We start from the raw sequence: 56,921 nt of genomic DNA on the forward strand, positions 1-56,921 counted from the left end.
GCGGTCTGGATCAGGTCGTCGGTGGGCTCGCCGCGGCCGGAGTAGCGGTGGGCGAGGTGGCGGGCCAGCGGCAACCAGGCCTCGATCGCCCGGTCGCGCAGTGCGGCGCGGGACGGGTGACCGGCGGGCATCGCGGCCATCGCGTTCAGCAGCTCGGCGGCGCTGTCGACGGGCGCGCTCGCGGCAGCCCTGACGGCGTCGGCCTCGACGCTCGTGGTGGTCTCGGTGACGGTCATGTCGGTGGTCCTCCCTGGCACCTGTCCGGAGAGCCGGCCCTGCTCGGAAGCGAGGGCCCGGGTCGGTCGGGTGTCCCTATCTACTGGTCGACGACGATCGATGAGATCTCCGTCAGCCGGTCACAACTAGGCCGTTCGGATATGACTAACCTAGCCGACAAGTCGAAGCAAGACTAGCCGAAAGTATGAGTTACTTTGCGTGATAGCAAATATACGTAGCGGATCTTGCGGGGCATCGAGAGCCCTGGATCGAGTGCATCGGGGATTAGTCCGTACGGTCGTTGTGGTGACCCGCACGGGCCAGTGTCAAACACGTCGGACCGGGAAAGATGGACTTCATGTCTGCTTTGCGCTCCTCGGCTCCTCATCCCGCGGCCGCCGAGTTGCGCTGTTGGAAGCTCGGCACCTTCGGCGAACTGCGCAGCCTCCGGGCGGCGTTGCGCGAGGCGATCCAGACGCACACCGATGAGGTCGACGACCTCTTCGACAGGATGGCGGTCGTCGCGACCGAGCTGGCCACCAACGCCCTGCGGCACGGTCTGCCGCCGACCGAGGTGCGGCTGCTCCGCGAGGACGACCACCTCATCCTCGACGTGGCGGATCACGATCTGGGAACGCTGCCGGAGCTCGACCGGGGTCGTCCGCTGGGTGCCGGCGGGCTGGGACTCCAGCTCACGAAGACGTTCGCCATCGACGTGGGTTGGTACCGGACGGGCTCGACCAAGCACGTCTGGGCGAGCTTCCCGGGCTGAATCTCCGCGCTCCTGATAGAAAGTCCCCGTGGCGGACTCCTACCAGATCGGCCAGGATTACGCGGCCGACCCGACCGCGACGATCCTGCGGCCCAGCGGCGAGCTGGACATCAACTCCCGTGACGACCTGCACGCGACGATCGTCGAGGCGTTCGGCGCGGCCACGCTGGTCGTCGTCGACCTGGCCGACGTGACGTTCATCGACTCCGAGGCCCTCGGTGCGTTGATCGACGGCTACAACATCGCGGTCGCGACCGGCGCCGGCTTCCGGGTGGTCAACGCGAGGGCCGGCGTGGCGCGGGTGTTGAACGTCTCAGGTGCACAGGAGTTGTTCGACTCGTAGCCTGCCGCGGTGCCCCTGATCATCTCGGCAGTCCTGCTGGTCGTCGTGCTGACCTTCGCCGTCGTCCGGCCGCGGGGTCTGCCCGAGGCGGTCGCCGCCATGCCCGCGGCTGCTCTGGTGATCGCCCTCGGGCTCGTGTCGTGGCACGACGCCTGGGCCGAGTTTCGTGAGCTCGGCCCGACGGTCGGCTTCCTGGCCGCCGTACTCGTGCTGGCCCATCTCGCGGCCGAGCACGGCGTCTTCCGGTACGCCGGAACGATCGCGGCCCGCAAGGGCGGCGGCAACCCGCCCCGGCTGCTCGCCGCCGTCTTCGTGGTCGCCGCCCTCACCACCGCGTTCCTGAGCCTGGACGCGACCGTCGTGCTGCTCACCCCGGTGGTGCTGGCCACCGCGGCCCGCGTCGGCGCCCGGGCCCGTCCGCCCGCATACGCCGCCGCGCACCTGGCCAACTCCGCGTCGCTGCTGCTGCCCGTCTCGAACCTGACGAACCTGCTCGCGTTCGCGGCCAGCGGGCTCACCTTCCTCGGGTTCACCGGGCTGATGGCGCTGCCCTGGCTGGCCGTGATCGCCGTCGAGTACCTGGTGTTCCGCTGCTATTTCGCCGGTGATCTGCGGGCCCGCGAAGCGCCCCGCCCCCAGCCCGGCAACGGCCCCGCGCCCCGGTACGCGCTGATCGTGCTGGCCCTGACCCTGGCCGGCTTCGCCGTCGTGCAGCCCTTCGGCGTACACCCGGCCTGGGTTGCCGTGGCCGGTGCGGTCCTGCTGGCCGTGCCGCGGCGGGTGCCCGTCGGCACGCTGATCCGCGAGGCCAACCCGGCGTTCTGCGCGTTCGTGCTCGCCTTGGGGGTCGTGGTGCTCGCGGTGCAGCAGCACGGACTCGAGGACCTGATCCACGCGATCACCCCCGACCACGCCGACCTGCTGGGCCTGCTCGCGGTTGCCTTTCTGGCCGCCGCGCTGGCCAACCTGGTCAACAACCTGCCGGCGACGCTGGTGCTGCTGCCGGTGGTCGATTCGAGCCCGGCCCTGCTGCTGGCGATGCTGATCGGGGTGAACGTCGGCCCGAATCTGACCTACGTGGGTTCGCTGGCCACACTGCTGTGGCGGCGAATTCTGCACACTCACGACGCGGCGCCGGACGCGCGCGACTTCCTGCGGCTGGGAATGCTGACTGTGCCCCCGGCGCTGATCGCCGGTGTGCTCGCGCTGTGGCTGAGCCTCAAGGTGGGAAGCTAGGGGCGCACCCTCGCCGCCGCGCCGGTATCGGTCCGGGGAACGGCCGAGGTGATCCGGTGGGGGATTCGGCGGCGGGGTGCGTCCGACGAAGTCAGTCTTGTCGATGTAACTGTTACAGGCAAGTAAACGAGGTTACGGAACCGTTTACGCCCGGGGGAGCCCTGCCCGGGCCGCCGTCGCCGGAGGGCTAACCGCCCGTGGGCGTCGTCGTGGTGTCCACCTTGACCGTCAGGGCTACCGCGTATCCGTTCGCCACATCGCCGGTGACGGCGCCGAGCTGCAGGGCCCCCGAGTCGTCGCCGAACACGTTGTCGCTGTCGAGGCTCACCTGGGCCAGGGCGGTCACCGACGACTCGTACCCGGCGGTGGCGTAGACCGCCTCGGAGGTGTCCTCGGGCAACGCGACCTGCGAGGTGGCGATGGTCCTGGTCGCGTCCGTGATGTCGGCCTGGCTGGGGTAGACCTCGAAGTGGACGTGCGGCCAGCGCCCGGGGTAGCAGGCAGGGAAGATGCTGGTGAACGTCACCTTCCCCGAAGCGTCGGCGATCTGGACGCCGCGCAGGTAGTTCTCGTTCCGCACCGCCTCGGAGTACATCGAGTACTGCCCGGCCCGGTCGCAGTGCCACACGTAGACCGCGGCGCCGGCGAACGGCTTGTTGTCCTTCGCCAGGTCGAGGACGGTCAGCTCGAGCGTCATGGGTACGCCCTCAGCCGTCCCGCTCCCCGTGCCGAAGCTCGACCGGATGTCGCTGCGGACCACGCCGCTCTGCTCGAGCACATCCGGCCCGTTCGACCCGTTGCCCGGGTACGGACCGGCTGTCTCCTCCGGAATCTCCCCGGAAGCGGTCGAAGCTGCCGGCGCCGCCGTGTCGGAGGACGAGTTGCTGCTGCACGCCGCGAGACCGATCGCGGCCGCCCCGAGCCCGAAACCCCGCAGCAGCCGGCGGCGGCTCAGCAACGTGCCGAGGTCGAACCCGAGGCCCTGGTCGACGACCTCCTCGCCGGGCCGGGGCAGGCGCCGTCCCTCGTACGTAGGTCTCCGGTCCTGTGCCATCGGTTCGCTCCCGTCGTGTTGCCGCACGGTGTTCCGGTCACAGTAGGTCCGTTTCCTATGGGTCTTCTGTGACCGCGCTGTGACAGCTACGAGGGGCTGGTGTGGTGGGCGGCCTGGCTCAGGTCGATGTCCTCGATGAGCTCGCGGGCGGTCTCCTCGCTCAACTCGTGGTCGCGGACGGCCTTGCCGATCGCGAGCCGCTGAGCCTCGAAGCTCGCGTCGATGTCGGCGGCCGGCTGCGCGGCGGCCGTGGCGGCGACCTGGCGTCCCCGCTCACGCTCGGCCTCAGTCTCGGCCCGTTCGGCGGTCAGGTCGAACCTGAGCCGTCGGGCCAGCCAGCCCACCGTCGTGCCCTGCAGGAGCAGGGTCCCGAGGGTGACGAACAGGGCGATGGCCTGGATCGCGGTCCGGCCCGGGAACTCCTCGCCGGACGCCGTGTGTTCGGGGATCGAGGCGGCCGCGGCCAGGGTGAGGATGCCGCGCATGCCGGTCCAGCCGACCAGCAGCCGCTCCTTGCGGGTCGGCGCGGGCAGCGGGTCCTGGCCCCGCCGCTGCCGGTGGCGGTCGCGCATCGCCTGCAGGCGGGTGCGGTAACGGACGTCCCGCTCCGCCCGTTGCTCGACCTGCCGTTCCCGCACGGACCACCGGCCGAACAGCACCTCGACCCCGGCCAGCCGGATGACGACCGCCGCGACCAGCAGCACCCCGGCCGCCATCAGCGTGCGGCCCAGCCCGGGGTCGTCCGATTCGGCCAGTTCCGCCAGCACCCACTTCAACTGCAGGCCGATGTACGCGAAGACGAACGTCTCGAGCAGGAAGTCGATGACCGGCCAGACCTCCCCCTCCTGCAGGCGGGTCCGGTACGCGCCGGGGTACTGATGTTTCGGGTCGAGCGTCAGGTTGATGCTCAGCGAGAAGGCCGCCACGACCACCGCGAGGATTCCGGAGGCGTGCACCTGCTCGGCGGTCAGGAAGGCGGTGAACGGCACCAGCATCACCAGCGCCGTCTCCAGCGTCGGGTTGCCCAGCCGCTTGCGGATCCAGAGCGCGATCACGGCGTACAGCGCGCCGATGACGATGCCGATCGAGGCGTTCCGGAAGAACTCGCCGATCCCGCCCTGCCAGGTGGTGTGCTCGCCGTTGACGGCGGCCACCGCGATGCTGAACAGGGTGAGCGCGGTCGCGTCGTTGACCAGGCTCTCACCGGTGAGGATCGAGGTGGCCCGCTTCGGCAGCCCGATCTCGGCGCCGTGCGAGACCGTGGTGATCGTGTCCGGCGGCGCGAGCACGGAGCCCAGGACGAAGGCGGCGGTCAGCCCGAGCGTCGGCAGCAGCCACGACGACAGCAGGCCCAGCGCGCCGGCGGTGAGAACCACCAGCACGACGCCGAGCGTCCAGATCGAGCGCAGGTTGGCGCCGAAGTTCGAGAGCGACGCCCCGCGGGTCGCCGAATAGAGCAGCGGCGGGATGACGATCGCGAGGATCAGCTCGCTCTCGAGCTCGAGCCGCGGAACCCCGGGGATGAAGGACGCGCCCGCGGCCAGGACAACGATGATCATGCCTGGCTCGACGCCCCGCTTGCGAGCGAGCGCCGACACGGCGATGCCCACACCGATGATGAGCAGGATCTGCACGCCGTTCACGCCGCTTACCTTAGTGATCAACGGTTTCGGCCGGACGAACAAGACCGGTATGCTCGTCGGCGGGCCGTGACTGGCGCGTCAAGGTGGTCAACCATCGGGGAGCGGCCTCGTCTTGATGACGACACCTGCCGTGCGCCTGGGCCTCTGCATCGTGATAGGGAGGTCCCATGACTGTGTCTGACCGCGGCGGAAACCAGAATGTCACCCCGGCCGAAGGGCTGAACCCCGAGTCCGCCGCCTTCCGCTCCGCCCTCGAGGTGGTCCGGTCCGTCGAGCCCCGCATCGCCGACGCGATCGCCCAGGAGCTCACCGACCAGCGCGAGTCGCTCAAGCTGATCGCGAGTGAGAACTACGCCTCGCCGGCCGTGCTGCTGGCCATGGGCAACTGGCTCTCCGACAAGTACGCGGAGGGCACGATCGGCCGCCGCTTCTACGCCGGTTGCCAGAACGTCGACACCGTCGAGTCGATCGCCGTCGAGCACGCGAAGGCGCTGTTCGGCGCGCCCTACGCCTACGTGCAGCCGCACTCCGGCATCGACGCCAACCTGGTCGCGTACTGGGCGATCCTGGCCGACCGGGTCGAGGTTCCCTATCTCAAGAAGTTCGAGAAGCGCCAGGTCAACAACCTGAGCGACGCCGAGTGGGCCGAGCTGCGGCAGGCGTTCGGCAACCAGCGCATGCTCGGCATGTCGCTGGACGCGGGCGGCCACCTGACCCACGGCTTCCGGCCCAACATCTCGGGCAAGATGTTCGACCAGCGCAGCTACGGCGTCGACCCGGCCACCGGTCAGATCGACTACGCGGCCCTGCGCGAGACGGCCCGCGAGTTCAAGCCCCTGATCATCGTGGGCGGCTACTCGGCGTACCCCCGCAAGGTGAACTTCGCGACGCTGCGCGAGATCGCCGACGAGGTGGGCGCGACGTTCATGGTCGACATGGCGCACTTCGCCGGTCTGGTCGCGGGCAAGGTCTTCACCGGCGACTTCAACCCGATCGAGCACGCGCACATCGTCACCACGACCACCCACAAGAGCCTGCGGGGCCCGCGTGGTGGCGCCGTGTTCGCCCAGCCCGAGCTGGCCGACCAGGTCGACCGCGGCTGCCCGATGGTGCTCGGCGGCCCGCTGGGTCACGTCATGGCGGCCAAGGCGATCGCGTTCGCCGAGGCTCGTCGTCCCGAGTTCCAGACGTACGCCCAGCAGATCGTCACCAACAGCCAGGCGCTGGCCGAGGGCCTGGCCCGGCGCGGCGTGCGACTGGTGAGCGGCGGCACCGACAACCACCTGGTGCTGATCGACGTGCACCCGTTCGGCCTGACCGGCCGCCAGGCCGAGCAGGCGCTGCTCGACAGCGGCGTGGTCACCAACCGCAACGCGATCCCCAACGACCCGAACGGCGCCTGGTACACCTCCGGGATCCGCATCGGCACCCCCGCGCTCACCTCGCGCGGCCTGGGCGTGGCCGAGATGGACCAGATCGCCGACCTGATCCACACCGTCCTCACCAGCACCAAGCCGGCCCAGGACAGCAAGGCGAAGTTCCACCTCGACCCCGCGGTCTCGGACAACATCCACAAGCAGGCTCACGAGCTGCTGTCCGGCTTCCCGCTCTACCCGAGCGTCGATCTGGGCTGATCCTGAACACCAGAAAACCGATGTCGTGGCGGGGTGGTGGGTACAGACCGTAACTCCCGTCGAGGGCCCGGGCGGGGCGAGCAGGGCGCTGGCGCGCCCAGAACGCTCACCCCACCCGGGCGGCCTGCGTAAGTGGTCACGCCCCACGCCGAATGGGCTGGTGCAAGTCGGGTATGCGGGCGTTCGTGAGCGAACAACCAACCGACCAGCCTGTCGGCACCCTGGAAACCGTGCACACCTTCGACGACGGTCCCATGCCCACCGGCGTGAGCGTCTCCCGCACCGGGCGGATCTTCGTCAACTTCCCGAAGTGGGGCGACGAGGTCGCCTGCACCGTCGGCGAGATCAGGGACGGCAAGGTCGTGCCGTATCCCGATGTCGACTGGAACTCGCCTCGGGACGACGCCGATCCCGAAGCTCTCGTCTCCGTGCAGAGCATCGTCGTGGACCCCGCCGACCGGCTCTGGATTCTCGACACCGGCAGCCCGATGTTCCAGCCCACCCGGCACGGCGGCCCCAAGCTGGTGTGCGTCGATCTCGAGACCGACCAGGTCGTGCGGACCATCGTCTTCGATCAGGACGTCGCGCTGCCCACGACGTATCTGAACGATGTCCGCTTCGACCTGCGCCGCAACGCCGCCTTCATCACCGACTCGTCGGACCAGGGCCCGAACGGGCTCATCGTCGTCGACCTGCACACCGGTGAGGCTTGGCGCCGCCTGCACGATCACCCCTCCACCAAGGCGGTCGAGCCGGTCGGCATGCTGCCCATGGTCGAGGGCAAGCCCTTCTTCGAACGCCCGAAGGACGGCCCGCCCCAGCCGGTGAGGATGGGCTCCGACGGCATCGCCATCGCCGCCGACGGCTCACGCATCTATTACTGCGCGCTGGTCTCCCGCCGCTGGCACAGCGTCTCGGCGGAGGCCCTCTTCGACCGCGGCCTCAGCGACGCCGACGTATCGGCCACGGTCGTCGACGAGGGCGACAAGGGTGGCGCCTCGGACGGCCTGGAGACCGACGACCGGGGCCGCCTCTACCTCACCGACTGGGAGCACAACGCCGTCCTGCGCCGCCTGCCCGACGGAACGATGGAGACGCTGGCCCATGACCCTCGCCTGCTGTGGCCCGACACCATGTCGGTGGCCGACGGCTACCTCTATGTGACCGCGAACCAGCTGCACCGCCAGGCCAAATATCAGAACGACGAGGACCGCCGCCGATACCCGTACTCCCTGTTCCGCATCCCGATCGACGCCGGCCCGATCAACCTGCGCTGAAGCCGGCCCCGGTTACTGCTCCTCCCCAGCCCACCCGCCCGGGGGTCGCAGCGACTTTACAAAAACCGGGCTGGGCCAGTCGGCGTTATCCACAGGCGTATCCACAGGGGCTGGGGCGGTAGCCTCGGGCGCGATGCTGCCGTCGACTGTTCTTGCTGTGCTCGCCGAGCTCGCGCCGGCCGGGAGCGACCGCGTGCTCGATGTGGGGCGCGGCGGCCAGCCGATCGTGTGGCTGGAGGATGCGGAGCGCGCACCGCGCGGGAAAGACGTGGATCGGCTCGCGGCTATCGGGGCTCTGCACCGGGACGAACGGCCGCTGCGGCGGGGCTGGGGTTTCCTGGTCGGGCGGACCGAGATCGAGGGCAAGCAACGCAGGATCCGGGTGCCGCTGCTGAGTCAGCCGGTGCAACTCGATCGCGGGTTGCTCGGCTACCGGGTCGTGCCGGTCGGCGACGTCGAGATCACGCCGCTCATCGAGGACCGGAATCTCGCCGCCGCGCTGGAGGCCGCGCCCGGGGTGGCCGGGCCGGGCTGGCTGGCGGCGACCGGCAGCAAGGCCTGGCTGTGGTCGGCCGCCGAGGCGACCGGGCTTCCGGTGGACGCGGTGGCGAGCGACCGGCGGGCGCCGAACGACCGGATCGTCCTGGTGCCGGAGCCCGCCCTCTACGTGGTGCGGGACGTCTTCGGAGCCGGGCTGGCCGACAGCCTGCGCAGCTGGGCCGCACGCGATCTCACCGGCACCGCGTTCGCCGCGGTCTACGGCGGCGGACACGAAACGCGCCCGGATGAGCCCGAGCGGCATCGGTCGGGTGGCGGGCGTTCGGGCCGCGCGGACGAGCCCGGCGAGACTGAGCCGGTTCTCTCCCCGCTGCCGTTGAACGAGGCGCAGGCCGAGGTGGTGGCCCGGGTGCGCACCGACACGGTCACCGTGGTGTCGGGGCCGCCGGGTAACGGCAAGAGCCACACGGTGGTGGCGGCGGCGCTCGAAGTGGTGCATCGGGGCGGGTCGGTGCTGGTGGCGACGCAGTCACCGCATGCGGCCGAGGTGCTGGCGCGGCTGCTGGAACGCTATCCGGGGCCGGTTCCGGTGCTCTTCGGGGACGCGGCGCGGCGCGAGAGCCTGGCCGCCGAGCTGACGGCCGGCCTCGAGCAGGGCGCTACCGACGACGAGCTGCGAGCCGGCGCCGAGGCCGTGCGGCGGGCCCACGACGCCGTGAACGACATCCGCCGAGGGCTCGGGGAAGCGCTGGAGGTCGAATACCGGGCGGCCGAGCTGTCCGAGTGGCAACCCCGCCTGGCCGCGCTGGCCGGCGACGTGCCGGGCGCGTTCTCGGACGGCCTCGATCCGCGCGCGGTGGCCGACCGGCTGGCCCGCGGTGGGTTCCGCGAGTGGTGGACCCGGCGCCGCCTCGGCGTGCCCAAGGGCGTACCCCGGGAAAGGGTGACCGACGCGCTCGCCGCAGCCACTGCGCAGCGGGCCGCAGCCCGGCTGGCCGCGACCGGGGGCACCGACCTGGAGCCGCAGTGGCAGGCCCTGCACGACGCCGAGGAGAGGCTGGCCGCGGCCGTCGGCGAGGCCATGCGCCGGGCCGCCCGCAGCCGGAAACGGTGGGACCGGACTGCCCGGCGGGCGGCGGCCGGTCTCGCCGCCGCGTTGCGGGCCGGGCGCAACCGCCGTCGCGAACTGCTCGCCGGGCTGCCCGCCGAACCCTTGGTACGCGCTCTCCCGCTCTGGATCGGCACGGTGGCCGACGTCGAGGACCTGCTGCCGGCCGCGCCCGGCATGTTCGAGCTGGTCGTGCTCGACGAGGCGTCCCATGTGGACCAGGTGCGGGCCGCGCCGGTGCTGGCCCGGGCGCGACGGGCGCTGGTCGTGGGGGATCCGCGGCAGTTGCGGTTCGTGTCGTTCGTCAGCGATGTCGACGTCGCCGAGGTGCTCCGGCGGCACGGCGCGGACGAGCGGCTCGATGTGCGCCGGGTGAGCGCGTACGACCTGGCCGCGGGGGCCGCCCCGGCGACCTGGCTGGCCGAGCACCATCGCAGCGTGCCGCATCTGATCGGGTTCGCGGCCCGGCGCTTCTACGGCGACCGCCTCGACGTGCTCACCCGCACCCCGGCCAACGAGGGAGCGGACGCCATCGACATCGTCCGGGCGCCCGACGAACTGGCCGCGGTGCTGAAACTCGTCGAGCAGGAAGCGGCCGCCGGCACCCGGGGGATCGGGGTGATCTCGCCGTTCCGCCCGCAGGCCGACGCGATCGAGGCGGCGCTGGTCGAGGCGTATCCGGTGGAACGAATCGAGGAGCTCGGGCTGCGTACCGGCACCGTCCACGCGTTCCAGGGCAGCGAGGCCGACGTCGTGATCGTCTCGCTGGGCCTGCGGCCGGACGATCCGCCCGCCCGGCGTCGCTTCGTGGCCGACCCCAACCTGTTCAATGTCATGATCACCCGGGCCCGGCGGCGGCTCGCGGTGGTCACCGCCCTCGACGGCGCCGACGGTCTGATCGACGAGTTCTTCCGGTACGCCGCCGCGCCACCCGAGATCGCCGGTGGCAGCCGGCCGGACGATTGGCCGGCTGATCTCGCCACCGAGCTGAACCGTCTCGACATCGAGGCCAGACCCGCGTACGCCGTGGGCCGCTGGACGATCGACCTGTGCATCGGCCCGCCGGACAAGGCCGTCGGCGTCTTCTGCGGACCGCACCCGGACGGGCCGGAAGCGCACCTCGCCCGGCAACGCGCCCTGGCTCGGAAGGGCTGGCGGCTGCGGGACGGCTTCGCCACCCGCTGGTCCGGCGACCCACGCCGCGCGGCCCTCGAACTGGCCCGCGAGCTCTGAGGCCGGCGCAGCAGCTAAGTGCGCCGCGGCAGTTCGTGCAGCGTCACCTCGGTCAGCCGGCCCGCCTCGATCACGGCGGTCTGGTACGTGGCGAAGGGCTGCCGCCGCCGGTCGGTCGGTGAGCCGGGGTTGAGCAGGCGCAGCCCCGACGCGGCAGTCGTGTCCCACGGGATGTGGGAGTGTCCGAAGACGAGCAGGTCGACCGCGGGAAAGCGGGCCGCACAGCGCTCGGTGCGACCCGTGGACGCCCCGGTCTCGTGCACCACGGCCAGTCGCAGGCCGTCGAGGTCGGCGTACGCGATCTCGGGCAGCCGCGCCCGCAGCGCAGGCCCGTCGTTGTTGCCGTAGCACCCGATCAGTCTCTTCGCGCGCGCCTCGAAAGCGTCGAGGGCGGCCTCGTCGACCCAGTCGCCGGCGTGCACCACGACGTCGGCCGCGTCGATCGCGGCCCACAGCGGGGGCGGCAGATCGCGGGCGCGCTTGGGCAGGTGGGTGTCGCTCGTGAGGACCAGCCGCATCGTCCCAGGGTAGAAAGTCCGGGTCGGTAAGCGCTCTCCACGTCATGATCGGACCGAATTGGCGCTCATGCCGTTTTTGCTGATCCGCGCCGGAACCGGTTCCGAGATCTGTGTTATCGGGTCCGCCGCGGGGCGCCGGAGCCATCGCCGTACGGCATTGACCTGGATTTATGCCCGAACGAGGAGCGCATCGAGCCCAGCCTTTGTGACAAGCGCAAGACCGCCGAAGTTCCGGAACCGTGTTCATCTATGGACAGCTGATGAACACGTTCCCTAGCGTCGGTCCCGGGGGAGCGCTTTCCCTCGTGCAGAGGAGAGATCGGTCTTCCCTAGGGCGCAAGAAGTCCCCCTTGCGCATCCCCGCCCAAGGAGAAGCAATGACCATCCCCATCTCCTCCGCACCCGAGCGGAGACGCTCCCCCTGGCGCCTCGCCGCGATCAGCGGCCTGGTCGCCACCGTCGTCGCGGGTTACGCCGCGGCGACCGCGGTCGGCGCGAGTGCCGCCGAAACCCTGCTCTCGCAGGGCAAGCCGGCCACCGCGTCGTCCACGGAAGCGGCCGGCGCCTACGCGGCGGCCGAGGCCGTCGACGGCAACACCGGCACCCGCTGGTCGTCGGCGTTCAGCGACCCGCAGTGGCTGCAGGTCGACCTGGGCAGTTCGCAGCAGATCACCCGCGTCGAGCTCAACTGGGAGACCGCCGCGGCCAAGGCGTTCCAGATCCAGGTCTCGGACAACGCGAGTTCCTGGACCAACGTCTACTCCACCACCACGTCGGCCGGGGGCAACCAGAACCTCACGGTCAACGGCACCGGGCGGTACGTGCGTATGTACGGCACCCAGCGCACCACCGGCTACGGGTACTCGCTGTGGGAGTTCAAGGTCTACGGCGGCACGACGACCACACCCCCGACCACGCCGCCCCCGACCGGCGACCCGATCCCCGGCGGCGGCAGCCTCGGCGCGAACGTGGTGGTCTTCGACCCGTCGATGTCGAGCGCCAGTATTCAAGCCCGGGCCGACCAGATCTTCGCCCAGCAGGAGAGCGCGCAGTTCGGCACCGGCCGTTACGTGCTGGCCTTCCGGCCGGGCACCTACAACAACCTCAACATCCAGGTCGGCTTCTACACCTCGATCGTCGGCCTCGGGCAGAACCCGCAGGACGTACGGATCAACGGCGACATCACCGTCGACGCCGGCTGGTTCCAGGGCAACGCGACCCAGAACTTCTGGCGCAGCACCGAGAACGTGTCGGTCTACCCGGTGAACGGCACCAACCGCTGGGCCGTCTCGCAGGCCGCCCCGTTCCGCCGCATGGACATCCACGGCAACCTGAACCTGGCCCCCAACGGGTACGGGTGGGCGTCCGGCGGCTACATCTCGGACTCCCGGATCAGCGGCAGCGAGGGTCAGTACTCGCAGCAGCAGTGGTTCACCCGGGACAGCCAGATCGGGTCGAACACCAACGCGGTGTGGAATCAGACCTTCGTCGGCGTGCAGGGCGCTCCGGCGGCCAGCTACCCGACCCCGCCGTACACCGTCATCCCGCAGACCCCGGTGATCCGCGAGAAGCCGTACCTCTACCGGAGCGGCAGCGACTACGCGGTCTTCGTGCCCAACCTGCGCACCAACACGTCCGGCGCGACCTGGGTCAACGGCAACACCCCGGGCTCGTCGATCCCGCTCAGCCAGTTCTACGTGGCCAAGCCGGGCGACACCGCCGCGCGGATCAACCAGGCGCTCGCGCAGGGTCTGAACCTGATCTTCCAGCCCGGCATCTACCACATCAACCAGACCATCAACGTGACGCGGGCGAACACCGTGGTGCTCGGCCTCGGCTACGCGACGATCATCCCGGACAACGGCGTCACCGCGATGCAGGTGGCCGATGTGGACGGTGTGAAGGTGGCCGGCGTGCTCTTCGACGCGGGCACCACCAACTCGCCCAACCTGCTGGTCATGGGTCAGGCCGGGTCCTCGGCCAACCACGCCGCCAACCCGAGCACCGTCCAGGACGTGTTCTTCCGGATCGGCGGCTACGTCGCCGGCAAGGCCACCAACAGCCTGCTGGTCAACAGCAACAACGTGATCATCGACCACATCTGGGCCTGGCGGGCCGACCACGGCAACGCCGGCACCTATGGCTGGACGATCAACACGGCCGACAGCGGCCTGATCGTCAACGGCAACAACGTGACGGCGTACGGCCTGTTCGTTGAGCACTACCAGAAGACCGAAGTGCTCTGGAACGGCAACGGCGGCCGCACGTACTTCCTGCAGAACGAGCAGCCGTACGACCCGCCGTCGAACGCCGTGTGGCGCACCGACGGGGTGCTCGGCTACCCGGCCTACAAGGTGGCGGACAGCGTCCAGACCCACGAGGCGTGGGCGATGGGCAGCTACGCCGTCTTCCTGGACAACCCGGCCGTGCACTCGGCCAACGGCTTCCAGGCCCCCACCCACGGCGGCGTGAAATTCCACAACATCTTCACGATCTCCCTGGCCGCCGGCACGATCGACCACGTCGTCAACAACATCGGCGCCCCGGCCCAGGCCACCAATGTCGTGCCGTCCACAGTGACCAACTTCCCGTAACCGCCCGTCCCCCGGGGCCCGTCGCCGAGGAGGGAGCGTTCGGCTTGCCGGGTGCTCACTCACAGTTCGCCGGAGCCGCGGGGGATCAGGGTGGTCGGGATGCGGATCTCGCGGGGTGGGCCGTCGTAGCCGTCGATGCGTTCGAAGAGGGCCGTGGCGGCGGTGCGGCCCATGCGGGACGGGTCCTGGGCGACCACCGTGACCGGCGGGTCGAGCAGATCGGCCAGGGGGAAGTCGTCGAAGCCGATCAGGGCGACGGACCGTTCGCGGCCGAGGCGGCGTAGCGCGCGTATGGCGCCCGTTGTCACCATGCTCTGGGTGGTGAACAGGGCCGTGGGCGGGTCGGGCGCCCGCAGCATGGCGATGGCGGCCCGCTCGGCGGCGGTCGGATCGTGCAGATCGTGCACCGCGGGGCCGGGATGGCTGCCGAGTGCGCGCAGGTAGCCGCGGTGGCGTTCGCGAGCCGTCGACAGCAGCCGGCGTCCGCCCAGGTAGCCGATGCGGCGGTGGCCCTGGGCGACGAGATGGCGTACGGCGCCGGCCGCTCCGGAGACGTTGGTCGAGACCACCGAGTCGCCGGTGACGCCGGCCGGGATGCGGTCGACGAAGACCACGGGCATGCCGGTGTGCGCTTCGAGATGGCCCAGGTCGCCGCCGGTGGGGGCCAGGATCAGGCCGTCGGTCTGGCGCTCGGCGAACGCTGTGGCCAGCGCCTGCTCGCGTACGGGGTCCTGGTCGAGGCTGCCCGTCAGCACGTGGATCCCGCGGGCCCGCGCCTGATCTTCGACCGCGCGGTGCAGGGCGGCCGAGAAGGGATGGGAGACGTCGTCCAGCAGCACGCCGATCGTCCTCGTGCGACGGTCGTTGCGGCGGAGCATGCTGGCGCCCAGGTGAGGTCGGTAGTCGAGCGACTCGACCGCCGCACGCACCTTGGCGACCAGATCGGGCGCGACGGTGGCCTCGCCGTTGACCACCCGGGACACCGTCTTGAGGCTCACCCCGGCGGTGCGGGCGACGTCGTTCATGGTCGGTCGTTGAGGCGTCATGCATCCACCCCCATCGATGTTGATCACGGTCCGCAACATCTTGGAAACTCATTGTTGACACGGGGTGAAGGCGGGCGTCTACTGCCAGACAACGTTGTCTCTGACTTTCATCGTCTTTAGTCCTTTTCAGGGTGGAGGGCGGGGCGGTCGGACGGTAAATCGGTTTGGAGGAGGCATGCGCGATCCGACCATGTCTCGGGCCGGAAGGATGCTGGCCGCGGGCTGCGTGGTGACACTGCTGCTCGGCACGACCGCTGCCTGCAACAGAGGTACCGGCGAGGACGTCGTCGGTCTCATCACCAAGACCGACACCAACCCCTTCTTCGTCCAGATGAGAAAGGGCGCAGAGAGCGCGGCCGAGTCGCTGGGCGTCGAGCTGCAGAGCTTCGCCGGCAAGCAGGACGGCGACAACGAGGCCCAGGTGCAGGCGATCGAGAACCTGATGTCCTTCGGCGCCAAGGGCTTCCTGATCACCCCGAACGACTCCAAGGCGATCGTGCCCTCGATCGACAAGGCGCACGAGCTCGACATGCTGGTGATCGCGCTGGACACGCCGGTCGACCCGCCCGACGCCGCCGACGCCACCTTCGCCACCGACAACTACCAGGCCGGCAAGCTGATCGGGCAGTGGGCCAAGGCCAAGTTCGAGAAGGAGGGCAAGCAGGCGAAGATCGCCATGCTCGACCTCAACGCCAACCAGGTGTCCGTGGACGTCAAACGCGACCAGGGCTTCCTCGACGGCTTCGGCATCGACGTGGGCGACCCGAACCGGATCGGCGACGAGAACGATCCGCGGATCGCCGGGCACGACGTCACCGACGGCGCCGAGGACGGTGGCCGGACCGCCATGGAGAACCTGCTCCAGAAGGACTCGACGATCAACCTGGTCTACACGATCAACGAGCCCGCGGCAGCCGGCGCCTACCAGGCGCTCAAGTCGGCCGGGCGCGACAAGGACACCGTCATCGTCTCGATCGACGGTGGCTGCCCGGGTGTCGACAACGTCGCCCAGGGCGTCATCGGCGCCACCTCGATGCAGTTCCCGCTCAAGATGGCGCAGCTCGGCGTCGAGGCCATCGCGCAGTTCGCCAAGGACGGCACCAAGCCGCAGGCGACCTCGGGCAAGGACTTCGTCGACACCGGAACCGACCTGATCACCGACGACCCGCAGGCCGGCGTCGAGTCCAAGGACTCGGCGTGGGGCAAGCAGAACTGCTGGGGCTGACATGACCGACTGCACCGAGCGGCACCCAGCCGCACCGAACTACGGTCTCGCGGGCGAGGGCCACGAGGGCATGTCCAGGAGGTACCGCTATGGCGACTGCCACCGCTGACTTCGACGTACGCAAGAGCGACTCGCTCGGCCTGCGCATCCAACACATCCTGCACGCCAACCCGATCCTCGGGCCGCTGGCCGTGCTGCTCGTCGCGATCATCGCCTTCTCGATCGTCAACGGGCGGTTCTTCACGGCGACCAACCTCTCCCTCGTGCTGCAGCAGGTCACGGTCATCGCCACGCTCGCACTGGGGCAGACGCTGATCATCCTGACCGCAGGCATCGACCTGTCGGCCGGTGCCATCGCCGTCTTCTCGTCGATCCTGATGGCCACGTTCTGCGTCGACGCCGGGGTGCCCGGCATCATCGCGCTGCTGCTCGGCTTCGCCTGCGGCACGGCGATGGGCGCGATCAACGGCTTCCTGGTGACGCGGATAAAGCTGCCACCGTTCATCGTCACGCTCGGCACGCTGACCATCTTCTTCTCGCTCAACTCGGTGGTCAGCAACAGCGAGACGATCCGCGGCTCCGACATGCCGTCGCTGATGACCTGGACCGGCGACTCGATCCCGATCGGCAACTTCCGGCTGACGTACGGCTCGATCATCATGCTGCTGTTGTTCGGGTTCTTCTTCTACGCGTTGCGGTCCACGGCCTGGGGCAAGCACGTCTACGCGACCGGCGACGACGCCGAGGCCGCGCGGCTGGCCGGCATCCGTACGAACCGGGTGCTGTTCTCGGTCTACACCGTGGCCGGCCTCCTCTATGCGATCGGCGGCTGGATCCTGATCGGCCGGCTCGCGTCGGCCAGCCCCAACGTGGGCGTCGAGTACAACCTCGACTCGATCACCGCGGTCGTGCTCGGCGGCACCAGCCTCTTCGGCGGCCGGGGGGCCGTGATGGGCACGCTGGTGGGCGCGCTCATCGTCGGCGTGTTCCGCAACGGCCTGCAGCTGGGCGGCGTCGAGGTGGTCTGGCAGGGCTTCGCGATCGGCCTGCTGGTGCTCATCGCCGTGTCGCTCGACCAGTGGATCAGGAAGGTGAAGACATGACCGACTGCACCGGGCGGCAGCCAGCCGCACCGACCAACGGCCTCGCAGGCGAGGGCCAGGAGGGCATGTCCCGGGAGGTCCAGCCGTGAGCTCGGATACCGACACCAACCCGGCGGGCCCGCGGCACGCCGCCGAGCGGACGCCTGTGTTGCAGGCCAAGGGGCTGGTCAAGAAGTACGGCCGGGTCGTCGCGATCGACGGCAGCGACCTCGAGCTGTACCCGGGGGAGATCCTCGCGGTCATCGGCGACAACGGCGCCGGCAAGTCGAGCCTGATCAAGGCGCTGTCCGGCGCCCTCGTGCCGGACAGCGGCGAGATCTTCCTCGACGGGCGGCAGATCCAATTCCGTACGCCCATGGACGCGCGCTCGGCGGGCATCGAGACCGTCTATCAGACCCTGGCCGTGGCGCCCGGCCTGGACATCGCCGACAACCTGTTCCTCGGCCGCGAGCAGCGCAAGGCCGGACCGATGGGTTCGATCTTCCGCATGCTCGACCGGGCGTACATGCGCTCGGAGGCGAAACGGCACATGAGCGAGCTCGGCGTGGCCACCCTGCAGAACATCGGCCAGGCCGTCGAGTCGCTCTCCGGCGGTCAGCGGCAGGCGGTGGCGGTGGCCCGGTCGGCCGCGTTCGGCAGCAAGGTCGTGATCCTCGACGAGCCGACCGCGGCGCTGGGGGTCAAGGAGGGCAACCGGGTGCTCCAGCTCATCCGCGACGTCCGCGACCGCGGCCTGCCGGTGATCCTGATCAGCCACAACATGCCGCACGTGTTCGAGATCGCCGACCGCATCCACATCCAGCGGCTGGGCCGCCGGGCCACGGTCATCACCCCGAAGAGTCACTCGATGAGCGAGGCCGTGGCGATCATGACCGGCGCCGCCGAGCCGCCACCACCTACCGCCTGACCCGTCCCCATCCCCAGCCGGCGCCGGAAGACCGGCGCCGGCTACTTCTTCTTGCCCTTGGCGTCGCCGAACATCTCGCCGAGCATCTCGTTGTCCCGGTCCGTGGCGGTCTTGGGCTCCTTGACGGCCACCTTCCAGAACAGGAACGCCACGACTGCCATCCAGGCCCACCACGGGATGCCGGACCCCGGCCCGAACAGGGTGGTCGTCACGTCGTACGCGGTGTTGAGGTACTGGTCCATCCGTGGCCCCCTGTCGCTGAATGTCGGCCCCCAGGATCGGCCGTGCAGCGCCCGGGCTTAGTAGTTCGTAGAGTCGGGTCATGCGAGCAGTGACCTGGAACGTGTGGTGGCGCTTCGGTGGCGCCTGGCGCGAGCGCGAACCCGCGATCGCCGATGTGCTGAAGGGGCTCGATCCGGACGTGGTGGGTCTCGTCGAGACCTGGTCCGGCGAGGGAATCACCCAGCCCCAGCTGCTCGCCGACGACCTGGCCGACCATCATGCGGCCTTCGTGCCCACCTCGTTGCCGCCCGCTCCCGACCCGCCCGAGCACTCGTCGCAGGCGGGTGTCGAGGTCGGGCTGGGCCTGATCAGCCGGTGGCCGATCCTGACCACCGAGGTGCACGACCTGCCGCACGGGCAACGCCCTGGTCCGCCGCCGGCGGCGCTGCTGGCGACCCTCGACCATCCGCGGGGCCCGCTGCACGTGATCGTGTCGTGCATCGAGTGGGAGCCGGCGTACGCCGCCGATCAGCTCGCCCAGAGCGAGGCCCTGGCCGCGCTGGCCGCGGATCCGCGGCTCGACGGTGACCTGCCGGTGCTGCTGCTGGGTGACCTCAACGCCGACGTGAGCCAGCCCGATCTGGCGCCCCTGCTCGCTGTTCTGACCGACACCTGGTCACTGGCCGGCGGCGATCCCCGTGCCGTGACCCTGAGCTCCGCACTGCTGGAGGCTCCGCTCGAGGCCACCAAGCAGATCGACCGCCGGATCGACCACATCCTGGCCCGGCCCGGCCGGAAGGGCGCCCAACTCACTGCCCGGCGAGCCTTCCTGGCCGGCACGGAGGCGGTCAACGGCAGGCACCCCTCCGACCACTTCGCCGTCGTGGTCGACCTCGACGTCTGACTCGGTGGCCGTCGGTCGTGGTCAGGCGCCCCAGCCGGCCTGGGTGCCGCCGACGCGCTCGGCGATGATCTTCTCGTCGTGGCCGCTGCGGCGGTAGGCGGCCATCGGGTCGGGGTCGAGGCCGGCGTCGGTGCGGACCTCGGCCAGCAGGGGACGCACGTCGGTGTTGTAGGCGTCCATGAAGACGGCGTTCGCCTCCAGGACGTCGCCGGCCCGCTGGGCCCTCGTCAGAGCCTCCCGGTCGACCAGCAGGGCCTTGGCCGTGGCCTCCTGCACGTTCATCACCGAGCGGATGATGGCCGGGATCTTCCGTTCGATGTTGTGGCACTGGTCGAGCATGAACGCGATGCCGTAGGCCGGGTCGAGGGCGCCGCCGCGGACGATCTCGTACATGATGCGGAACAGCTGGAACGGGTCGGCCGCCCCGACCATCAGGTCGTCGTCGGCGTAGAAGCGGCTGTTGAAGTCGAAGGCGCCGAGCTTCTTCTGGCGCAGCAGGAACGCGACGATGAACTCGATGTTCGTGCTGGGGGCGTGGTGGCCCGTGTCGATGCAGACAGTGGCCCGCTCGCCCAGCTCGAGGCAGTGCGCGTAGGAGGTGCCCCAGTCCGGCACGTCCGTCGCGTAGAAGGCCGGCTCGAACAGCTTGTACTCCAGCAGCATCCGCTGGTTGCCGGTCAGCCGGTCGTACGCCTCGCGCAGCGCGGCCGCCAGCCTGTCCTGCCGGTCCCGCAGGTCGTCCTGGCCGGGGTAGTTGATGCCGTCGGAAAACCACAGCTTCAGGTCGCGGGACCCGGTCTGGCCCATGATGTCGATCGCCTCGAGCAGGTGATCGGTGGCCTTGCGGCGGATCCGGGCGGCGGGGTTGGTGACCGAGCCCAGCTTGTAGTCGTCGTCCTGGAAGACGTTCGTGTTGATCGCGCCGATCTCCACGCCCAGGTCGCGGGCGTACGCGCCGAGGGTGGCGTAGTCGTCCACCTTGTCCCAGGGGATGTGCAGCGCCACCACCGGTGCGACGCCGGTGAACTGGTGCACCGTGGCGGCGTCGGCGATCTTCTCCTCGGGGTTACGCGGCACCCCCGGCTGGGCGAAGACCTTGAAGCGGGTGCCCGAGTTGGCGTAGGCCCACGACGGGGTCTCGATGCGCTGTGCCGTCAGAGCGCGCTTGACGGCGGCGAGGTCGGTCATGGGGTCTCCTGAGAACTTTCGGAAAGGTGGAACACCTCGGTCAGCAGCGGGAACCCTTCGTCGTCGGGTCCGCCGCGGGCGAAGAACTCCGCCATTTCCGCTTGCCACCTGGTGTTGACGTCCAGCGCCGCCATTGCCGCCTGGGACGCTTCGAGATCGTCCGCCTCGACGTAGCCGATCAGCAGCCCGTCGCCGCGGAGGAAGAGGGAGTAGTTGCGCCAGCCGGTGGCCCGGAGCGCGTCCTGCATCTCGGGCCACACGGACTGGTGCCGCTCCACGTACTCCGTCATCCGCTCGGGGCGGATCTGGAGCTGGAAGCAGTAGCGCATTCGCTGATCCCTACGACCTAGAAGTTGAACTGGTCGATGTTTTCCTTGGTGAACTCGGTCGGCGGGCCGAGCACGATCTCACCGTCGGCGCCGATCGTGTACTCGCCGAGCTTGCCGGCCTTGAACTTCTCGCCCTGGGCGCCGGTGATCTGACCCGAGGCCATGGCGGCGCCGGCGAAGGCGGCCAGGTAGCCGATGTCGGCCGGGTTCCACAGCGCGAACGTCTTCACGGTGTCGTCCTTGACGTACTCACGCATCTGGTTCGGCAGGCCGAGGCCGGTCACCGCGACCTTGCCCTTGTAGCTGGACGACGAGATGTAGCGGGCCGCCGCGGCGATGCCCACCGTGGTCGGGGCGACGATCGCCTTCAAGTTCGGGTACGACTGCAGCAGACCCTGAGCCTCCTGGAACGACTTCTGGTCGTCGTCGTTGCCGTAGGCCACCTTGACCAGCTTCAGCTTCGCGTACTCGGGCTTCTTCAGCTCTTCCTTCATCACCTCGATCCAGGAGTTCTGGTTCGTGGCGTTCGGGGTCGCCGAGAGCACCGCGATCTCACCCTCGCCGCCGGCCTGCTCGAGGGCCATCTTGGCCAGCGACTGGCCGATGCCCTCGGTGGTGGCCTGGTTGATGAAGGCGTCCCGGCAGTCCTTGGAGGCGTCCGAGTCGAACGTGATGACCTTGATCTTCGCGGCCCGGGCCTGGTTGAGCGACGGGCAGACCGCGTTCGGGTCGTTGGCCGCGACCACGATGACGTCCTGCTGCTGCTGGATCAGGGTGTTGATGTACGACACCTGCGACGAGGCCGACGCGTCGTTCGGGCCGACCAGCTTGTACTCGCCCTTGAGCTCCTCGACGGCGACCTTTCCGCCGCCGGTCTCGACGTCCGAGTACGGGTTGTTCAGCTGCTTGGGCAGGAAGGCGATCTTCAGGCCCTCCTTGATCGCCGCGTTGGGGTCGGCCGCTGCGGAAGCCTGCGTGCCGGAGCCGGTGTTCGTGTTGCTGTCCTTGGTGGTGCCGCCGCAGGCGGTCAGGCCGGCGACAAGAAGTGCGGCCGAGGTTACGGAAAGTAGTGTTCGGGGGGAGCGAAGCACGGCGTACTCCATTCTCTTTTTTGAGCGCTATCGGGCGGCGGCTCGCCGCAGCCTGCGGCGTTGCCAATTGCCGCGTACGGCGGTGGTGATGTTGGGAAGCAGGACGGAGAGCACGAGCAACGTGCCCGTGACGATGTTGAGCGCCTGCCCGGAGACGTCCTCCAGGCGCAGCGCGTTCTGCAGCGCGGTCAGCAACACCACACCGGCCAGCACGCCGGGCAGGCTGCCCTTGCCGCCGAAGATCGACACCCCGCCCAGCAGGACGGCCGCGACGACGGCGAGTTCGAGGCCCGCGCCGTTGTCGGCCCGGGCGCTGGAGTAGCGCAGTGTCCACAGCACACCGACCAGGCCGGCCACCGCGCCGCTGGCGACGTAGAGCCAGAACTTGGTGCGGGCGACCCGGATGCCGGAGAAGTGCGCGGCCTGCGCGTTGGCGCCGATCGCGTACAGCGAGCGGCCGAACGGGGTGGCGTGCTGCACGATGCCGAAGATCAGGGCGAGGACGACGATGAGAATGAGCACGTTGGGAACCGCGCCGCCGCCGATCGTGCCCGTGACCCAACCCGTGTAGTTCCACGGGAAGTCGGCGACCGCGCCGTCACCGAGCACGACGAACGCGAGACCGCGGTAGAGGGCCAGCGTGCCGATCGTGACCGCCAGCGACGGCAGTCCCAGCGTGGTGATCAGGAAGCCGTTGACCACGCCGCAGATCGCGCCGATCGCGATGCATAGCGGGATGATCGACTCGATCGAGAGGCCCTGGTTCCACAGCCAGCCCATCATCGAGCTGGTCAGGCCGAGGGTGCTGGCCACCGACAGGTCGATCTCGCCGGTCACGATGATCATCGTCATCGGCAGCGCGATCAGGATGATCGGCAGCAGGTCGAGCACCATGAAGGTGAAGTTCCGGCTGGTGCCGAAGTTGTCCACAGTGAACGAGGCGATGATCAGCACCAGCGCGGTGAGCACCAGGATGATGCTGTCCCAGCTGGTCAGCCTGCTCCTCAGCGCGCCGCTTCGGTTGGCCGCGGGCCGCTTGCCGAGGTCGATGTCAGACATACGCGTCCCTCTTCCGCAGCGAGCGGGCGATCCGCACCGCGACCAGGCGGTCGGCGCAGATGGCCAGAATGATCAGCGCACCGACGATGGCCTGCTGCCAGAACTGGTTGATGTCGAGCACCGCGAGGGCACTGCCGATCACCGTCAGTAGCAGGGCGCCGAGGGCGGCGCCCCACACCGAGCCGCTGCCGCCGAAGACGGCCACGCCGCCGACCACGACCGCCGCCACCACGTTCAGCTCCAGGCCGGTGCCGGCCGCGGCGTCGACCGTGCCGAACCGGGCCGCGTAGAGCACCCCGGCCAGACCGGCCAGCGCGCCACTGAGCACGAAGGCGCCGAGGAGGTTGCGGGCGACCTTGATGCCGGCCAGTTCGGCCGCGGCGGGGCTGGACCCCATCGCGTAGAGCTCGCGACCGACCCGGTAGTTGCGCATCATCACCGAACCGGCGGCCACCACGACCAGGGCGATCAGCACCAGCCAGGGGATGCCGAGGATGCTGTCGTTGGCGAAGGTCAGGAAGCGCCGGGGGAGCTCGTCGGCGTTGACCTGCGAACCGCCGGCCCACGAGTAGGTGATGCCGCGGTAGATGTAGAGCGTGCCGAGGGTGACCACCAGCGCGGGCACCTTGCCGTAGCGAACGAGAACGCCGTTGAGCAGGCCGGCGACCGCGCCGATGGCCAGGCCGGCGAGCAGCCCGACGACCATCGGCAGGTCCTGGTTGCTCATCAGCGTGGCCACGGCGAAGGCGCTGATGCCGAGGACCGAGCCGACGCTGAGGTCGATGTTCCGGGTGATCACCACGACCGCCTGGCCGGTCGCCATGACCGCCAGGATCGCGGTGTTGAGCAGGTTGTCGCGGATGCTCTGCCCGCTCAGGAAGCGTGGGTTGTCGATCGCGGTGTACGCGACGAGGAGCGCCAGCGCGAGCACGATGCCCAGTTCACGGGTCTTGAGCAGGTCGCCGAACCGCTTGGCGACCGGCGTTCCGAGGGGCGCGTCAGTGGGCGCCGACCGATCGGAGGTGACAGTCATGCCGAGCCTCCCATCAGGAAGGCCTCGATCGGTCCGGTGCTGCCGGTCATGCTGCGCCCTCCTGTCCCATGGCCGCGTACATGACGGATTCCTCAGTGGCCTCGGCGCGGGAGAGCGAAGCGGCGATGCGGCCCTCCCGCAGCACCAGGATCCGGTCGGCCATGCCCAGCACCTCGGGCAGTTCCGACGAGACCATGACGACCGCGAGACCGTCGGCCGCGAGCGACGACATCAGCCGGTGCACCTCGGCCTTGGTGCCGACGTCGATGCCGCGCGTCGGCTCGTCGACGATCAGCAGCCTGGGTCCGGTGGCCAGCCATTTGGCCAGCACCACCTTCTGCTGGTTGCCGCCCGAGAGCGTGCCGACCGCGTCGCTGAGCTGCCCCAGCTTGGTCTGCAGCTTCCGGGTCCAGGTCTCGGCGGCCTCGCGTTCGCTGCCGCCGAAGAGCAGCCCGAGCCGGGCCAGCTTGCGGGCCCGGGGCAGGGTCACATTGCGCTCGATCGACAGCTCCATCACCAGGCCCTGCTGACGGCGGTCCTCGGGGACGAGCGCCAGACCGGCGGCCATCGCCGCGCGCGGCGAGCCTTTCTCGAGGCGCCGGCCCTGCATGGTCACTGAGCCCTGGTCGTACGGGTCGACCCCGAAGACGGCCTGCATGACCTCGGACCGACCGGCCCCGACCAGCCCGGCCAGCGCGACGATCTCGCCCGCGCGCACCGAGAAGGAGATGTCGCGGAAGACGCCCTCGCGGCTCAGGCCCTCGACCTCGAGCACTACCTCGCCCGGCTCGACCTCTTGCTTGGGGAAGAGCGCACTCAGGTCGCGGCCCACCATCCGCCGGATCATGTCGTCGACGGTGAGGTCGGCGACCAGTTCGGTGGCCACGTGCCTGCCGTCCCGCATGATCGTGACCCGCTCGCAGAGCGCGGTGACCTCTTCGAACCGGTGCGAGATGAACATGATCGCGGCGCCCTCGTCGCGCAGCGACCGCACCACCGCGAAGAGCCGCTCGACCTCGACGCCGGAGAGCGCGGCCGTGGGCTCGTCCATGATCAGCACCTGGGCCTCGGAGGAGAGCGCCTTGGCGATCTCGACCAGTTGCTGATCGGCGATCGAGAGGCCGCGCGCCGGGCGGGCCGGGTCGATCGGCACCCCCAGGCGGCGGAACAGCCGCTCGGCGTTGGCCGACATCTGTTTGCGGTCGATCTGCCGCAGCTTGGTCAGCGGCTGGTTGCCGATCGCAATGTTCTCGGCCACGGAGAGGTCGGGGAAGAGGGTGGGTTCCTGATAGATGACGGCGATGCCGGCCGCCTTGGCGTCGGCGGGGCCGGCGAAGTCCACGTCGACGCCGTCGACCCGCAGCGTGCCGGTGTCCGGACGATGGACCCCGGCCAGCATCTTCACGATGGTGGACTTGCCGGCCCCGTTCTCGCCGACGAGCGCGTGCGCCTCGCCCGGGAACAGCGGGAAGCTGACCCCCTGCACGGCGGCGACCGCGCCGAAAGACTTCGTGACGTCGTGGACCTCGAGCCTGGGCGGCTGGTCCCCGGGCCGGGCGTTTGCCTCCGCCACGGTCCACCTCCGTCGCTAAAGTTGAAATGTTTCAGTAAACGTACGAGCAACGTAGGTGGCCCCGATCACACCTGTCAAGCGTTGGTCAGAAACGTTGTTGAAACACTGCCGTTGTTATAACGGCGGGTGCCGTAGGATTCGGCTTCAACGTTTCAACGGAGATTTCCAGGAGGACCAGTGCTGAACGGCAGGACGCCGTCCGTCAAGGACGTCGCGGCGGCCGCGGGCGTCTCGCTGGGCACCGTCTCCAATGTGATGAACCGTCCCGAAGTGGTCAGCGCGCGCACCCGCGAGCGGGTTGAGCGGGCCATGTCCGAGCTGGGTTTCGTCCGCAACGAATCGGCCCGCCAGCTGCGCGCCGGCACCAGCCGCACCCTGGCCTACGTGATGCTCGACGGCACCAACCCGTTCTTCCACGACGTGGCCCAGGGCATCGAGCTGGCCGCCGAGGACGCCGATCTCTCCCTGTTCATCTGCAACAGCAACAGCCGCTCGGCCCGCGAGGCGGTGCACCTCGACCGCCTGCTCCAGCAGCGCGTCCAGGGCATTCTGATCACGCCGGTCGACCCGGCCGCGCCCCACCTCGACGAGCTGATCCGCCGGGGTGTCCCCATGGTGATCGTCGACCGCATCGGCAACGCCGACAGCTGCTGCTCGGTCGCGGTCGACGACGTGCTGGGCGGCCGCATCGCGGTCGAGCACCTGGCCGAGCAGGGCCACACCCGGGTCGCCTTCATCGGCGGCCCCGAATCGCTGGGCCAGGTGCATGAGCGGCTCGTCGGCGCCCGCGAGATGTGGGAGTCGCTCGGCAACGACCCGGAAGACCTGATCTACCTGCCGACCGAGACGCTGTCCGTGTCCGAGGGCCGCTCGGCCGGCGAACGGCTGGCCGGCCTGGCCGCGCGGCGCCGCCCCACGGCCGCCTTCTGCGCCAACGACCTGCTCGCCCTGGGCCTGCTGCAGCAGAGCATCGGCGCCGGCCTGCGCGTGCCCGACGACCTGGCCATCGTCGGCTTCGACGACATCGAGTTCGCCGCGGCCGCGGCCGTGCCGCTCACGTCAGTGCGCCAGCCCCGCCAGGAGCTGGGCCGGGCCGCCGCCCAGCTGGTGCTCGACGAGGCCACCAACCCCGACCACCGCCACCAGCAGCTGCAGTTCACCCCGGAGCTGGTGGCCCGCGCGTCGACAGTCAGCCGCAACCGCACGCACTGAGCACCCGACCGAGTCGAAGTCAAGATCGGCCCTGGTGAGCCACCGCCTCCCCCGCCCGCCCAAGGGCACGGGGTGAGTTTGCGTTTTCAGCGCGCTGGGCGCTTCGGGCTGTCCACAGAAGGATCGGGTGCCCGGCTGCCCGCCTGTGGAAAACGCAACAGACCGGGCCGGAAGCGGCCCGGTGAAATCACGAGGGTGCGGAAGCGTCAGCCGAAGTAGCCGGAGGTCTCCACTGTCTGGATGCGCAGCAGGCTCGCCAGGCGGCTGGTCACCGGGCGGGCCTCCAGGTGCAGGCGCGCGATGTTCAGGCCGCTGTCCCCGATCACGGCCAGCAGCGCCAGCTCGCCGACCGCGTACACCGCGAGGTAACCACCCTGGTTGCGGATCGTCACCTCCTGGAAGGTGCCCTGGTTGAGGGCGGCGCCGCAGGTGCGGCTGATCCCGTGCGCGCCCGCGGCCAGGGCCGCGATGTCATGGGGCTCGGGACCGGTCTCGGTGTCGTGCAGGATCAGCAGGCCGTCGACGCCGGCGATGACGCAGCCGCGCACCCCGGTGACCTGATGCCGCAGCGCGGCCAGCTCGGCACGGACAGCCTGGTACGGATCGGAGGGTTGCAACGCTTTCTCCAGGGGGTGGGAGGCCGGCACGGAGGAGGGGTCAGAGGCTGCGGAGGGCGACCAGCACGCGGTCGAGAACGTCGTCGTCGGTCACGTACGGCCGGCCCAGCAGGTCGAGCAGGTCGGCGGAGGACTCGTCGGGCTGGGACGGGTCCACCCGTTGCCGCCGGGGCAGGTCGGCGGCGTCCGCGGAGTGTGAGCCCGGGGCGGAGCCGGCCGACGCGCTGAGGTCGATGGTGCTCCCGCCCAGTTCGCGCGGGATCAGGTCGAAGTCGAGCGGGGAGGCGGTCAGCGCGGGGGCGCTGCCGTTGTGGTCCGGGTGCACGGCTCGGGGCCGTACGACCTCGGGGGCGTACGACAGGATGATCGAGCCGAACTCACGCCGGGCCATCGCCAGATTGGCGTCGGCCCGGCGCAACGTCAGGTGGGCGACGAGCGGCTCCCGCGCGCTCACCAGGCGCACGACGTGGAACGCGTCGGCGCTGGTGAGCAGGATGTCGCTGAGCTCGTCGGCCCCGTTTCCCTCGAGCAGCACGAGTCCGGCCGCCGCCGCGGCAAGCGTGACAGCGGCGGCTGCCTCCTGCTCGGTCGGCGCGGTCTCACCCGCCCACCACAGCACTCTGGGGCCGTCCGGGTCGAGCAGGGACACCGCGTGCGCGCCGGGAATGCCCAGCGCCGCCGTCAGCGGTGGCACGGACATCAGCTGAGGCCGGCGTCCAGCTGCTTCATGACGAGGCGGGACTGCGTCAGGATCATGCCGGTGTTCGCCGTCTTGCGGGCGATCACCACCGCGGCGATGTCCTGGTTGCTGCTGCGCAGGAAGACGTGCACGTGGGAATCGCTCTGCGCCAGGAACTCCTGGAAGTAGTGGCGGTCGTCGAGCACGCCGTACCGGGCCTTGAAGATCTCTTCGATCATCACGACGTTGCGGCCCTGGAACAGGTCGAACGTGGCCGCGGCGATCAGGTCGAGCACCTCGTGGGGGTGCTCGTCGAGGGTGTCGGCGGCGAGCAGCATGCCGGTGGACATGTCGACCAGACCGGCGCCGATGCACTCCGGCACCTGGGCGCGGAACTGCTTGACAGCATCACCGATCAGCTGCGTCGTGCTCCGGATGCCCAGTCCGGTCTCGTCGACGGCCGTCATACGTCCAGCTCGCTCTCGATCTTGCGCAGTTGGTGCCGGGCCAGGCCGAGGTTCGCGCGACCCTTGTTCAGGGCGAGGTAGAGGAAGAACGCCTCGTTGCCGCGGCCCTGGAGCAGGCGGATCAGGTGGTACTGCGAGTCGAGGGTGATCAGGATGTCCTCGATGCTGTCGGCCAGGCCGAGCATCTCGAGGGTGCGCACCTTGGCCCGGATCACGTCGGTGTTGCCGGCGGCGGCAATGTTCATGTCCATGTTGAGGCCGCCACCCATGACACCCAGCGTGAGCCCGCTGGTGTAGTCGACGAGCGCCACGCCGATGGCGCCCTCGATCGTCATGGCTTCCTTCAGCGAAGTCTCGATGTTCGCCACTTAACTCCTCCTTCTCGTGCCGTAACTGCCGGTCACGAGGAACGGCGTCGTTCTCGATGTCCAGGCCACAGTCGCACGTCCGACAATGGTTGAACACTGAAGATCCGGCGAATCGGTGCAGGTCAGACCGAAGATCCACGCGTTTCGGCCGTTGACCCGTTAGGGGTCGGCCGAACGTCGGTGAAGCGGCCGATTCGTCGGATGGACACGATGTCGGCCCTTGGTCGGAAACGACGCGCGGCAACGTTTCAATTCGCTGTCGCGTCTTGACCGAGGTTGCCACAGAGCCGTAATCTATCGGCAACGTCTGAAACGTTTCACGAAGTCTTCACAAGGCCGAAGGACACCATGACGAACCCCGCAGCGCGTGAGCTTCTGGAGCGCAGCAACCGGCTCGGAGCCGACCCGCGCAACACCAACTACGCCGGGGGCAACACCTCGGCCAAGGGCTCCGAGACCGACCCGGTCACCGGCGAGCCGGCCGACCTGCTCTGGGTCAAGGGATCCGGCGGCGACCTCGGCACGCTCACCGAAAAGGGTCTCGCCGTGCTCCGCCTCGACCGGCTGCGAGCGCTGACCCGCACCTACCCGGGCGTCGAGCGCGAGGACGAGATGGTCGCCGCCTTCGACTACTGCCTGCACGGCCGCGGCGGCGCGGCGCCGTCGATCGACACCGCGATGCACGGACTGGTCGAGGCCCCGCACGTCGACCACCTGCACCCCGACTCGGCCATCGCCATCGCCACCGCGGCCGACGGCCCGGCCCTGACCAAAGAGATCTTCGGTGACCGGGTGCTCTGGGTGCCGTGGCGCCGGCCCGGCTTCCAGCTCGGCCTCGACATCGCCGCCGTCCAGAAGGCCAACCCGCAGGCCATCGGCGTCATCCTCGGCGGCCACGGCATCACCGCGTGGGGCGCGACCAGCGAGGAGTGCGAGCGCAACTCGGTTGAGATCATCGAGAAGGCCGCCGCCTACCTGGCCGCGCACGGTCGCAGGAACCCGTTCGGAGCGCAGAAGCACGTCTCGCCGGCCGCCGGCGAAAGGAAGGAACGCGCCGCCGCCCTGTTCCCGGTGCTGCGCGGCCTGGCCTCCACCGACCGCGCCCAGGTCGGCCACTTCACCGACTCCGAGGTGGTGCTCGACTTCGTCAACAGCGAGCGCCTGGGTGAGCTGGCCGCGAAGGGCACGAGCTGCCCCGACCACTTCCTGCGCACCAAGGTCAAGCCGATGGTGCTCGACACCGCCCCCGACGCCCCGCTCGACGAGGTCGTCGCCCGGGCCAAAGAGCTGCACGAGGCCTACCGCCAGGACTACCGCGCCTACTACGACCGGCACGCCACCGCCGACAGCCCGGCCATCCGCGGCGCCGACCCGGCCATCGTGCTGGTGCCCGGCGTAGGCATGTTCTCGTTCGGCGCCAACAAGCAGACCGCCCGCGTGGCGGGCGAGTTCTATGTCAACGCCATCAACGTGATGCGCGGCGCCGAGTCGGTGTCCACCTACGCGCCGATCGACGAGGCCGAGAAGTTCCGCATCGAGTACTGGGCCCTGGAAGAGGCCAAGCTTCAGCGCCTGCCGAAGCCGAAGCCCCTGGCCACCCGCATCGCCTACGTGACCGGCGGCGGGTCGGGCATCGGCCGGGCGATCGCGCTGCGCCTCGCGGCCGAGGGCGCCGTCGTGGTGGTCGCCGACCGGGACTTCGAAGCGGCCCGGTCGGTGGCCGGCGAGATCGGCGGCCCGGACGCCGCGCTCGCGGTCGCAGCCGACGTGACCAGCGCCGACGCGATCACGGCGTCGCTGCGGGAGGCCGTGCTGGCCTTCGGCGGGGTCGACCTGGTGGTCAACAACGCCGGGCTCTCCGTCTCGAAGCCGCTGCTCGAGACGACCGAGCAGGACTGGGACCTGCAGCACGACGTGATGGCCAAGGGATCGTTCCTGGTGTCCCGCGAGACCGCCCGCATCCTGGTCGCCCAGGGCCTCGGCGGCGACATCATCTACATCTCCAGCAAGAACTCGATCTTCGCCGGCCCCAACAACGTCGCCTACGGCGCCACCAAGGCCGACCAGGCCCACCAGGTGCGGCTGCTGGCGGCCGAACTGGGGGCGCACGGCGTCCGGGTCAACGGCATCAACCCCGACGGCGTCGTCCGCGGCTCGGGCATCTTCGCCGGTGGCTGGGGCGCCAAGCGGGCCGCGGTCTACGGCGTGCCGGAGGAGAAGCTGGGCGAGTACTACGCGCAGCGCACCCTGCTCAAGCGTGAGGTGCTGCCCGAGCACGTGGCCAACGCGGTGTTCGCGCTGACCGGCGGCGACCTGACCCACACGACCGGCCTGCACATCCCGGTCGACGCCGGCGTGGCCGCGGCCTTCCTGCGATGAGATCCTTCGCCGCGGTCGACCTCGGCGCGTCCAGCGGGCGCGTCATGGTCGGCCGCTTCGCGGACGGCGCCATCGAGCTCACCGAGACGCACCGGTTCGCCAACGAGCCGGTGCGGGTCGGTGGCACCCTGCATTGGGACATCCTCGGCCTCTACCGCGGGATGCTCGAGGGTCTCGGGAGGACCGGCCCGGTCGAGAGCATCGGCATCGATTCCTGGGCCGTCGACTATGGACTGCTCGACGCGTCCGGATCCCTGCTGGGCAACCCCGTGCACTACCGCGACGGCCGCACCGACGGTGTGCGCCTCGACATCAGCGACGAGCGGCTCTACGAGATCACCGGACTGCAGAAGCTGCCGTTCAACACGATCTATCAGTTGGCCGCCGCCCGGGCCACGCCGCAGTTCGAGGTCGCGCAGCAGATGCTGCTCATCCCGGATCTGCTGGCCTACTGGCTGACCGGCGAGATCGGCGCCGAATACACCAACGCGTCGACGACCGGGCTGCTCGACGTGCGGACGCGCGACTGGTCGGCGCCGCTGCTGGCGGAGCTTGGCCTGCGGCCCTCGCTCCTGCCGCCCGTGCGGCCGCCGGGGTCGATCATCGGCGAGTATCGCGGCACGAAACTCACGGCAGTCGGGTCGCACGACACGGCGTCCGCAGTGGTGGGCGTGCCCGCCTTCGGGCAGAACTTCGCCTACATCTCCTGTGGCACCTGGTCCCTCGTGGGTCTGGAGCTGCCGGAACCGGTGCTCAGTAAGGAATCCCGGGCGGCCAACTTCACCAACGAGGGCGGGGTCGACGGCACGATCCGCTATCTGCGCAACGTCATGGGGCTCTGGCCGCTGCAGGAGTGCATGCGCGAGTGGGGCTCGCCCGACATCGGCGAACTCTTGCGACGGGCCTCCCGCGAGAAGCCGGTGGTGATCGACCTCGACGACCCGAGCTTCCTGCCGCCCGGCGACATGGCCCAGCGGGTGGCCAAGGCGGCGGGCCTTCCACCGGACGCGAGCCCGGCCCAGCTGACGCGGTGCATTGTGGACAGTCTGGCTCTGGCTCATCGCACAGCAATCGAGCAGGCTCAGGAAATTTCCGGCCGGCACGTGGACGCGGTGCACATCGTCGGCGGCGGCGCCCGGAACGAGTTGCTCTGCCAGCTCACCGCGGACGCGTGCGGGCTGCCGGTGCTGGCCGGTCCGGTCGAGGCCACCGCGCTGGGCAATCTGCTGATCCAGGCGCGGGCGGCCGGGGTGATCGAGGGTGATCTGGCGGGGCTGCGCGCGGTGCTGCGCGAAACTCAACGGGTCGTCCGGTACGACCCCGTGCGGAGGTAGACGGTGCGAATAGCCCTGTTCGCCACCTGCCTCGCCGACACCATGTTCCCGGCGGCGGCCAAGGCGACCGTTCACCTGCTCGAGCGGCTCGGCCACGAGGTCGTCTTCCCGCTGGAGCAGACCTGCTGCGGCCAGATGCACGTCAACACGGGCTATCAGAGTCAAGCCCTTCCCCTCGTACGCCGATACGTGCGCACCTTCGAGCCGTGCGACCTGGTGGTGGCGCCGTCGGGCAGTTGTGTCGGCTCGATCCGGCACCAGCACGCCATGGTCGCGCGGCACGCCGGCGACGAGGGGCTGGCCGCCGCGGCCGAGGCGGTCGCGGGACGGACGTACGAGCTGTCCGAGCTGCTCATCGACGTGCTTGGCGTGGAGGACGTCGGCGCGTACTACCCGCACCGCGTCACCTACCACCCGACCTGCCACTCGCTGCGCGTGCTGCGGGTCGGCGACCGGCCGCAACGGCTGCTGCGCCAGGTTCGCGGCCTCGACCTGGTCGAGCTGCCCGCGGCCGAGCAGTGCTGCGGGTTCGGGGGCACGTTCTCGGTGAAGAACGCGGACACGTCGACCGCCATGCTGGCCGACAAGATGCAGCACGTGCTCGAGACGGGTGCCGACGTCTGCACGGCCGGCGACGCCTCGTGTCTCATGCACATCGGCGGCGGCCTGTCGCGTCTTGGCGCCGGCGTGCGGACCGTACACCTCGCCGAGATTCTCGCGTCGACGGAAGTGGAGGCAGCGAGGTGAGCACCTTCCTCGGCATGCCCGCCCGTGCGCCCCGCGGCGTCGGGCACCTTCGCGGGGACGAGCCGTTTCCCGCCGCGGCCCGGGTGGCGCTCGCCAATCCCCAATTGCGGAGCAACCTTCGGCACGCCACGACCACGATTCGCGGCAAGTCGGGCCGGGTCATCGCCGAACTGCCTGACTGGCAGGAGCTCCGGTCGGCCGGGTCCGCTCTCAAGACGTACACGATGGCGAATTTGCCCCGCCTGTTGGAGCAGTTGGAAGAGAAGGTCACGGCTGCGGGCGGAGTGGTGCACTGGGCGGCCGACGCCGAGGAGGCCAACCGGATCGTCACCGACTTGATCAGAGAGACCGGCGAGCGCCGGGTCATCAAGATCAAGTCAATGGCGACCCAGGAGATCGGGCTCAACGAGGCGTTGGGGGAGGCCGGGATCGACCCGGTCGAGACCGACCTGGCCGAGCTCATCGTGCAGCTGGGCCACGACAAGCCGTCGCACATCCTGGTGCCGGCCATCCACCGCAACCGCTCGGAGATCCGCGAGATCTTCCTGCGCGAGATGCCGGGCGTCGACCCGGCGCTCACCGACAACCCGGCCGACCTGGCCGCAGCCGCGCGGCGCTATCTGCGTGAGACGTTCCTGTCGACGAAGGTCGCGGTGTCGGGAGCCAACTTCGGGATCGCCGAGACCGGGACGCTGGCCGTGGTCGAGTCGGAGGGGAACGGCCGGATGTGCCTGACCCTGCCGGAAACGCTGATCACCGTGATGGGCATCGAGAAGGTCGTGCCGGCCTGGCAGGATCTCGAGGTCTTCCTGCAGTTGCTGCCGCGCGCGTCGACCGGCGAGCGGATGAACCCGTACACGTCGATGTGGACGGGGGTGACCCCGGGCGACGGGCCGCAGAACTTCCACCTCGTGCTGCTCGACAACGGGCGCACGGCTGTGCTGGCCGACGAGGTGGGCCGTTCGGCGCTGCACTGCATCCGGTGCTCGGCCTGCCTGAACGTGTGCCCGGTCTACGAGCGGACGGGCGGGCACGCGTACGGGTCGGTCTATCCCGGCCCGATCGGGGCGGTGCTCTCGCCGCAGCTGACCGGGATCGAGGACAATGCGTCGCTGCCCTACGCGTCGTCGCTGTGCGGGGCGTGCTTCGACGCCTGTCCGGTGAAGATCGACATCCCCTCGATCCTGGTGCACCTGCGGAATCAGGCGCCGCACCCGCGTACGGAGAAGGCGGCGATGGCCGCGGCGGCGTACACAATGGACCGGCCTCGGCTCTATCGGCGCGCGCAGCGGGCCGCCAAGCTGGCCAAGCTGCTTGGCCGGCGGGGACGCGGTCTGCCGCCACCGTTGAACGGGTGGGCTGCGAGCCGCGACCTGCCGTCCCCGCCGGACGAGTCGTTCCGCGATTGGTGGCGGGGGCGATGAGCAAACAGCTGATCCTGGACCGGATCCGGCAGGCACTGTCAGCGTCGTCGGCAGCGCCCGAGATTCCGCGCGACTACCGTCGTGGCGCGGCGCCGGTGGATCTTGATCTGCTGGTCGACCGGCTCGTCGACTACAAGGCTGCCGTGCATCGCGGATCGGATATTTCCCGATTCGTGCGGCAAATCATCGGCAGCGGCTCCCTTGTAGTGCCGCCGGGGTTGCCCCCGGAGTGGTTGCCGCTCGGCGTGCCCGCCCGCGTAGATGATCGACTCTCGGCGGCCGACATCGCCGCCGCCGACGGGGTGCTCACCGCGGCCGCGGTGGCGATCGCCGAGACCGGCACGATCGTGCTCGACGCGTCGCCCGACCAGGGCCGGCGCATCCTCTCACTCCTGCCCGACCTGCACATCTGTGTGCTGCGGCCGGAGCAGGTGGTGGCCTCGGTGCCCGAGGCCGTCGCCCGGCTCGACCCCGGCCGCCCGCTGACCTGGATCAGTGGGCCGTCCGCGACCAGCGACATCGAACTCAACCGGGTCGAGGGGGTGCACGGCCCCCGCAACCTCCACGTCGTCCTCTGGGAGGCAGCATGATCCTCACTCCGAAACCGCGCCGGAAGATCCGCATCGGGCTCGTGGCGGGCGGGCTCGGCACGTACTGGCCGCAGTTCCCGCATTTGCTCCCGCAGCTGGAGGAGTCCGCCCGCTACGTCTCCGAACGCTTCCAGCAGATGGACGCCGAGGTCACCGACGTCGGCTTCATCTCCGACGCGCAGGAGGGCGCGGCCGCCGCCGAGAAGCTGCGGCAGGCCGACTGCGACCTGATCGTGCTGTTCCTGACCACGTATCTGACCTCGTCGATGGTGCTGCCGATCGCGCAGCGGGCCAACAGCCCGGTGCTGGTCATCGACCTGCAGCCGACCGAGAAGATGGATCACGCCACGTTCGACACCGGCGCGTGGCTGGCCTATTGCGGGCAGTGCCCGGTGCCCGAGGTCGGCAACCTGTTCCGGCGGGCCGGCATCCCGTTCCGGTCGGTCACCGGCTGGCTGCGGCAGGAGTCGGCCTGGGCGCGCATCTCGCAATGGATCACTGCGGCCCGCGTACGCGCGGCTCTGCGCAACGCCCGGCACGGCCTCATGGGCCACCTCTACCCGGGCATGCTCGACGTCTCGACCGACCTCACCCTGCTGCCGGCCACCTTCGGCTCGCACGTCGAGGTGCTGGAGTTCGACGACCTGCGGGAACGCACGCTCGCGGCCACCGACGACGAGGTCGCCGAGCGGATGGAGCTGGCCCGCAAGATCTTCCTGCTCGACGATTCGGTCAACGAGGACGACTTCGCCTGGGGCGCGCGGGTCTCGGTGGGGCTCGACCGCCTCGCCGACGACTTCGACCTCGACAGCCTCGCCTATTACCACCGCGGGCTGAACGGCGAGCAGCACGAGCGGCTGGGCGCCGGCATGATCCTGGGCGCGTCGCTGCTGACCGCGCGTGGCATACCGGCCACCGGCGAGTACGAGCTGCGGACCACCGTCGCCCAGCTGGCCACCCAGGTCGCCGGGGCGGGCGGCTCGTTCTGTGAGATCCAGGCGCTGAACTTCACCGACAACGTGGTCGAGATGGGCCACGACGGGCCGGCCCACCTGGCCGTCAGCTCGCGCCAGCCGCTGCTGCGCGGCCTCGGCGTCTATCACGGCAAGCGCGGCTGGGGTGTGAGCGTCGAATTCGACGTACGCCCGGGGCCGGTGACCCTGCTCGGCCTGGGCCAGGACCGGGACGGCTCGTTGTCGTTCATCGCCGGCGAGGGCACCGTGGTCGACGGGCCGCTGCTCGCCATCGGCAACACCACGAGCCGGGTCGACTTCGGTCGCGATCCGGGCGAGTGGGTCGACGACTGGAGCGCCTCGGGCGTCGGCCACCACTGGTCGCTCTCGCTCGGGCACCGCGCGGCCGACTACCGGGCGGCGGCGAGCCTGCTCGGTATCGAGTTCCGGCAGGTCTGAACCGGGTACTGAGGGGTGGCATGACGATTGTCGTGACCACCCCCACCGGAAATGTCGGCTCCCGCGTCGTCCAGGTGCTCGTGCAGGCGGGCGTCCGGCCGCGGGTGCTCGTGCGCGACCCGGACAGGTTGCCGCCCGGTCTGCTGCCGCTGGTCGAGGCGGCTCAGGGCGACCTGCTCGACCCGGGTTTCGTGGCCGGCGCGTTTGAGGGCGCCGAGTCGGTCTTCTGGGCCACGCCCGAGGCGTTCGACGTGCCGGATCCGCTGTACGACATGGTGGCGATGGGCGAGAACGCCGCAGCCGCCGTACGCGCGTCCGGCGTCGCCCGGGTGCTGCAGATCAGCAGCGTCGGCGCCGAGCTGCGGCAGGGCGCCGGCCTGATCGACGGGCTCGCCCGCAACGAGGAGCAGCTGGCCGCGACCGGAACCGACCTGCTCACGCTGCGCTGCGGCTACTACTTCACCAACCTGCTGGGCATGCTCGACAGCCTGCGCGAGGGCGTGCTGGCCACCACCGTGGCGCCGTCGCGGCGCATGCCGTGGGTCGACCCCCGCGACGTCGGTGACCTCGCCGCGGCCCGGCTGCTGGCCGGCTGGACGGGCTCCACCGTCGCGGCGGTGCACGGGCCGGCCGATCTGAGCTGGGACGAGGCCGCCGAAATCCTGGGAGCGGCGCTCGGGCGGCCCGTCACGGCCGTGCAGATCGCCGACGAGCAGCTGCGGGAGGCACTGACCGGCGCCGGGCTGAGCGAGGTGGCCGCGGCCGGCATCGCCGCGATGACCTCGGGCATCCCCGACGACTTCGAGCCCGAGCAGCCACGGGACTTCCGGAGCACGACGCCGACCACGTTGGCGTCGTGGGCGTACGGGACGCTGCGCGCGGCGGCAGGGCCATCCACAAAGGAATAGGTTCGCGTCGTCGCGCGTAGGCCCTAGGATCGCCACCGTGACCACACCGATGCGGGTGCCGCCGTCCGAACCCGAGCGGGAGCAGGCAGCCGAGCTGCTCCAACGGGCGTGCGGCGACGGCCGCCTGACGCTCGAACAGTTCAGCGTGCGGGTCGGCGCCGTCTGGGCCGCCCAGACCGCCGACGAACTGGCCGAGGCCTCAGCCGGCCTCAGCCAGACGCCGATCGTGGGCTCGGCCCGCACGGTCGACAAGGTCGTCACCATCTTCAGCGAGAACAAGCGCCGCGGCCGGTGGCGGTTGCGCGAGCCGCGGCTCAAGCTGTTCACGCTGTTCGGCTCGGCCGAGCTCGACCTGCGTGAGGTGCTGACCGACCAGGACGTCATCGAGATCGCCGGCAGCTGCACGTTCGGCGAACTGAAGATCATCGTGCCCGAGGGCGTCGAGGTCGACGTGACCGGCACGGTCGTCTTCTCGGCCCGCAACCTGCACCTCGCCGCGGTGCCCCGCCTGCCCGGCACCCCCGAGATCCGCGTCCACATCACGACGTGGTTCAGCAACGTCGAGGTGGTCTCCAGGCCGTACGCGCTGCCCCCGGCGTAGGCACTGCGTCGCATCGCGTACCGCTGCGCGGGGAAGCGATGCCGTGGCCGAGAACCGCTACAGCTGATCACCGAGCCCCCGCAGGCCCGCGTCGGTTGGTCGCTAGCCGATGTCGACCCAGACGTCGTCGAGGGCGCCCTGGAACTGGTCGTTGTCGGGGTAGGAACCCTTGCCGCCGATGCTGAACGGCAGGCGGCTGCTCACGGACAGATCGGCAGGCAGGGTGGCACGGCCGCGGGGCACATCGTCGACCAGGATGGTCAGGTGGCTGCCGGCGCGGCGGCACTCCAGGGTGTGCCAGCGGTCGTCGGCCACCCCGACGCTGCTGATCGCGGCGTGGATCTCGGGCCGGCGGTCGTCGACCAGCACGCAGCTGGGCCGGCCGGCGAGCCCGTCGACCTGCAGCTTGTACTGGCTGCCGCGGGCCGAATAGCCCTTCTGCATGACGTTCTCGCCCTTGGTGGTCTGGTCAGCAGCCAGCCGTACGGTGGCGCCGTAGCGCAGCGGACGCCGGCCCGGGTTGAGTTCGGTCGTGGTGGCGGCCCGCAGCGCGATCCGCGGACACGGTTCGGCGTGACAGGGCGCCGGGAAAGCGAGTGCCTTCCCGCCGTCCCGCGCGACCAGCTTGAACGAGCCGCCGTAACGGCTCACCGGGCTCAGGTCGTGCCCGTGCCCCGAGACGTCGGCCAGCGGCGCCGGTCCGTCGAAGGTGTAGCGGACCCGCTCGACCGGAGCCGTTCCGGTCGCGGCCACCACCAGCGCGGCGGCCAGCAGTGCCCGCATCATCCGAAGGACGCGTAACGCCGCGCGGTCCGGCCTCCGATCGTGGTGAAGTCGCCACCGACCATCACCGTCGCGCCGTTCACCACGAGTGTGCGCACGCCGACCACGCCGTTGGCCTGCGGCGCCCAGCGGCTCAGCGCGCCCGACCGGTCGACCGCGGCCAGCTTCACCCGGGACACCGATCCGGCGTCGCACTCGCCGTCGGCCGCGCCGTCGCCGTTGGCGCAGGCCCGGTCGAAATGACCGCCGACGTAGGCCACGCCGTCGAGCACCGCGACGGCCTGCGCGTCGCCGTCGAAGACCCGGGTCCAGCGGGTACGCCCGCTCGGCGAGTACGCCGCAGCGCGTCCGCCCGGGCCTCCCATCGCCGCGTACACACCGGCATCGTCGACGGCCACCGAGTGCACCAGGGCCGGCGCGTCCGGGCGGAAACCACTGTCGTCACGGCCGCTGGTCGCGTTGACTGCCGACAGCCGGCGCGGGAAGCTGCCGCCCAGATAGACCCGGGTGCCGCGTACGGCCAAGGCGTTGACCACCCCGCCGGCGCGCGGCGCCCACCTGTCGTCGAGCTGGTCGTTGCCCAGCGAGAAGGCGGCCAGGTTGCCGCGCCGCTCGCCGTCCACCCGGCTGAAGGCGCCGCCCGCGTACAGGCGGCCGTGACCGACGGCCAGCGTGCGCACGCCACCGGTGATGCTGTGGTCGAAGGAGCCGACCTCGGCGTCGCCCGCGTCGATGCGAGCGAGCGACTCACGTTCCTCGCCGTTGATCTCGTCGAAGTCGCCGCCCACGTAGACCCACCCCGGCGTGACGGCCAGGGCCCGTACCGTGCCGTCGGCCGACGGCGCCCAGTCGAGCAGTTCGCCGGTGCGGCCCGAGAACGCGGCGATGCGGTTACGGGTCACGGTGCGGCCGTCGATCGTCATCCGGGTGAAGGAACCGCCGACATAGACCGTGTCGCCCCGGTAAGCGATCGCGTGGACGGAGCCGTTGAACGACGGTGTGACCCGGTGGGCGAAGGAGCTGACCACCGCGAGGGCGGGCTGCGCCGAGGCGCACACGGCGAGGGCGACGGCGCCGGCGACGGCTGCGCGGCGGACACGCTGAGAGATACGCACGCCGTGTCAACGCGCCACGCGCGTCGAGGATGCGCGCTGAATCCGCCGTATCAACGCCGTTGCGTGGGCGTCGCCGCCACCGTCAGCTCGGCTCAAACTGACGGTGAAGTGAAGCCACTCTCAGCCAGCCACACCCCCCTGCCGCCGGCCAGCACGAGCGACACGCATCGCGCCTGGTGCGGCGGCAGGGGCGGGAGCGCCTCCGCCGCGAACCACCCCACCGCCACCGACTCGTCGTCGTTGACCCGGGCTGTGCCGCCGCCGTAGCGGCACAGCAACCCGACACAGAGCCAGTGGATCTGGTCGCCGTTGGGAGCGACGGCCAGATCGAGCGCCTCGACGGCGAGCAGACGTTCCACTGTGACCTCGATGCCGGTCTCCTCCCACACCTCGCGGACGGCTCCGGTGGCGGGTTGCTCGCCCGGCTCGAGGCAGCCGGTGGTCAGCGCCCACTCGGCCGTGTCCGAGCGGCGAACCATCAACACCCGGTCGCGGTCTTATCTGCGATCGGGAAGCAGGCGTTCCTCGTGGTCCAGCTCGCGTTCGAGGATGCGTAGCCCCTCGTCGTTCAGGTTTCCGGCGTCGCGCCAGCGCAAGAGCTCCTCGCGCTGGGCCTCGATCGTCATGCGGCGCACCATGAGGGCCGCCTCGTACTGCGGGGAAGCCGGAACCTGGTCGGAGTCGGCCTTCTCGAGCAGGTCGAGGCGGCGGCGGTAGCGCTCGAGGCGAACCTCCAGCTGCTTGCGCATGTGCTCGATGGCCACGTCCTCGACGTGGTCGTGCTTTTCGGCCTGGACGTCGTCGAGCCGGTCGAGGGCGGCCTGCACCGCGGCCGAACGCGCCTCGTTGCGTTCCCGGGCCTCGTCCGTCTTGTTGGCCCGCAGACCCAGCCAGTGCGCCAGCGGCGCGAACGTCAGGCCCTGGCCGAGCAGCGTGACCAGCACGACCACGAAGGCACAGAAGTGCAGCAGCTCCCGGTTGGGCACCGATGCGGGCAGCGTGAAGATCGCCGCGAGGCTGATCACGCCGCGGGTGCCGGCCCAGCTGAGCGCGGTGACCTCGCGGCCGTTGAGGGCCTTCTCGCGGTCGCGGGGCGTGCGGTACGGGCCCTCCGCGTCGGCCGCGACGTCAGCTTCGCCACCCAGCCGCATGTGCAGCGAGCGGGGCAGCAACTGCGTGAGGATCAGCCAGAGCGGGCGCAGGAGCAGCGTCACCCCGACGGTCACGCCGACGGCAGTGGCGATCGTCGCCGTCGTGTAGTTGCTCAGCTCGTCGACCACGGTCGGCAGCTGCTGGCCGATCAAGAGGAAGACCAGGCCCTCGAGCAGGAAGTCGACCAGGCGCCAGACCGCGGTGGTCTGCAGCCGGCTGGCCGCCATGCTGTGGCGGGACGAGTCGTGGCCGATGATCAGGCCGGCGATGACCACGGCGAGCACGCCGGAGACGTGCACCGACTCGGCCAGCACGTAGGCCGCGAACGGGGTCGCCAGGGATATCGCGTTCGAGCTCAGCGTGTCTCTCCGCAGTGGCCGCATGAAGCGGATCGCGTAGGCCACGACCATACCGGCGACCACGCCGCCGATCGCCATGACGAAGAACTTGCCGGTAGCGGACGGGAACGAGAAGCCGTCGCCGTCGGCGGCCGCTATCGCCACGGTGAGGATGGTGAGCGCGGTCGCGTCGTTGAGCAGGCCCTCACCCTGGATCAGCGTGATCAGTTTGCCGGGCAGCCCGGCCCGGCGGCCCACGGCCAGCGCGGCGACCGGGTCGGGCGGGGCCACGGCCGCACCCAGCGCGATGCCGGCCGCGAGCGTGGCGCCGCCCACCCACCAGCTGATGCCGAAACCGATGAGCAGCGCGGTGGCCAGCACCAGCAGCACCGACAGGCTGATCACGGTGCGCAGGTGGCGCCGGATGTCGAGCAGCGACGAGTCGAGCGCCGCGCTGTAGAGCAGCGGCGGAATCACGTACGTCATGATCAGCTCAGGTTCGAGCTCGACGTTCGGTCCGGGAAGCACTGCGTAGGTGATGCCGGCGATGGTCAGAAGAGCAGCGGCCGGCAGTCCGGTCTTCTCCGAGATCCACCGCATGGCGATGATCACTGCGACGGCGGCCAGAATGAAGAGCAGGGTTTCCTCGACGTGCACAAAACCATCTTTCCCCGCCCGCCCCGCCGATGCGGCCGGGCGGGGAAAGAGCAGTTGTCAGTAGCGGTAGTGCTCGGGCTTGTACGGGCCCTCGATGTCGACGCCGAGGTATTCCGCCTGCTTCTTGGTGAGCGTGGTCAGGCGTACGCCCAGAGCGTCGAGGTGCAGCCGGGCAACCTTCTCATCCAAGTGTTTCGGGAGAACGAACACCTGCTTCTCGTACTCGCCGGGCTTGGTCCACAGCTCGATCTGCGCCATCACCTGGTTGGTGAAGGAGTTCGACATCACGAAGCTGGGGTGGCCGGTGGCGTTGCCCAGGTTCATCAGGCGTCCCTCGGACAGCACGATCACCGAGTGACCGTCGGGGAAGCGCCACTCGTGCACCTGCGGCTTGATCTCGACCTTTTCGATGCCGGGCACCTTGGCCAGGCCGGCCATGTCGATCTCGTCGTCGAAGTGGCCGACGTTGCCGACGATGGCGTTGTGCTTCATCGACGACAGGTGCGCGGCCGTGATGATGTCGGTGCCACCGGTGGTGGTGATGAAGATGTCGGCCTCGGCGACGACGTCCTCGATCCGGACGACCTGCATGCCGTCCATGGCGGCCTGCAGCGCGCAGATCGGGTCGACCTCGGTGACCACGACACGGGCGCCCTGACCGCGCAGCGTCTCGGCCGAGCCCTTGCCGACGTCGCCGTAGCCGCAGACCACGGCCAGCTTGCCGCCCAGCATCACGTCGGTGGCCCGGTTGAGGCCGTCGACCAGCGAGTGCCGGATGCCGTACTTGTTGTCGAACTTGCTCTTGGTGACCGCGTCGTTGACGTTGATCGCCGGGAAGAGCAGCGTGCCTTCCTTGGCCAGCTTGTAGAGCCGGGCCACACCGGTCGTCGTCTCCTCGGTCACGCCGCGGATCTCGGACGCGATGCGGGTGAACCGCTGCGGGTCGTCCGCGAGGCTGGCCCGCAGGGTCTCGAGGATGATCCGGTACTCGTGGTTGTCGTCCTCGGTGGCCTGCGGCACCGCGCCGGCCGCCTCGAACTCGACACCCTTGTGCACGAGCAGGGTGGCGTCACCGCCGTCGTCGAGGATCATGTTGGGACCCCGGCCGTCGCCGAAGTCGAAGAGCCGCATGGTGGCCCACCAGTACTCCTCGAGCGACTCGCCCTTCCAGGCGAAGACCGGCACGCCGGCGGGCGCGTCGACGGTGCCCGTGGGGCCGACGACGGTCGCGGCGGCCGCCTCGTCCTGGGTCGAGAAGATGTTGCACGACACCCAGCGCACCTCGGCGCCGAGCGCGACCAGCGTCTCGATCAGGACAGCGGTCTGCACGGTCATGTGCAGCGAGCCGGCGATGCGCGCGCCGCTGAGCGGCTTACTGTCGCCGAATTCGCTGCGCAGGGACATCAGCCCGGGCATCTCGTGCTCGGCCAGACGCAGCTGGTGACGGCCCGCCTCGGCCAGCGAAAGGTCGGCTACTGCGAACTCGACCCCGTTGACAGAGGTCAGACGGCTTTTGGCAAGATCTGTGCTCACGCGAGGGCTCCTCCCTCATCAGGAGGCGCCCTTGAGGTCATGAAACCCGGGTCGAGCGTGGCGGAGACCGGCACACCGGTTCCGTCGCAGCGCCTCTCGACGCGGGCAGGTAATAGCTTAACCGAGTGCCCGACTTCTTTCCCGCCACGTCGTGAGGATCAAAGCCCCAATATGAGGCTCCGCACTCAGCTCACGCTCACCGTGACCGCGCTCGTCGCCCTCGTGGTCGCCCTCGCGGGGCTGGTCATCGTCGTGCGCATCGACCATCGCGACCGGGCCGACCTCGACCGGACGCTCGCCCAGCGGGCCGACCGGGTGAAGGCCGCGGCGACGAAGAACGGCTCGCTGCCGACGGACGGGACGTTCGCCATCCGGCTGATCGCCAACGGCGAGATGCTCAAGCAGGTGGGCTCGTCGGCCGGCTTCCCGCTGCCGGTGAGCGACGGCTATTCGACCGTCAACTCGGGCGACGAGGAGTGGCGCTCGCTGGCCCAGACGCTCGTGACCGGCGCCCAGTTGCAAATTCTGGTCAGCCTGAACGGTCTCGAGGAGCAGCACGACGATAACGTGCTGATCGTGGATCTGCTGGTGCTGCTCGCCGCCCTGCTCAGCGCGGCCGGGGTCTGGTTCGCGACCGGCCTCGTCCTGCGTCCCTTCCAGCGTCTGCTGTCGGCCGCCCGCGACCTCGATCCGGCCGACCCCGATCAGCATCTGCCCGAGGTGAAGAGCCCGCGCGAGGTGGCCGAGCTCACCGCCACGCTCAACGATCTGCTGGCCCGCGCGCGGTCGTACGAGGCCCCGGAACCCGACGGTGTCCGGTTGCCGCCGGCCGCCCCGACGGTCGAGCCGCCGGCCGCCCCGACGGTCGAGCCGCCGGCCGCCCCGACGGTCGAGCCGCCGGCCGCGCCCGCGGCCGTCACCGCCCCGACGGTCGAGATCCGGGCCGTCGAGCCCCCTGCTCCGCTTCCGGTCGAACCGCCGGCGCCCGCTCCTGCTCCTCCTCCCGCTCCGGCACCGGTGGAGCCGCCGCCCGCGCCCGCCTCCACCGCGGTCGACGAGCTGCGCCCCAGCCTGGCCGACCTGGGCACCCAGCTCGACCAGCTGATGGACAACCCCGAGATGCCGGCCACCCAGCGCCACCTGCTGCTGGCTCAGATGGCTGACGAGCACCGCCGCATGGTCGCCCTGCTCGACGGTGACGCATGACCAGTCACGCGATGGGCTGACCACACATCAAGGCTCTTCCATGGGCCCTCAGAAACCCCTCATCCTGTACGCGGGAAATGGGGGTCCTCGTGAAGCATCCGCACCGGATCCGGGAGATCGCCGCCCAGGCCGGTCTCAGCCAGGCCACCGTCGACCGCGTGCTGCACCACCGTGGCGGCGTCCGCGAGAGCACGATCCGCGACGTCCACCAGGCCATAGCGGCCCTGGACCGCCGCCACGACCAGCCACCGCTGCCGGCCCGCACGTTCACCGTCGACCTGATCGTCGCCGACCGAACCCGCGCCGGTGCCGCCCTGCGAGCCGAACTGCCGGCCCTGCGCCCCGCCGTGATCCGCCCCCGCCTGCGCCCCGCCGCCGACCCGCTGACCGAGCTGGCCAAGGTCGCCCGTTCCCAGTCCCACGGCCTGATCCTCGAGGCCGCCGAGTCACCCGAGCTCGTCGAGGCGATCGGCCGCCTGGAGATCCCGGTGGTCACCCTCAACACCGACCTGCCCGCCAGCAAGCGGGTGGCCCACGTGGGCCTGGCCGAGCCCGAAGCCGGAGCCACCGCCGCCTACCTGATCGACCAGTGGCTGGCCGACCGGGCCGGCGACGTGCTGATCGTTCTTCCGGCCACCGCCGCCGACTCGCCCGCCGGCCCGGCCGCCATCCGTTCACCCGCCGTGGCTGAACGATTTGCCGGGTTCCGGGCTGAGCTTCGCACCCGATCCTCGAACCGCCGCCTCCGGATGACCGATTCCACCCACGTGCGAGCCACGTTGGCTGCCAATCCGTCGATACGAGCCGTCTACACCCCGGAGCGTGGCCACACCGCCGCCGTCATCGACGCCTTTGCCGCCGAGCACCGCAACTACGACGCCTTCGTGGCCCATGACCTCGACGACGAGAACACCGGATTGCTGCGAACCGGCCGCTTGTCCGCGGTGCTGCACCACGACGTGCGCTCCGACCTGCGCGCGGCCTGCCTGGCCATCCTCCAGTCGCTCGGAGCGGTGCCCGGCCCGGTTCGCTCGACTCTGTCCAGCGTCCAGGTCGTCACCCCGCCCAACTTGCCATCGGCGTGAAACAGAGGCACGCAGGGCGAATCCCTTGCCCGGCGGAACCTGTGTTTCCGCACCACGGCCGAGCGCGGCGAAGAAAGACGGGTGCGGCGGGGAAAAGTTTCGTCCGGCTGTCCGGATGGGGTGGGCGGCGTTCGTCATGTGGGTGAAGATGCGGAACGAGATGGGGAGACAGCCATGAAGTACATGATGTTCGTCTGCACCGACACCGAGCCCGAGACCGATGAGTCCCGGGTGCCGGACATCAACGTCTGGGTGGCGGAGAACGACGCGGCGGGGCGGCGGCTCGACGGGAACGTGCTGGCGCCGCCGACGGCCGCCACCACCGTGCGGGTGCGCGGCGGTGAGGTGTTGCTGACCGACGGGCCGTTCACCGAGACGAAAGAGGTGATCGTGGGCTACGACATCCTCGAGTGCGCCGACCTGGACGAGGCGATCGCCGTCGCGGCCGCGCACCCGATGGCCCACGGTGGTCGGGTCGAGCTTCGGCCGTACGCCGACCTCTGACATGGACGCCGTCGCCGTTGCGCACCGGGAGCACTGGGGGCGCCTCGTCGCCACCCTGATCCGGGTGACCGGCGACTGGACGCTCGCCGAGGACTGCGCGCAGGACGCCCTGGCCACCGCGCTGCAACGGTGGCCGCGGGACGGGGTTCCGGAGAATCCGGGCGGCTGGCTGATGACGGTCGCCCGGAACCGGGCTCTCGACGTGCTGCGGCGGGCCGCCGTGGAGGATCGCAAGCTGCGGGAGATGGCGATGATCGAAACCCCGGCGCCGAGGGACGACCGGCTCCGGTTGATCTTCACGTGCTGCCATCCGGCGCTCGCTCTGGAGGCGCGAGTGGCGCTCACCCTGCGTACGGTGGCCGGGGTTTCGACCAGTGACATCGCCCGGGCCTTCCTGGTCACCGAGGCGACGATGACGCGGCGGCTGACCCGGGCCAAGTCGAAGATCGCGGCGGCGCGGATCCCGTACCGGGTGCCCGAGGGCGACGCGCTCGACGAGCGTCTGCCGGGGGTGCTGGCGGTGCTGTATCTGCTGTTCAACCGCGGGTACGACGGTGAACCGCTGCTCGCCGACGAGGCGATCCGGCTGGCCCGGCTGCTGGGCACGCTGATGCCCACCGAATCCGAGGTGGCGTCGCTGCTGGCGCTGTTCCTGCTGCAGCACTCGCGGCGGCACGCCCGGCGCGACACGGCCGGCGACCTGGTGCCCCTGGACCGTCAGGACCGCGACTGCTGGGACCGGGCCGCGATCGCCGAGGCCGTGCAGATCCTGCAGCGCACCCCGGTCGAAGGCCCGTACGCCCTGCAGGCCCGCATCGCCGCCTGTCACGCCACCGCCGTCACACCGGGTGACACCGACTGGAGCTCGATAGCGCTCTGGTACGACGAGCTGGCTCGCGTGCAGCCGACCCCGGTGATCGCCCTCAACCGGGCCGTGGCCCACGGCTACGCCTTCGGCGCCGGCCGGGGTCTCGAACTGCTCGAGCACACCAGGGACATCAGAGACACCTACCCGATGGTCATCGCCGTCGAGGCCGACCTGACCGCTCGCGCCGGCGACCATCAGCGCGCGAAAGACCTGTTCCGCGAGGCTGCCGCCGCGGCCGGAGAAGGACCGGAACGCCGAGCCCTGCTGGCCCGGGCAGCCGAACTCTGAATCTCGACGACCGCGGGCCCCGAGCGGGGGAAAACGCGTCAGGCCGCTGCCAGCCGGTTGGAGGCGTCGAGCGCGCGCGTCGACCAGCGCACCGCGTCCATGTACTGCGGGGCCAGGTCGTACGTGCCGAGCTCGCCCTTCTCGTACCCGTCGACCGCGCGCAGCACCTGCCCGAGCCGCCCGGTGCCGTCGGTCAGCGCCGCAGTCACCGCGGGCGCCAGGGGGAACTGCTCGGCCATTTCGGCCGACGGGATGCCCAGCACCCGCGCCACGCCGCTGATCACGCCGGACATGAAGGCCGCGTCGGGCGCCGCGCCGAACCACTGGGCCACGTTCTCGCAGAGCCGGGCCCGGGTCAGCACGCCCAGCATGTGCTCCTCGGCGGGGCCGCCGACCTCGTCGAGCACCATCAGCATCGCCCACTGGCGAATGTGTTTGAGCCCCACCATCACCACGGCCTGGCGCACCGACGAGACCCGGTTGGCGTGGCCGGCCGCGACGGAGTTGCTCGCCCGCAGCACGCGCAGCGAGAGGGCCGGGTCGCTGGCGATGATGGCCACGATGCGGGGCATGTCGGTCTCGGGGGCGCTGAGCGCGGTGACCAGTTCGAGGCGGCGCAGGCGGGACGGGGAGAGGCTGGCGACCGTCAGCACCTGGGGGCGGCTCAGGGCGTACCCCTGGCGCAGTTCCATGCCGTAGTGGTCGGCCAGCGCGAGCTGTTCATCGGTCTCGAGCCGCTCGGCCACGAGCTGGATGTTCGGGAACTGCCGGACGGCCGCGACCACCTCGTCGAGGTTGCTCACGTCGCCGTCGAGAAGATCCAATTTGACGTACGAGGCCAGGCCGAACAACTGCTCGTGCCCGGAGCCCCAGACGAAGTCGTCGAGCGCGATCCGGTAGCCGGCCTCGGCCAGGCGGGTGACCCCGGCGATCACCTCGTCGTCCATCTCGACCGTCTCCAGCACCTCCAGCACCACCTGGGCCGGGCCGAAGGGCAGGGGCAGGTCGCCGGCGAGGAACTCCCGGGTCAGGTTGATGAAGCAGAGGCGGTCGCCGGCGACCTCGCCGATGCCGAACTCGGTGAACGCGTTGATCATCACTGTGCTCGTGGCGTATGTGTCCTGCCGGCCCGCCGCCACGGCATCCATGCTGCCGCGGAAGAGCAGTTCGTAGGCGACCACGTCACCGTGCACATCGAAGATGGGTTGGCGCCCGACGTGCACGAGCTTGGTGCCGTCGCCTGCCTCCGATGGTTTCACGCGCTGCCTATCGGCCGTACGGGTGCCGAGTTGATGACTTGGCCGGGGTTGATCCGCCGGTCAGCCACCACGGGCTCGCGTAGGCCAGGCCGAAGTCGTTGCAGGCGTGGCCCTCGGGACCGGGCATGGGGTTGTCCAGGGCCGGGTCCGAGACACGCAGCACGACCCAGTCGCCGTCCGAGACGTCGAGCGGCATCGTGACCGTGACGACCTCGCCGGCGGTGAAGTGCAGCAGGCCCGCCACCTCGGGAACGGTCGTCCCCGGTCGCAGCACCTGGAGGCAGAGCGTCCGCCCGGCGAGTGCGGGGCCGGCGTCCAGGTCGACCCGGAACGTCACGTCACCCTTGGCGATCGGCAGGCGGCCACCCATCCGTACGCCGTTGGCCGTCGCGTCCAGCCGCAGCGCGTCGACGCGACTGGCGAAGAAGCGCCGCGCCCGCATGGCCGACAGCACCCCGGCCCGCGTGTTCCCGGTGAGCCAGAGACCCGTACGCCCCTTGTCCTCGTCGTGGCCCCAGTCCCCGCCGTGCTCGTCGGAGACCCCGGTCAGCCCCGTCCGCCACCCCGCGTTGAGGCAGGCCGACAACGGCGAGTGGTGCGTCGGCCAGCCGCCGAAGAGGTAGTCGTCGCCGTTGTTGAACATCTCGAGCGCGACCATCTGGCCGGCGATCCGGGCGTCGTACGCGAAATCGCCGAACTGCTCGCGCTGCCGGCCCGGATGGTTGAAGCTGCCGATGCCCGACGTGCCGGCGAGCCACTCGTAGAGCGCGGCCGTGTCACCGGCCGTGTCGAGGTCGGCGAACTCGTCGGTGAACCAGATGTTGATGTGGCCGAGGTGGGAGTGCGACCACTCGAAGCCGCGCAGGGTCGTGTACGAGCCGGGCCGGTACGCGCCGTCGGCCAGCTTGCCCAGCTGCCGCCACTTCCGGCCGGTCAGACCGGTCAACGCCTGGTCGGTGGCGTGGTCGGTCAGCGCGGCCACGTCGAACCCGGCCGAGCGCATCGACGCGAACGCCAGCTCGGGCTCGCCCACACCGTCCGAGAGCAGCGTGTGGTTGTGCAGGTCGGCGTAGGCCAGGGTGGTGCCCCGGCTGATTCTCGACGTGCGCCGGTCGCCGGCGGCCGGCGCACGACCGGGTGTCGCGGCCAGCAAGGCCAGTCCGCCGGCGCCGGCCAGCAGGGATCGTCGTCGGACACGGTTGTGGTGATGCGGTGCGCTCACCCGAGGAGCATGTCAAGGCCCCGGGCGATGGTCAGGTGAATCGCGCAAGGGCGGCCGAGGATTGGTCCGTACGAGGTCGGCCGATCAGGCGGTCAGCCACCACGGGCTCGAGTAGGCCACACCCCACTCGTTGCCGGGGTGCCCGGCCGGGCCGGGGGAGGCGTTGGCCTGGGTGGGGTCGGCGACCCGGATGACCACCCAGGCGCCGTCGGCCAGGTCGAGCGGCACGGTGAACTCGGTGGTCGTGCCGGCGACGGCGTCGACCACCTCGGCCACCTGCGGGGCCCGCGAGCCCGGCCGCAGCACCTGCAGCTTCAACGGCTTGCCGTCCCATTCCGGGCCGCGGTCGAGGTCGACCACGAAGCGGATGTCGCCCTTGGCGGTCGGCAGGCTGCCTCCCATCCGTACGCCGTCGGCCGTGGCGTCGAGGCGGAGCCCACTGACCCGGGTGGCGAAGAAGCGGCGGGCCCGCATCGCCTCGAGCACGCCGTTGCGGGTGTTCTCGGCGACCCACAGGCCCGTGCGTCCCTTGCCCTCGGGGAAGCCCCAGTCGGTGCCGTGCTCGTCGGTCACGCCGGTGAGCCCGGTGCGCCAGCCGGCGTTGAGGCACGCGTTCAGCGGGGAGCTCTGCCCGCTCGACCAGCCGTCGAACAGGTAGTCGTCGCCGCGGTTGAACATCTCGAGCCCGACCATCTGGTCGCGCAGGCCGGCGTCGTACGCGAAATCGTTGAACCGCAGCAGCTCCCGGCCGGGGTGGTTGAAGCCGCCGATGCCGCCCGAACCCTCGATCCAGTCGTAGAGCCGGCCCATGCTCGACGAGCCGCCCAGATCGGTGAAGCTGCCGGTGTACCAGACGTTGACGTGCCCGAGCAGCGGGTGCGACCACTCGAAGCCGCGCAGCGCGGTGTAGGCGCCGGGCACGTTGGCCGCGTCGGCCAGCTGCCCGGCCCGCCTCCACTCCGAGGACGAGAGGCCCTCGATCGCGAACAGCGTGGTGTGGTCGGTCAGCGCGGCCACGTCGAGGCCGGCCGAGCGCATCGAGGCGAACGCGTTGGCCGGGTCGCCGTCGCCGTCCGACATCAGGGTGTGGTTGTGCAGGTCGGCGTGCACCAGCGTCGTGCCCTGGGTGAGGCGGGAGGTGCGGGAGGCGCCGGTGGCCCGCTGGGGCGAGTTGTCGACGGCGACGCCGGTGGTGGCGGCGTGCGCGGTGCCGGGCGTGGCCGCCAGCACCAGCAGGCCGCCCGACGCGGCGAGCAGGGATCGACGGCTGAGGTGGTCGTGCTCGTGGCTCGTCATGGGGCCGAGCATCGCAAGAAAACGACAGCTATGGATGTCTCAGCGGTGAACGGCGGCCTGCCGGGGGCTGTCGGCGGTGGCGCGGTCTTGCGGCTGATTGCTGCAAGCGGCGGTCAGCGGCACGACCAGCGTGAAAGAAACCGATCGCTTCACGTAAACACCGAGCAATCTGCCGGAAACTTCGGACTGAACCTTGTGGACTGCGTCACAGCAATCTTATGGTCACTGCCACGCTCCCTCTCCCACCTCAGAGAAGAGTTCGTCGATGTCCCTGGCACTCCGACGGCCCGTCGCCGTGGCCGTCATAGCGTTGAGCGCCGTCGCGGTCGTCCCCGCCGGCGCTGCCCAAGCCTCGCCCGCCACCGCCGCCCCCGCGGTCACCCGCGCCGCCCTCGATCCCGCGCTCGTCGCCGGCCGGGGCGCTTCGGTCGCCTTCCTGGAACAGGAGGCCGAGCGCGCCCGCACCAACGGCACAGTCATCGGACCCGACCGCACCGCGTACACCCTGCCCGCCGAGGCGTCAGGCCGGTCCGCCGTACGCCTCACGCCCGGCCAGCACGTCGAGTTCACGCTGCCCAAGGCGGCCAACGCGGTCACCGTGCGCTACAGCATCCCCGACTCGGCGACCGGCGGGGGCCTGACCGCCCCGCTGAGCGTCAAGGCGGGCAACGCCAGCCGCACCATGACGCTGACCTCGCAGTACTCGTGGCTCTACAACCAGTACCCGTTCACCAACGACCCGAACGCCGACCTGCTGCACCCGGACTGGTGGATCACCGAGTGCGCCTGCGTGCCCGCCGCCACCACGCCGACGCCGGTGATCACCAAGCCGTTCCGGCCCAGCCACTTCTACGACGAGCAGCGCCTGCTGCTCGGCCGCACGGTCCCGGCGGGCGGGAAGGTGCGCCTCACCGCGTCGTCGGCGGTGCCCTGGACCGTGATCGACCTGCTCGACTCCGAGCTGGTCGGGCTTCCGCACGTCAACCTGCTGGCGGCCAACGTGCTGGCCTTCGGCGCCGACCCGACCGGCCGGCGTGACTCGGCCACCGCCTTCGACAAGGCCATCGCCTTCGCGCGGAAGACGAAGCTCAAGGTGTACGTGCCGCCGGGCACATTCAAAGTCAACCGGCACATCGTGGTCGACAACGTGACGATCGAGGGCGCCGGCAACTGGTACACGATCATCAAGGGCGTTTCCGTGCCGCTGGCATCGCCGGCGCCGGACGGCTCGACCCACACGGGAGTCGGCTTCTACGGCAGGTACGCCTCGGAGGGCGGCAGCCGCAACGTGCACCTCTCCGGGTTCGCCATCGAGGGCGACGTGCGTGAGCGCATCGACATCGACCAGGTCAACGGGGTCGGCGGCGCGATGAGCGACTCGACGATCAGGGGCCTGCACATCCGCCACACCAAGGTCGGGCTCTGGTTCGACGGGCCGATGTCCAACGTCCGGGTCGAGAACAACATCATCGTCGACCAGATCGCCGACGCCCTGAACTTCCACACCGGCGTCACCGGCTCGGTGGCGCGCAACAACTTCGTCCGCAACAGCGGCGACGACGGCCTGGCCATGTGGGCCGAGAAGACCACGAACGCCGGCAACACGTTCGACCGCAACACCGTGCAGACGCCGGTGCTGGCCAACGGCATCGCGATCTACGGCGGCCGGGACAACACGGTCTCGAACAACCTGATCGCCGACCCGATCCGTGAGGGCAGCGCGATCCACGCCGGTTCCCGGTTCGGCGCCGAGCCCTTCACGGGCACCTTGAAGTTCACCGGCAACACCACGGTGCGTGCGGGCACGTACGAGCTGAACTGGAACATCGGTCTGGGCGCGATCTGGATCTTCGCGCTCGACCGCAGCATCGACGCCGACATCCAGGTCACCGGCGACCACTACCTCGACAACACGTACAACGCGATCATGATGGTCTCCGACTGGCCGGTGAAGGACCTGTACTCGATCCCGAACGTCCACTTCAAGGACGTCCGGATCGACGGCACGGGCACCAGCGTGCTCAGCGCCCGGGTGGCCGGCGGCGCCACGTTCGAGAACGTCGACGCCCGCAACGTCGGCGCGGTGCCGGTCAACAACTGCGGCTCGTTCGGGTTCACCCCGGCCGGCTCGGAGTTCACCGTGACCGACCGCGGCGGCAACGACGGCTGGCTCGCGCCGTGGCTGCTGCCCAACACCATCACCTGTGACGACCGCCCGCCGGTCGTCGCGCCCCCGGCGCCGGCTCCCTTCTGATCGAAGGCCGTCCCGCTCGAGCGATTCGGGCGGGACGGCCTGCTCTTGGTAGCCTTCGGCCAGGCGACTTCACTCGGAGGAATTACGTTGAGTCACACGCTGCTGGTCACCGGTGGTGCCGGTTTCGTCGGTTCCGCTCTGATCAAATCGCTGCTGGCGGACTACCCGGCCGCGGCGATCGTGTCGCTCGACAACTACTTCACCGGTGTCCCCGAGAACCACGTCAACGACCCCCGGGTCACCTACCTCGACGGCTCGACGGCCGACCTGGCCAAGATCTGGGCGGGCCGCGGCCTGCCCAGCCCCGAGATCGTCTTCCACCTGGGCGAATACTCGAGGATCGTCACGTCGTTCGAGGACCACGACCTGACCTGGGACTACAACCTGCTCGGGACCAAAGAGGTGGTCAAGTTCGCCTCGGCCGCCGGCGCCAAACTGATCTACGCGGGCTCCAGCTCGAAGTTCGGCAACGACGGCCAGGACGAGAACCTGAACCCGTACGCGTGGACCAAGGCCAAGAACATCGAGTACATCCGGAACTACGCGAACTGGTACGGACTCGACTACGCGATCACGTACTTCTACAACGTCTACGGCCCCGGCCAGATCACCAGCGGCAAGTACGCCACCGTGATCGGCATCTTCGAGGACAAGTACCTGCGCGGCGAGCCCCTGCCGGTGGTTTCCCCCGGCACCCAGACCCGCGACTTCACCCACATCGACGACATCGTCCGCGGCATCGTCCTGGTCGCCCAGAAGGGCAGCGGCGACGGCTACCTGCTCGGCGCCGGCCACGAGTGGCCGATCCTGGAGGTCGCCCAGATGTTCGGCGTCCCCTACGAGCTGACCCCGGCCCTGCGCGGCGAGCGCACCCGCGGCCAGGCCGACATCACCAGGGCCGCCGAGCTGGGCTGGCACCCGGAGCGGCGGCTGGACGAATACGTGGCAGCTTTCGTGGCGGCGAATCCGCGCTGAGCCGCCGCACCAGGGCCAGCGCCCACACGGCGACGAGCGGGGCCGGGGGGTGCGTGCAGGCATCCGGATCGCCATCGTGGACGACCATCCCCTCTTCGTACGTGGACTCGAGTTGCTGCTGCCCGAGGTGAGCAGCGGCCGGGCCGCCGACCTGCTCCAACCCCTGCCGGCCGCGCCGGACGGATGGGTCGTGCTGCCGTCCGACCTGCTCGCCGCCGTGATGGCCCAGGCGCCGGATCCGCGGCGGTTCGCGGCGCCCCTGTCGGGCGAGGAACGCGACCTGTAGCAGTACATCGCGGCCGGCGCGTCGACGACCGAGATGGCGGGCAAGCTGCACGTCTCGGAGCGACGGTGAAGCGGCAGACGGCCACGCTGCTGCGCAAGCTGCGCGTCTCGAGCCGGGCCGACCCGTGAGTGTCGGACCAGGACCCACGCGGGCCAAGGTTTACCGGCATTCGGCCGGGGGATGCGGCCCGCCATGGATCAGCGAAAAACGCCCGTGCTGGACGCGATCGAGCAGTTCCGGCGCGATGACCGCTACACGTTCGCGCTTCCCGGCCACCGGCTCGGGCTGACCCTCGACGACCGCGCCGCGTCCGTGCTGTCCCGCGGGGCGTTCGAGGCTGATGTGATCACCGCGAAGGCAGCCGTGTCGGAGGCGGAGGAGCTGATGGCCGACGCGATCGGCGCCAAGCAGGCCGTCTTCACCACCTGCGGCTCGACCGTCTCGATGCACACCGCGATGCTCACCGTGACCGGTCCCGGCCGGAAGATCCTGGTCGACCGCAACGTGCACAAGTCGGTGGTGGCATCACTCATCCTGGCCGGCGCCGAACCGGTGTGGCTGCGCCCGCGCTGGGACGCCGAGAACCAGATCGCCCACCCGGCCGCCGCCGACGATGTGGCCGAGGCCCTGCGCCTCCACCCGGACATCTCGGCCGTCCTGATGATCACGCCGACCGAGTACGGCACCGGCGCCGACGTGCGGAGCATCGCCCGGCTCGCACACCGGCACGGCGTACCGCTGCTGGTCGACGAGGCGTGGGGCGCGCACTTCCCGTTCCACCCCGACCTGCCGACCTCGGCCATTCACGCCGGGGCGGACCTCGTGGTGCAGAGCCTGCACAAGGCCGACGGTGGCCTGTGCCAGGCGTCGATGATTCTTCTCTGCGGCGACCTGGTCGACCCCGTCGACCTGCGGCTGCGCCTCGACCTGCTCACCACGACGAGCCCGTCGGCGCTGCTCTACGGCTCGATCGACGCCTTCCGGCGGCGGATGGTGGCCGACGGCCCGCAGTTGCTCGACGACACCCTGCGGCGGGTCAATCACCTGCGGGTACGGCTCGGCAAGCTGTCAGACCTCACCGTGATGGACGAATTGATCGTCGGGCACGACAGTGTCGCCGAATGGGATCCGCTCAAGCTCTCGGTCGACGTCTCGCGGCTCGGGCTCAGCGGCTATCAGGTCAAAGACTGGATGGAGGAGCGGCGGCGGATCACCGTGCAACTGGGCGACGCGCGGCGGGTCGTGTGCTCACTGACCTATTCGGACACCGACATCGCGCTGGAGCGACTGGCCGAGGGCTTCGAAAACCTGGTCGCCGAGCCGCCCGCCCCGGACCGGCCGGCGCCCGCCGTCCCCCCGCTCGAGGAGCTGAACCTCGAGCAGGCGATGAACCCGCGGGAGGCCTACTTCGCCCCGACCGAGCAGGTCACCGACCCGACCGGCCGGGTCGCGGCCGAAATGATCAGCCCGTATCCGCCCGGCGTGCCGGCGATCCTGCCCGGCGAGCGCTTCAACGAGGCGGTTGTCGACTATCTGCGGGCCGGGCTGGCGGCCGG

51 protein-coding genes, 1 pseudogene and 1 riboswitch (1 of these 53 running past the window's edge) are annotated in these 56,921 nt (G+C 70.2%); of the genes and pseudogenes, 28 read left to right on the forward strand and 24 right to left on the reverse strand.

Features of this window, described 5'->3' with window-relative positions:
* A pseudogene (locus tag LXN57_RS38555) lies at positions 1-236 on the reverse strand (RNA polymerase sigma factor SigF); the annotation flags it as partial.
* 338 nt (positions 237-574) lie between these two features.
* On the opposite strand from LXN57_RS38555, the gene LXN57_RS38560 reads away from it, so the two are divergent.
* The 3 genes from LXN57_RS38560 to LXN57_RS38570 are packed head-to-tail and all read left to right on the forward strand — an operon-like array spanning position 575 to position 2,567.
* Positions 575-988, forward strand: coding sequence for an ATP-binding protein (locus LXN57_RS38560; protein WP_251803166.1), 414 nt, complete (start codon positions 575-577; stop codon positions 986-988).
* A 28-nt stretch (positions 989-1,016) separates the two neighbouring features.
* Positions 1,017-1,331: an STAS domain-containing protein gene (locus LXN57_RS38565; RefSeq protein ID WP_251803167.1), complete on the forward strand. Its 315-nt coding sequence runs from the start codon at positions 1,017-1,019 to the stop codon at positions 1,329-1,331.
* Positions 1,332-1,340: 9 nt separating this feature from the next.
* Positions 1,341-2,567, forward strand: a complete 1,227-nt coding sequence (locus LXN57_RS38570; RefSeq protein ID WP_251803168.1) for an SLC13 family permease — start codon at positions 1,341-1,343, stop codon at positions 2,565-2,567.
* Positions 2,568-2,754: 187 nt separating this feature from the next.
* Here the strand turns inward: LXN57_RS38570 and LXN57_RS38575 are convergent, their stop codons facing one another.
* Both LXN57_RS38575 and LXN57_RS38580 read right to left on the reverse strand, forming a co-directional pair.
* A complete protein-coding gene (locus LXN57_RS38575; protein ID WP_251803169.1) occupies positions 2,755-3,621 on the reverse strand; it encodes an intradiol ring-cleavage dioxygenase in 867 nt (288 codons plus the stop codon).
* An 86-nt stretch (positions 3,622-3,707) separates the two neighbouring features.
* Complete coding sequence (locus tag LXN57_RS38580) at positions 3,708-5,264, reverse strand: cation:proton antiporter (RefSeq protein ID WP_251803170.1); 1,557 nt, start codon at positions 5,262-5,264, stop codon at positions 3,708-3,710.
* A gap of 56 nt (positions 5,265-5,320) precedes the next feature.
* A riboswitch (ZMP/ZTP riboswitch) is annotated at positions 5,321-5,413 on the forward strand.
* Positions 5,414-5,431: 18 nt separating this feature from the next.
* On the opposite strand from LXN57_RS38580, the gene LXN57_RS38585 reads away from it, so the two are divergent.
* The 3 genes from LXN57_RS38585 to LXN57_RS38595 all read left to right on the forward strand — a co-directional run bounded on the left by LXN57_RS38585 (position 5,432) and on the right by LXN57_RS38595 (position 11,014).
* The gene (locus LXN57_RS38585) at positions 5,432-6,898 is read left to right on the forward strand and encodes a glycine hydroxymethyltransferase (RefSeq protein WP_251803171.1); all 1,467 of its coding nucleotides are present in this window, start codon (positions 5,432-5,434) and stop codon (positions 6,896-6,898) included.
* A gap of 185 nt (positions 6,899-7,083) precedes the next feature.
* Positions 7,084-8,175 (forward strand): L-dopachrome tautomerase-related protein, encoded by a 1,092-nt coding sequence (locus tag LXN57_RS38590; RefSeq protein WP_251803172.1) that lies wholly within the window; start codon positions 7,084-7,086, stop codon positions 8,173-8,175.
* Positions 8,176-8,308: 133 nt separating this feature from the next.
* Entirely contained in the window at positions 8,309-11,014 is a 2,706-nt protein-coding gene (locus LXN57_RS38595; RefSeq protein ID WP_251803173.1) for an AAA domain-containing protein, read from the forward strand.
* Between the two features lie 14 nt (positions 11,015-11,028).
* Here the strand turns inward: LXN57_RS38595 and LXN57_RS38600 are convergent, their stop codons facing one another.
* Complete coding sequence (locus tag LXN57_RS38600) at positions 11,029-11,532, reverse strand: metallophosphoesterase family protein (RefSeq protein WP_251803174.1); 504 nt, start codon at positions 11,530-11,532, stop codon at positions 11,029-11,031.
* A 377-nt stretch (positions 11,533-11,909) separates the two neighbouring features.
* Here LXN57_RS38600 and LXN57_RS38605 point away from each other — a divergent pair, with 377 nt between their 5' ends.
* Positions 11,910-14,126, forward strand: coding sequence for a discoidin domain-containing protein (locus tag LXN57_RS38605; RefSeq protein WP_251803175.1), 2,217 nt, complete (start codon positions 11,910-11,912; stop codon positions 14,124-14,126).
* A gap of 59 nt (positions 14,127-14,185) precedes the next feature.
* On the opposite strand, the gene LXN57_RS38610 is transcribed toward LXN57_RS38605, so the two are convergent.
* Positions 14,186-15,172 carry a LacI family DNA-binding transcriptional regulator gene (locus LXN57_RS38610; protein WP_251803176.1) on the reverse strand — a complete coding sequence of 329 codons (987 nt, stop codon included), beginning with the start codon at positions 15,170-15,172 and terminating at the stop codon, positions 14,186-14,188.
* A gap of 175 nt (positions 15,173-15,347) precedes the next feature.
* Between LXN57_RS38610 and LXN57_RS38615 the strand changes: the two genes are divergently transcribed.
* The 3 genes from LXN57_RS38615 (at position 15,348) to LXN57_RS38625 (ending at position 18,407) form a co-directional block, all read left to right on the forward strand.
* Entirely contained in the window at positions 15,348-16,397 is a 1,050-nt protein-coding gene (locus LXN57_RS38615; RefSeq protein ID WP_251803177.1) for a sugar ABC transporter substrate-binding protein, read from the forward strand.
* 89 nt (positions 16,398-16,486) lie between these two features.
* On the forward strand, positions 16,487-17,500 hold the full coding sequence (locus LXN57_RS38620) for an ABC transporter permease (RefSeq protein WP_251803178.1): 1,014 nt from the start codon (positions 16,487-16,489) through the stop codon (positions 17,498-17,500).
* Positions 17,501-17,585: 85 nt separating this feature from the next.
* A complete protein-coding gene (locus tag LXN57_RS38625; protein ID WP_251803179.1) occupies positions 17,586-18,407 on the forward strand; it encodes an ATP-binding cassette domain-containing protein in 822 nt (273 codons plus the stop codon).
* Between the two features lie 41 nt (positions 18,408-18,448).
* Here the strand turns inward: LXN57_RS38625 and LXN57_RS38630 are convergent, their stop codons facing one another.
* Positions 18,449-18,649 (reverse strand): hypothetical protein, encoded by a 201-nt coding sequence (locus tag LXN57_RS38630; RefSeq protein WP_251803180.1) that lies wholly within the window; start codon positions 18,647-18,649, stop codon positions 18,449-18,451.
* A gap of 80 nt (positions 18,650-18,729) precedes the next feature.
* Between LXN57_RS38630 and LXN57_RS38635 the strand changes: the two genes are divergently transcribed.
* A complete protein-coding gene (locus LXN57_RS38635; RefSeq protein WP_251803181.1) occupies positions 18,730-19,533 on the forward strand; it encodes an endonuclease/exonuclease/phosphatase family protein in 804 nt (267 codons plus the stop codon).
* A gap of 21 nt (positions 19,534-19,554) precedes the next feature.
* Here the strand turns inward: LXN57_RS38635 and rhaI are convergent, their stop codons facing one another.
* The 6 genes from rhaI to LXN57_RS38665 are packed head-to-tail and all read right to left on the reverse strand — an operon-like array spanning position 19,555 to position 25,806.
* Positions 19,555-20,721, reverse strand: coding sequence for an L-rhamnose isomerase (rhaI, locus tag LXN57_RS38640; RefSeq protein WP_251803182.1), 1,167 nt, complete (start codon positions 20,719-20,721; stop codon positions 19,555-19,557).
* Positions 20,718-21,050 (reverse strand): L-rhamnose mutarotase, encoded by a 333-nt coding sequence (locus LXN57_RS38645; protein ID WP_251803183.1) that lies wholly within the window; start codon positions 21,048-21,050, stop codon positions 20,718-20,720. Before LXN57_RS38645 ends, rhaI begins: the two co-directional genes overlap by 4 nt.
* Before the next feature lie 17 nt (positions 21,051-21,067).
* Positions 21,068-22,141, reverse strand: coding sequence for a rhamnose ABC transporter substrate-binding protein (rhaS, locus tag LXN57_RS38650; RefSeq protein ID WP_251803184.1), 1,074 nt, complete (start codon positions 22,139-22,141; stop codon positions 21,068-21,070).
* A gap of 27 nt (positions 22,142-22,168) precedes the next feature.
* Complete coding sequence (locus LXN57_RS38655; protein WP_251803185.1) at positions 22,169-23,200, reverse strand: ABC transporter permease; 1,032 nt, start codon at positions 23,198-23,200, stop codon at positions 22,169-22,171.
* On the reverse strand, positions 23,193-24,233 hold the full coding sequence (locus LXN57_RS38660) for an ABC transporter permease (RefSeq protein ID WP_251803186.1): 1,041 nt from the start codon (positions 24,231-24,233) through the stop codon (positions 23,193-23,195). The genes LXN57_RS38655 and LXN57_RS38660 overlap by 8 nt, the downstream gene beginning before the upstream one ends.
* Positions 24,234-24,279: 46 nt before the next feature.
* Complete coding sequence (locus LXN57_RS38665; protein WP_251803187.1) at positions 24,280-25,806, reverse strand: sugar ABC transporter ATP-binding protein; 1,527 nt, start codon at positions 25,804-25,806, stop codon at positions 24,280-24,282.
* Positions 25,807-25,983: 177 nt separating this feature from the next.
* Here LXN57_RS38665 and LXN57_RS38670 point away from each other — a divergent pair, with 177 nt between their 5' ends.
* Entirely contained in the window at positions 25,984-27,018 is a 1,035-nt protein-coding gene (locus LXN57_RS38670; protein ID WP_251803188.1) for a LacI family DNA-binding transcriptional regulator, read from the forward strand.
* Between the two features lie 206 nt (positions 27,019-27,224).
* Here LXN57_RS38670 and LXN57_RS38675 read toward each other — a convergent pair whose 3' ends face one another.
* Genes LXN57_RS38675 through LXN57_RS38690 form a run of 4 tightly spaced genes read right to left on the reverse strand, consistent with a single transcriptional unit; the run spans position 27,225 to position 29,149 of the window.
* Positions 27,225-27,635: a roadblock/LC7 domain-containing protein gene (locus LXN57_RS38675; protein WP_251803189.1), complete on the reverse strand. Its 411-nt coding sequence runs from the start codon at positions 27,633-27,635 to the stop codon at positions 27,225-27,227.
* 40 nt (positions 27,636-27,675) lie between these two features.
* A complete protein-coding gene (locus LXN57_RS38680) occupies positions 27,676-28,335 on the reverse strand; it encodes a hypothetical protein (protein ID WP_251803190.1) in 660 nt (219 codons plus the stop codon).
* The gene (locus tag LXN57_RS38685) at positions 28,335-28,781 is read right to left on the reverse strand and encodes a hypothetical protein (RefSeq protein WP_251803191.1); all 447 of its coding nucleotides are present in this window, start codon (positions 28,779-28,781) and stop codon (positions 28,335-28,337) included. Before LXN57_RS38685 ends, LXN57_RS38680 begins: the two co-directional genes overlap by 1 nt.
* Positions 28,778-29,149 carry a hypothetical protein gene (locus tag LXN57_RS38690; RefSeq protein ID WP_251803192.1) on the reverse strand — a complete coding sequence of 124 codons (372 nt, stop codon included), beginning with the start codon at positions 29,147-29,149 and terminating at the stop codon, positions 28,778-28,780. The genes LXN57_RS38685 and LXN57_RS38690 overlap by 4 nt, the downstream gene beginning before the upstream one ends.
* A 348-nt stretch (positions 29,150-29,497) precedes the next feature.
* Between LXN57_RS38690 and LXN57_RS38695 the strand changes: the two genes are divergently transcribed.
* From LXN57_RS38695 to LXN57_RS38730, 8 genes are read left to right on the forward strand one after another with little or no spacing between them, the layout of a single operon-like run.
* Positions 29,498-31,528 (forward strand): bifunctional aldolase/short-chain dehydrogenase, encoded by a 2,031-nt coding sequence (locus tag LXN57_RS38695; protein ID WP_251803193.1) that lies wholly within the window; start codon positions 29,498-29,500, stop codon positions 31,526-31,528.
* Positions 31,525-32,862 carry a rhamnulokinase gene (locus tag LXN57_RS38700; protein ID WP_251803194.1) on the forward strand — a complete coding sequence of 446 codons (1,338 nt, stop codon included), beginning with the start codon at positions 31,525-31,527 and terminating at the stop codon, positions 32,860-32,862. Before LXN57_RS38695 ends, LXN57_RS38700 begins: the two co-directional genes overlap by 4 nt.
* A gap of 3 nt (positions 32,863-32,865) precedes the next feature.
* The gene (locus LXN57_RS38705) at positions 32,866-33,609 is read left to right on the forward strand and encodes a (Fe-S)-binding protein (RefSeq protein WP_251803195.1); all 744 of its coding nucleotides are present in this window, start codon (positions 32,866-32,868) and stop codon (positions 33,607-33,609) included.
* On the forward strand, positions 33,606-35,033 hold the full coding sequence (locus tag LXN57_RS38710) for a LutB/LldF family L-lactate oxidation iron-sulfur protein (protein ID WP_251803196.1): 1,428 nt from the start codon (positions 33,606-33,608) through the stop codon (positions 35,031-35,033). The genes LXN57_RS38705 and LXN57_RS38710 overlap by 4 nt, the downstream gene beginning before the upstream one ends.
* Positions 35,030-35,623: a LutC/YkgG family protein gene (locus LXN57_RS38715; RefSeq protein WP_251803197.1), complete on the forward strand. Its 594-nt coding sequence runs from the start codon at positions 35,030-35,032 to the stop codon at positions 35,621-35,623. Before LXN57_RS38710 ends, LXN57_RS38715 begins: the two co-directional genes overlap by 4 nt.
* Positions 35,620-37,035 carry an L-fucose/L-arabinose isomerase family protein gene (locus tag LXN57_RS38720; protein WP_251803198.1) on the forward strand — a complete coding sequence of 472 codons (1,416 nt, stop codon included), beginning with the start codon at positions 35,620-35,622 and terminating at the stop codon, positions 37,033-37,035. Before LXN57_RS38715 ends, LXN57_RS38720 begins: the two co-directional genes overlap by 4 nt.
* Positions 37,036-37,055: 20 nt before the next feature.
* Positions 37,056-37,943 (forward strand): NmrA family NAD(P)-binding protein, encoded by an 888-nt coding sequence (locus tag LXN57_RS38725; RefSeq protein WP_251803199.1) that lies wholly within the window; start codon positions 37,056-37,058, stop codon positions 37,941-37,943.
* Between the two features lie 37 nt (positions 37,944-37,980).
* Positions 37,981-38,544, forward strand: a complete 564-nt coding sequence (locus tag LXN57_RS38730) for a DUF1707 SHOCT-like domain-containing protein (protein ID WP_251803200.1) — start codon at positions 37,981-37,983, stop codon at positions 38,542-38,544.
* A gap of 102 nt (positions 38,545-38,646) precedes the next feature.
* On the opposite strand, the gene LXN57_RS38735 is transcribed toward LXN57_RS38730, so the two are convergent.
* From LXN57_RS38735 to ahcY, 5 genes are all read right to left on the reverse strand, one after another.
* On the reverse strand, positions 38,647-39,327 hold the full coding sequence (locus LXN57_RS38735) for a LamG domain-containing protein (protein WP_251803201.1): 681 nt from the start codon (positions 39,325-39,327) through the stop codon (positions 38,647-38,649).
* Complete coding sequence (locus tag LXN57_RS38740) at positions 39,327-40,442, reverse strand: hypothetical protein (RefSeq protein ID WP_251803202.1); 1,116 nt, start codon at positions 40,440-40,442, stop codon at positions 39,327-39,329. Before LXN57_RS38740 ends, LXN57_RS38735 begins: the two co-directional genes overlap by 1 nt.
* 92 nt (positions 40,443-40,534) lie before the next feature.
* Positions 40,535-40,927: an NUDIX domain-containing protein gene (locus tag LXN57_RS38745; protein WP_369077299.1), complete on the reverse strand. Its 393-nt coding sequence runs from the start codon at positions 40,925-40,927 to the stop codon at positions 40,535-40,537.
* A 12-nt stretch (positions 40,928-40,939) separates the two neighbouring features.
* Positions 40,940-42,589: a Na+/H+ antiporter gene (locus tag LXN57_RS38750; RefSeq protein ID WP_251803204.1), complete on the reverse strand. Its 1,650-nt coding sequence runs from the start codon at positions 42,587-42,589 to the stop codon at positions 40,940-40,942.
* A 57-nt stretch (positions 42,590-42,646) separates the two neighbouring features.
* Positions 42,647-44,122 (reverse strand): adenosylhomocysteinase, encoded by a 1,476-nt coding sequence (gene ahcY, locus LXN57_RS38755; protein ID WP_251803205.1) that lies wholly within the window; start codon positions 44,120-44,122, stop codon positions 42,647-42,649.
* Positions 44,123-44,293: 171 nt separating this feature from the next.
* Here ahcY and LXN57_RS38760 point away from each other — a divergent pair, with 171 nt between their 5' ends.
* The 4 genes from LXN57_RS38760 (at position 44,294) to LXN57_RS38775 (ending at position 48,073) form a co-directional block, all read left to right on the forward strand.
* On the forward strand, positions 44,294-45,328 hold the full coding sequence (locus LXN57_RS38760; protein ID WP_251803206.1) for a HAMP domain-containing protein: 1,035 nt from the start codon (positions 44,294-44,296) through the stop codon (positions 45,326-45,328).
* 89 nt (positions 45,329-45,417) lie between these two features.
* Positions 45,418-46,413, forward strand: a complete 996-nt coding sequence (locus tag LXN57_RS38765) for a LacI family DNA-binding transcriptional regulator (RefSeq protein WP_251803207.1) — start codon at positions 45,418-45,420, stop codon at positions 46,411-46,413.
* A gap of 174 nt (positions 46,414-46,587) precedes the next feature.
* Positions 46,588-46,917 carry a YciI family protein gene (locus LXN57_RS38770; protein WP_251803208.1) on the forward strand — a complete coding sequence of 110 codons (330 nt, stop codon included), beginning with the start codon at positions 46,588-46,590 and terminating at the stop codon, positions 46,915-46,917.
* Position 46,918: 1 nt separating this feature from the next.
* On the forward strand, positions 46,919-48,073 hold the full coding sequence (locus tag LXN57_RS38775; protein ID WP_251803209.1) for an RNA polymerase sigma factor: 1,155 nt from the start codon (positions 46,919-46,921) through the stop codon (positions 48,071-48,073).
* 38 nt (positions 48,074-48,111) lie between these two features.
* On the opposite strand, the gene LXN57_RS38780 is transcribed toward LXN57_RS38775, so the two are convergent.
* The 3 genes from LXN57_RS38780 to LXN57_RS38790 form a co-directional block, all read right to left on the reverse strand.
* Entirely contained in the window at positions 48,112-49,332 is a 1,221-nt protein-coding gene (locus LXN57_RS38780; RefSeq protein ID WP_251803210.1) for an EAL and HDOD domain-containing protein, read from the reverse strand.
* A 7-nt stretch (positions 49,333-49,339) separates the two neighbouring features.
* Entirely contained in the window at positions 49,340-50,554 is a 1,215-nt protein-coding gene (locus LXN57_RS38785; RefSeq protein WP_251803211.1) for a CehA/McbA family metallohydrolase, read from the reverse strand.
* An 84-nt stretch (positions 50,555-50,638) separates the two neighbouring features.
* Positions 50,639-51,850 (reverse strand): CehA/McbA family metallohydrolase, encoded by a 1,212-nt coding sequence (locus LXN57_RS38790; protein WP_251803212.1) that lies wholly within the window; start codon positions 51,848-51,850, stop codon positions 50,639-50,641.
* Between the two features lie 265 nt (positions 51,851-52,115).
* Here LXN57_RS38790 and LXN57_RS38795 point away from each other — a divergent pair, with 265 nt between their 5' ends.
* The 4 genes from LXN57_RS38795 to LXN57_RS38810 all read left to right on the forward strand — a co-directional run.
* Positions 52,116-54,104, forward strand: coding sequence for a glycosyl hydrolase family 28-related protein (locus LXN57_RS38795; protein ID WP_251803213.1), 1,989 nt, complete (start codon positions 52,116-52,118; stop codon positions 54,102-54,104).
* Between the two features lie 87 nt (positions 54,105-54,191).
* Positions 54,192-55,079: an NAD-dependent epimerase/dehydratase family protein gene (locus LXN57_RS38800; protein WP_251803214.1), complete on the forward strand. Its 888-nt coding sequence runs from the start codon at positions 54,192-54,194 to the stop codon at positions 55,077-55,079.
* Positions 55,080-55,128: 49 nt separating this feature from the next.
* Entirely contained in the window at positions 55,129-55,365 is a 237-nt protein-coding gene (locus LXN57_RS38805; protein WP_251803215.1) for a helix-turn-helix domain-containing protein, read from the forward strand.
* 192 nt (positions 55,366-55,557) lie between these two features.
* Positions 55,558-56,921, forward strand: partial view of an aminotransferase class I/II-fold pyridoxal phosphate-dependent enzyme gene (locus LXN57_RS38810; RefSeq protein ID WP_285904718.1) — the 5' portion only. 76 nt of this gene lie beyond the right edge of the window; only the first 1,364 of its 1,440 coding nucleotides appear in the window; its start codon is at positions 55,558-55,560; its stop codon lies beyond the right edge, outside the window.

This window comes from Paractinoplanes hotanensis (assembly GCF_023717965.1).
GTDB classification, from domain to species: Bacteria; Actinomycetota; Actinomycetes; order Mycobacteriales; family Micromonosporaceae; genus Actinoplanes; species Actinoplanes polyasparticus.

What these genes read in the sequence shown, in the direction of transcription:
- LXN57_RS38560 (WP_251803166.1), top strand. Translation starts at nt 575, where the DNA reads ATGTCTGCTTTGCGCTCCTCGGCTCCTCATCCCGCGGCCGCCGAGTTG.
- LXN57_RS38575 (WP_251803169.1), bottom strand. Translation starts at nt 3,621, where the DNA reads ATGGCACAGGACCGGAGACCTACGTACGAGGGACGGCGCCTGCCCCGG.
- LXN57_RS38585 (WP_251803171.1), top strand. Translation starts at nt 5,432, where the DNA reads ATGACTGTGTCTGACCGCGGCGGAAACCAGAATGTCACCCCGGCCGAA.
- LXN57_RS38595 (WP_251803173.1), top strand. Translation starts at nt 8,309, where the DNA reads ATGCTGCCGTCGACTGTTCTTGCTGTGCTCGCCGAGCTCGCGCCGGCC.
- LXN57_RS38600 (WP_251803174.1), bottom strand. Translation starts at nt 11,532, where the DNA reads ATGCGGCTGGTCCTCACGAGCGACACCCACCTGCCCAAGCGCGCCCGC.
- LXN57_RS38605 (WP_251803175.1), top strand. Translation starts at nt 11,910, where the DNA reads ATGACCATCCCCATCTCCTCCGCACCCGAGCGGAGACGCTCCCCCTGG.
- LXN57_RS38610 (WP_251803176.1), bottom strand. Translation starts at nt 15,172, where the DNA reads ATGACGCCTCAACGACCGACCATGAACGACGTCGCCCGCACCGCCGGG.
- LXN57_RS38615 (WP_251803177.1), top strand. Translation starts at nt 15,348, where the DNA reads ATGCGCGATCCGACCATGTCTCGGGCCGGAAGGATGCTGGCCGCGGGC.
- LXN57_RS38620 (WP_251803178.1), top strand. Translation starts at nt 16,487, where the DNA reads ATGGCGACTGCCACCGCTGACTTCGACGTACGCAAGAGCGACTCGCTC.
- LXN57_RS38630 (WP_251803180.1), bottom strand. Translation starts at nt 18,649, where the DNA reads ATGGACCAGTACCTCAACACCGCGTACGACGTGACGACCACCCTGTTC.
- LXN57_RS38635 (WP_251803181.1), top strand. Translation starts at nt 18,730, where the DNA reads ATGCGAGCAGTGACCTGGAACGTGTGGTGGCGCTTCGGTGGCGCCTGG.
- rhaI (WP_251803182.1), bottom strand. Translation starts at nt 20,721, where the DNA reads ATGACCGACCTCGCCGCCGTCAAGCGCGCTCTGACGGCACAGCGCATC.
- LXN57_RS38645 (WP_251803183.1), bottom strand. Translation starts at nt 21,050, where the DNA reads ATGCGCTACTGCTTCCAGCTCCAGATCCGCCCCGAGCGGATGACGGAG.
- LXN57_RS38655 (WP_251803185.1), bottom strand. Translation starts at nt 23,200, where the DNA reads ATGTCTGACATCGACCTCGGCAAGCGGCCCGCGGCCAACCGAAGCGGC.
- LXN57_RS38660 (WP_251803186.1), bottom strand. Translation starts at nt 24,233, where the DNA reads ATGACTGTCACCTCCGATCGGTCGGCGCCCACTGACGCGCCCCTCGGA.
- LXN57_RS38680 (WP_251803190.1), bottom strand. Translation starts at nt 28,335, where the DNA reads ATGTCCGTGCCACCGCTGACGGCGGCGCTGGGCATTCCCGGCGCGCAC.
- LXN57_RS38685 (WP_251803191.1), bottom strand. Translation starts at nt 28,781, where the DNA reads ATGACGGCCGTCGACGAGACCGGACTGGGCATCCGGAGCACGACGCAG.
- LXN57_RS38695 (WP_251803193.1), top strand. Translation starts at nt 29,498, where the DNA reads ATGACGAACCCCGCAGCGCGTGAGCTTCTGGAGCGCAGCAACCGGCTC.
- LXN57_RS38700 (WP_251803194.1), top strand. Translation starts at nt 31,525, where the DNA reads ATGAGATCCTTCGCCGCGGTCGACCTCGGCGCGTCCAGCGGGCGCGTC.
- LXN57_RS38715 (WP_251803197.1), top strand. Translation starts at nt 35,030, where the DNA reads ATGAGCAAACAGCTGATCCTGGACCGGATCCGGCAGGCACTGTCAGCG.
- LXN57_RS38720 (WP_251803198.1), top strand. Translation starts at nt 35,620, where the DNA reads ATGATCCTCACTCCGAAACCGCGCCGGAAGATCCGCATCGGGCTCGTG.
- LXN57_RS38725 (WP_251803199.1), top strand. Translation starts at nt 37,056, where the DNA reads ATGACGATTGTCGTGACCACCCCCACCGGAAATGTCGGCTCCCGCGTC.
- LXN57_RS38735 (WP_251803201.1), bottom strand. Translation starts at nt 39,327, where the DNA reads ATGCGGGCACTGCTGGCCGCCGCGCTGGTGGTGGCCGCGACCGGAACG.
- LXN57_RS38760 (WP_251803206.1), top strand. Translation starts at nt 44,294, where the DNA reads ATGAGGCTCCGCACTCAGCTCACGCTCACCGTGACCGCGCTCGTCGCC.
- LXN57_RS38770 (WP_251803208.1), top strand. Translation starts at nt 46,588, where the DNA reads ATGAAGTACATGATGTTCGTCTGCACCGACACCGAGCCCGAGACCGAT.
- LXN57_RS38775 (WP_251803209.1), top strand. Translation starts at nt 46,919, where the DNA reads ATGGACGCCGTCGCCGTTGCGCACCGGGAGCACTGGGGGCGCCTCGTC.
- LXN57_RS38790 (WP_251803212.1), bottom strand. Translation starts at nt 51,850, where the DNA reads ATGACGAGCCACGAGCACGACCACCTCAGCCGTCGATCCCTGCTCGCC.
- LXN57_RS38795 (WP_251803213.1), top strand. Translation starts at nt 52,116, where the DNA reads ATGTCCCTGGCACTCCGACGGCCCGTCGCCGTGGCCGTCATAGCGTTG.